Origin of the sequence: Flectobacillus roseus (assembly GCF_030056595.1) — a bacterium.
Lineage (GTDB): Bacteria > Bacteroidota > Bacteroidia > Cytophagales > Spirosomataceae > Flectobacillus > Flectobacillus roseus.
The window spans coordinates 57672-115342 of sequence record NZ_JASHIF010000024.1 but is presented as its reverse complement, the minus strand read 5'-3'; the positions used below and the strand labels follow the sequence as shown (position 1 = coordinate 115342).

Sequence of the window (57671 nt, the reverse complement as noted above, 5' to 3'; positions counted from 1 at the left end):
CAGCCCAAAGTAATCCTCCCCAGATATGGTTCATTGGGATTTCGTCTGAGAAAGTTTCGTGTGTATGTCCCCAGTTGGTATAGAAAGCACGACCGCCATCGTATAAATGATACCAAGCCATTGGGTGAAAATCGCCCATTGTACCTTCTTGATACGACTTTTCATCAACCGTCAATAACACTTTTACCTCTTTGTTGAACTGTTTGAAGTTATAAAACTCATCTTTGCGTTCGAAGCTTGCAGGAAGTTTTTCGGTTGAAGGATGTTTGGCATCAGTTACGGTAAATTTACCCATTTGAACGTTTGAAACGTGTTTGCCAGGGTGACCATCGAAGTATCCACCAACCATTTTGCCGTACCATGCCCAATCGTATTCCGTATCAGAAGCCGCGTGAATACCTACAAAACCACCACCTGCTTGAATATAATGTTCAAATGCAGTTTGTTGTTGTGCGTCCAATACATCTCCAGTGGTATTATTAAATACCACAACCTTGTATTGTTTGAGATTGTCTTCATTAAAAAGACTTGCATTTTGAGTGGTGTCTACTGAGAAACCATACTTTTTGCCAAGCTCAAACATCGCAGAAATACCATAAGGAATAGAACTGTGGCGGAAGCCTGCTGTTTTTGAGAAAACCAAAATTTTCTTGCCTTTCAAAGGGTTTGCTTCTTGTGCAGTCATATTAAAAATGACTCCAGCAACAAGCATTAATGCAAAACATACTTTTTTCATGTTTAAATCAATTGGGATAAGTTGAAAAATTGAGTGCCAAAATATAGGTAAATCAGGGAAAACCTATCCTTTTTTCATCTAAAAAGCCTCTCCACTGAAAAGGAGAAGCTTTTTAGACTATACTCAAAAATAGTTTTGAAAGCCTATTTCTTTTTCAAAAACTTATCGAAAAAGTTGGCTGTGGCTTTGTAGGCACTTAACCAATTTTGATACAAAAGAAAACTATGCACTTCGTCTGGAAAAATGAGTTGTTCCATATACACATCATTTTTTCGCAAAGCTTCAGCAATGGTTACGGTTTCCGAAAAAGGAACATTACGGTCGTCGTCGCCATGAATTAGTAAAACTGGAGACTTCCAAGAGTTGATATATGGCATTGGCGAAGATTGATACGCCACTTTAGCCCATTCTGCTCGTTTGTTTGCATCATAATTCGGAATAAAGTTTTTCACCACCACATTCCAATCATGAACACCATGAATATCCACACCAGCAGCAAATAAATCCGATGCTTTGGCTAAACCTAATGCTGTGAGATAGCCACCGTAAGAGCCTCCCCAAAGACCAATTTTAGCACCATCAATATCCTCTCGAGATTTTAGGAATAAACCTGCACCTACTACATCATTATATTCCGAAGCGCCAGTTGCCCCATAGTTTTCAGCTTCTCTGAACTCCATGCCATAACCAATACCCGAACGATAGTTTACAGAAAGCACTATATATCCCTGACTGACCAAATATTGATTTAAGGAGTAGGCTTTGTGATAATATTCTCCATAATTGAACCCTAGCAACATTTGTCTTCTGGAACCTCCGTGAAAGAAGATCGCTGCGGGGTGTTTTTCACCTGCTTTATGATTTTTGGGCAAAAACAGTTGGGCAGGAATTTGCATACCATCAGTGGCAGTAATCATAACGGCTTGTGGAGTCACTAACTGATTACTTGGAAAATCATTTGGAATAAATTCAGGGGCAATATCTTTAATTTTCCCATCCGTTGCAACTACACTTGGGCGAGCGGGAACTTTGGCATCGGAGCGAAGAATCGCTAACTGTCCATCCGAGGTTTGTACAGGTGACCATTCAATTCCTTGTCCAGTCGTAATTTGCTTTGGGGTTCCAGACGCTGTAACTGACCAAATATGTCGGCGGTCAATATCACCCATATTAGAGTTGTAAATGACTGTCTTTTTATCATTTGACAAAAAAGCATATTCCACTTCGCCTTTGTCTGGTGTAAGCAATTTGGCATTTCCTCCATTAGCGCTCACACTGTAAAGATGATGCCAACCATCCCCTTCGTAAGGAAAAATAATCATATTGTCAGAAGTCCAAAATAGGTGATTGTCCGCCACAAGTCCACCAGCAAAGAAGTTACTTCCAACTCCTTTTTGAGCTTTCCAAATCTCTTTTGCTTGTCCAGTCATTAAGTCCACAACTCGAATAGACCAAGGAAGACTTGCTCTTTCTGGGCCGAATATCAGTGCATCTTTGGTAAAAGGAACTCTGATAAAGGCAATAGATTTTCCATCGGGAGACCAAGTTGGGTCAATATCGCCATCTACTCCAGGGTCGATGTACTTGATTTGTTGTGTAACCATATCACAAACCCCAATAAAATTATGGTCACCACGACTACTCACAAAGGCAATTTTGTTACCATCGGGAGACCATCGGATAGAACCTTGCGAACCACGTGAATGGAATAGTTTTTTCGGTGAAATGTTGGCACTATCCAGATTCAATGTCCAAATCTGCCCTCCAGCGATATACGCAAGTGTATTGCCATTGGGAGATACCTTAGGATAAGCACCATTAACAACCTTCTTAAGATTTTTTCCATCTAAATCAATCTTAAAAATCGCTCGCTCTACAGTGCCTTGGACTTCGGCAGGATTGGGAATTTCACCAGCGCTGTTATTGGCTCTTCCTCGAATAAATAGTAAAGATTTACCATTGGGTAAAAAAGTAATACTATTGATTTCTTGACCATTATCACCTTCGTAATTGGTAAGCTTTCGGGGTTTAAAATCGGGTGCTTCTGCAAGAAAAATGTTACGTGAGCCAGTTTGGTTAAAGACCCAAGCAATTTGATTTTTGACAGGAGACGCTTTTAGTTCAGTAGGAAAAGCACTGCTAAGTACTTGTTCCAATGAAAATTGTGCAAAAATAGGACTGACCAATAATAGGCCAAGGAAGGTAAGTAAGACTTTTTTCATGAAATTGAATAGATATGAGTTGATGACTATTCAAGATACGAAAAAGGTGGAAGAAAAACTAAGAAAGGAGGGGGGATGGGGGCAACTGAAAATGATTTTGACTTATAACTTGAGCAGTAATCTATTAGTACAAAATTAATCTTGAAATTATTTAAACCTTGATTCCAATTAGTGGGTGAATTTATTCACCCATGATGAGAAAGTTTAAAGAGCACTCTTATCAATTATACAATATAGATATGCCCGCGTATCAGGATTTTTCCAGAAGCCAATCTTTTCATCAGCTCCGTAGGAGCGAAAGTTTGGTAATAGGGATTATCTCTCTGACCTGTAAAAGGAGCGCCGTAGGTGCGACAGACTTCACGATTGTTGGGTTTCTGTCGCACCTACGGCGCTCAAAAATGGTTTTTCTCAATGATTACTGCTACCAAACTGTCGCTCCTACGGAGCTTTTACAAGAATACTAAACGATTTTGTAGTAATGAGTTATGCGATTACAGCAAGTAAATCGATTGTTGTATCACAGATTTCGAGAGTTTCAGTCATGTCGATCAAATTACATTTTATTTTTACCTTCACTCGACAATCGCCATATCAACAAAGCCACACCCAATATCACAAATGGCAAACTTAAGAGTTGTCCCATGTTTAAGGACATTTTGTTTTCAAATGCAACCTGATTTTCCTTAAAGAACTCTAAAAAGAATCTAGCAGTAAATACCAACATAAGAAATAAGCCAAACATCACTCCAGACTTGCGGAGGAGTTCAGTTTTTTGATAAATAATCCACAAAAAAAGAAAGATACACAGGTAAGTGACAGCCTCATATAATTGTGTTGGGTGACGAGGTATTGTATCATCTTGTAAAAATATAAACCCCCAAGTTCCATTTGTAGGAATACCGTAAATTTCGGAATTCATTAGGTTTCCTAATCTGATAAAAGTGCCTGCTATTGGCGCCGCAATGGCGACTCTATCAAGTACTTGCAATAAAGGAGTTTTAGATTTGATGCAGTAAAAAATGATTGAGAGTAAAACCCCAATAGTACCACCATGGCTAGCCAAACCTTGAAAACCAATGTAGTGATAAGCGCCATCAATTTTCTTAAACGGCAGTATAATTTCCAATGGATGATTTAGGTAGTATTCTGGTTCATAGAACAGGCAATGACCTAATCTTGCCCCCAAGACGGTGCCAAGAACAATATAAATCAGGAGCGTATCTAATTCTTCTATCGATTTACCCTCATGTCGATATATTTTTTTGACTATTAAGAAGGCAATGGTTATCCCAAGTGCAAATAATATTCCATAATACTTGATTGGGAATGTAGGTGTCAACATAAAAATGACAGGGTCGATATTCCAATTAATGATAGGAGGCATGCTATAGGTATAGGTTAAATTTATAATTCTGTAATATTTCACAAGTTACTTTATTACTTTATCTTGAACAAGGCTTCATGCTGTCAAATTAATCCAAAACAGTAGACTTGCACTTGCGAAAAAACCAAATACCACTCAGAGAATCAGCTATTATTCACTAACTTTGCAAATTGAAGTAAAATTACCGAATCTCACCCTTGTTATGGATTCGAAAATATAGGATTGAAATGAAAAGGAAAATTGAAATTCTTGCGCCTGCCAAAAACCTTTATCAAGGTATGGCTGCGGTCAACGCTGGCGCAGACGCAGTATATATGGGAGCGCACCAATTTGGCGCACGTTCAAACGCCACCAACTCGGTGGAGGACGTGGCTGAAATGGTGAAATATGCCCACTTGTTCAAGGCTAAAGTCTTTGTGGTAATCAACACTATTTTGTATGATAATGAGTTAGAAGCTTGTCGTAAATTGATTTATGAATTGTACGATATTGGCGTCGATGCCTTGATTATTCAAGATATGGCTATCATGGAAATGGATTTGCCACCTATCGTTATCCATGCGAGTACGCAGGCAAACAACCGTGATGCCAATCATGTGAAGTTTTTGGCAGATGCAGGGATGAAGCGTGTGGTATTAGCCCGTGAGCTTAACCTCGATCAAATCCAAGAAATTCATAAGGCTACAGATGTTGAATTAGAGTTTTTTGTGGCTGGAGCACTTTGTGTATCATTTAGTGGTAACTGTTACATGAGCGTAGCCAATGGCGAACGTAGTGCCAATCGTGGTTCTTGTGCTCAAAACTGCCGTTTGCCTTACCGTTTGGAAGACGGAACAGGTAAAACCTTGATTGAAAACAGTCACTTATTGTCTATCAAAGATTTGGATTTGAGTGATCAATTACCAAATCTGATTGAAGCAGGTATTTCATCCTTCAAAATTGAAGGACGTTTGAAGGATATTGTTTATGTAAAAAATAATACCTCTTTCCTACGTAAAAAGTTGGATGCTTTCTTAGAAGAAAATGCTGATAGATTTGAAAAAGCTTCTTCTGGTAGAACTTTCTATAACTTCGAACCAGAAATGGATAGAAGCTTCAACCGTGGATATACAGATTATTTCTTGAATAAAAGAAAAGAAAAAATTGGTTCATGGGAAAGTCCAAAATCGAAAGGTCAGTATATCGGAAAAGTACTTGAAATTAAAGCAAACGGTTATATCATTGAGAATTACGAGAAGTTGAATAATGGTGATGGTTTGTATTTCCAAAATGAAGCTGGAGAAGCTGATGGGGCTCAAATCAACATTATTTTTAACAATATTGTTATTCCAAATACTTTCAAACCATTGGCGATTGGTACTGAGATTTACAGAAACTCAGATGCTGAATTCAATAAAATGGTGGAAAAAGAAAACAGTGCTGTTCGTAAAATTGGTTTAAAATTGGAGTTTACCGAAACAGAAACGGGCTTTCAACTATTGGCTATCGACGAAGACGGTCACCAGTCGGTAGGAACGATTGAAGTAGCTAAAGAATTGGCGAAAAGTCAAGATTCGGTGATTCCAAACATTAAAAAGAACTTAGCCAAAACAGGGAATACACCATTTATTGTTGACGAATTGGAAGTAGAGTTTTCAGAAAACTGGTTCTTGCCGATTTCGAAAGTAAACGAAATCAGAAGAGAGGTGTTAGAGCGTTTGGTTGATATTCGTGTGAATGAATATCATAGAGAAGAGCATAAATTAGAAAAAACAACGCATCCTTATCCAGTTGAAAAGCTAGATTTTATGTACAATGTTTCGAATAAAATGGCAAGAACATTTTATCAAAGACATGGCGTTACCGAAATCGAAAAAGCCTTTGAATTGCAATGGGACCCAGGCAAATCTCGTGTAATGACCACTAAGTATTGCGTAAAATATGAGCTAGGAAAATGTGCGAGATACCAACGCCAAACCATGGGCGAAAAATTGGTAGAACCATTAACCCTAAAACACGGCGAAGTAGAATACAAATTGAAATTCAACTGTAAACCATGCGAAATGGAAATTTGGGAAAAAGACGCCGAACTCGAATACGAAGATGAAGACGAACAATTAGGCTATATTGCTAAGTGGTAGAGCATCATTTATTGAGTTGTAGAGACGCAATATTTTGCGTCTAAAGATGAGTCTTAAAGCATCAAAAAAGCTGTCGGAAAATATTTTCTGACAGCTTTTTTGATAAATATTCAATTCAAAATTGAGGGATGCCTATGATTGAGTTAGTTTAGTCCTCAAAGAATGCGTTTTAGAACCAATTCTTCTACTATCAAAATCCTCTTAATTTGCAAGATATCAGCTAGTAACAACCACACAGATGTTATTTCTTTTGTTTTTTTAAATTGAAATAGACAATTGTAAACGCAACACCGATGTAGGTATAAGGTATTTTGTAATTTTCAAGAGTCTGAGAAAAAGTGTAGCCTTTAAAGAGGTTAAAACCTGCCCCAATAAACCAGTCAATTAATACAATTACTAAAAATGTTAAAATTGAATTTGTGTAGAGCTCTTTTTGTTTAAAAATGTTCATTTTTCTGTTTTTATTTAGTTTTTAACGACAATTATTATTACAGTGGGGATTATATTTTTCAAAAGGATTTTAGAAAAATAAGATAAACAACAGCTACTGGTGTTATATACAGTGTTGTTTTGCTCCATAACCTCTGATTCTCGTGGGGCAACCGTCAGCCAAGCATTTGCACAAATGTTAAATAATATTACCATTGTTGAATTTTGCACATATAGCCCAAGTAATGCCAAACATAATGTTAGCTGTAGTTTTCAACAATTCTCTTTTATATAATTCTCAAGAGTATTGATGATCGCTTCTAGTTTTAAATCAAATTTTCCTTTTGACATTTGTATTAAAGCAATAGTGTTTGTGTCGTCATTCCAATTTTGAGGAAATTTGGTCGTTGCCTTAATTTCATAAATAATTCCTTGTCCTTTTTCTCTATTTCCCTCAAACATCGGGTCAGTAATAAAGCACAAGTAGAGACAGATAGCTGAGTTAAATCTATATTGAATCTTCCAATTCTCGTCATCCCACCACTCTTCGCTAAACCCTATTTCTACTATGTTCCAATTTTTGCTAAGTAATGCTTGTTCGATTTGATATTTGTATGACATCCTATTATAAAAAACTATTTAGTTCTTAACCTGCCATACGAATATGGTTTGACAAAACTGCCAGTAAAGAATATATTTTCACAATATAATCAAATTTTTTAAGCGTCTCTCTAGCCAATACAGCGAACACCAAAGGTTTAGATTTTATTAACCTAAGTCAATATTATAGCTAAATCAAATAAAAGGTATCTGAATGTTACCTTGCTAATGATGACGTCTAAGTTTAATTAGAAATCTTTTTTATTGATTATTGCTGTTTTTCTGCAACATGAATATCCCATTATTTTCGCTCCTTAAGTTTTTCCCAAAGCAAATTTTTACTAGTTGAAAAACCTGTCTCATTATCCTCTGACACAATAACCCATAGTTTGGACTTTTTCTCCTCTTCGGTTCTTAGGTCTTGGTATTCATAATGACCAAGTTCGTCTTGCTCTCCTGTTAAGATTATTTTGTCGGTATTTATCCAGTTGATGACTTGTTCGATACAATATTCTAATTCAGGCGAAAAACTATTCAAAAGCGCTGTTTGTTGTTCGGATGTTAGCTCATTCCAAGTTTCTGCAATTGTGTTATTTACTCTTGGAACTTCAACAGCCAGTCCGATCCCTAGTCCTAAATCTTGAAGGAAGTTATAACCGTAACAATATAATTCATAAAACTCCATTAAGATATAGGGGAGTCGTTCAGTCTTTTGCTTCGCTTCATTTAAAAGCTCAAGCATTTTGTATTTCTCAAATTCTTGAAGACCGATATAGTTTTTAAGAAATTTCCAAAGTTCATATTTCGCTCCGCCTTCCCTAAAGTTTATAGCAATCAATTCAAAGTAGCTTTCCGAGTTGAGCAATCTTTCAAGCTCTTTGTCGGAATACAACCATTGTTCAAATTCTCGAAGTGAAAGATCGCCTTTGATTGTCTTAAAAAATTGTTCTTTTATATTTTGAGGTAACGTTGTCATTGTGAGGTTTTGGAACTAAACCCTTTATTTTTATTGTGTCAGTATGCGGTTTCCGTCAATGAATAGGGCTTGTGGCAAGTGGGGGGCAGCGCATCGAAGTTCAAATGTATTACAATAGTTCATTAGAATATCAAATCTTCAATTTAGCACTTCTGCCCTTGTTTTGGCAAACTCATGTTTGAGAATCAAGTTGTATAAATAAACTGTCGTAAAGTCTATCGTACTCGTTATAAGCATATTTTTTTGTTTGGTCGCAATTACAAAATTTCTTATCAAAAGAAACTGGAATTGCGATTTCGGTAAACCATTTGTAAAAATTATTTGTATTCGCAATATCTGCATTACTTATTGCATAAGTAGCAAATAATATACTGTCGTGAAGGATTGACTTTACTGAATGAAAAAGTGTCCTCGAAGCTCCACTTGTGTCGGTGTAAGTGCAGTCAAATTTTGGTGATTTAATTTCAATATTATATTTTTCAAGATTATCCTTTTTCAAAGATTTTTGCAAATACTGTCGCATTGCAAAAAGAGCGGGTCTAAGTTCTTCATCTTTGCAATTAAATTCCCAACTTGGAATTACTCTTTGACAAGTGTTGTAAAGTATAAAGTCTAATATTTCTCTGTCAAATGAATGTATTTTGTCTAAAAATTGAAAAAGGGGTAATGATTTCACGTAGTCAATATCCATGTTGTCGTCTGCATCCCAAATTTCTAATTTTTCTAAAGCAGAGTATATTTCTGTTGTCATATCAAGTGTTTTTCATATATGAAGTAGTCTCGCAAAATTGTCACCAACGATTATATAACCACAATATAATTAAATTTTGTTGCGTGTATTCATGTATAAGTGAAGGTTTTAATTTAATTAACCAAAGTCAATATCATTGGGAAAACATACCAAAGCTCTAAAAACAAAAAAAGCAGGCGAAAACCTGCTCTTCTAAATATCTTTAAGTCGAATGATAATCCCATAAAAGAAACCACAGTAGCGGTTCGTTATGTATTTATTGTTTGGCTTTTAGCCATTACGAAGGCGATGTTATTGGTGGTAATTGTAATTTTTTAGTTACAGTTTTTGAATATGAAACTACCTTTTTTACCATTAATTTTTATGTACAGATTATCACTTATTTTTTCGATTCGAAATTTTTGGTTATTTAACAATGATATTCCTATCTCTTGAATAGGGAATTCAGGCAAATGTTCAACCTCTAAATACTCAATGGTAATATCACCATTTGTAAACTTATTTTTAATTCTTTTACAATTATTTAGTTTTGCAAATTTTCGTAAGTTCTCAATTAATTTCTTGTCTGCAAATAGTTTAATATATCTTACGCTTTCAAACTGTCTTGGGTATTTTTTCCCGTTAGATAAAATACTATTATATTCTTTGAATGACAAGGACTGTCCAATTTGCTTTTTTGTAAACCCCAAATTCTGTAAGTATCCGGATTGGTATTCCAATATTGTCAATTCATTTTTTGAATTTTTGAAGCTTAGTGTTTTATACCAAGGAATTGGCAAACTGTCTAAAATTGTTTCAGTGGTGGAGGTATCAATAGTAAACTTGAGAAACTTTGATTTTCTTATTATTTCATCAAGCATATTAATTTTTCTTGTTTTAAACTCAATGCCCCAGTCGCCAAATTTATCGCCTATATGATTAGCCTTTTGGGGTTGAAAAAATTCGATAGTTGAAGACTCGCCAATCAAATATTTGCCGACGTAAGAATCTGTATTTGTTTCTTGTTGCATCTCCCTACAAAAAAACAAAGTGTCTTTAAGATATTTGCTTTGGTATAATTGCTTGTATGATATACTGTCAATACAAATAAAAAGTGTATTGAAATCTGTTTGTGGAATTGATTTTATCTGTCCAAAGCATACGGACTCTAAAAAAAATAGACTTAAAAATATGTACTGTTTCATATACAACTTCTATTAACGATTATATAACCACAATATAATCAAATTTTGTTGCGTATATACAATAAACGTGGCGTATAAGTGAAGGTTTAGATTTTATTAACCAAAGTAATATTATTGGTAAAACATACTAAAGGGATACAATAAAAAAAAGCAGGCAAAACCTGCTTCTCCAATATGCACTATTTTGCTGAAAGCCCACCGCCGAAAGCTCACAACCCAAATCCCACTGCTACTTCCTTGGCATTTGCTTGATATTGTAGGTTAAAGTCATCATAAAATATCTTGGCAAAAGATTCCCTCTGTTGTAAGTAAGCGTATTTTGAGAGGCAATCAGACGGACAATATTACTGTTTTGATTCAAAATATCATAGGCGCTCAACTTGATGGTGGCTCTTTGGTCTTTCATAAAATTGTAATTAATCGCTGCATTCCATCGTACCGTTGTTTTGTTTGCGCCTGTTAGGTTACTGTTGTATAGGTAAATTACATTGTTTTCGAGAATCAGATTTTTGGTCCAACGGATTACTAAGTTTGTATTGAAATTATGCAGGGTTGCTTTCAAACCTGTAAAGTTTGGACTGGAATAGCTGGTAAAGTTAAAGTCTGGCGAATAAGAGTTATTCCACTCGATTTTGTCTTTATAATAGAAATTTATTCCGTACCAATTCGAGAGCTGATTGGTCGTTTGCCAACTTGTATCAGCATTAAAAATCATTTTACTTCTGTTGATACTATAATATCCTCCAGCTGATAAGGTTAGTTTATTCTTTTCTCCCAGTTTAAAATCCTTGTTGATATTCAAATTCATATACAAATTTCGAGTCCCATCAGCATTCACAGGGGAGGAGGTTTGAATACCTTGTTTATCTATCGTAATATTTTGGATAATATCATTGTCTCTTTGCTGGAAAGACGAATACCACCAAATATTGATGTTTTTGGTTTGGTTATTATAATTATAGCTCAACATCCATTCGGCAGTGGAGGTAGGCAATAGGCGTGGATTCCCTTTGGCTACATAGTAAGGGTTTGAGTTATCGAATACAGGCAATAGATAAGAGTAAGATGGTAAGTTATACGATTTATTATAGGTCAACGTGAGATTATCGAAAGTGATATTGAGGTTGGGATTCAACTTCTGAATATTTCTTTCAATTCCTTCTGTTTCTGCGGAAGTATGCAATTTAGACCGAAGAAGGGTTTCATCAATCCCTGCAATTAAGGTGAGCTTTTTATATTGAAAAGCCAATTTCTGAGCAAAAAATACTTCATGTTGTTGACGCTCGAATGTTCCGCTCAATAATGGATTTAAGACACTGTAAGAATCTCCCAACGGTGATGAATACCATAAATTAGTCGTGTTTTTGACTTGCGTAAAACTGTATCTATTAGTAAAACGCAGTGTGAAATACTTATGGATAGGTTCGTAAAAACTAATTGAAAAACTGCCAAATGTTTGAGGTACTCGTACTTGTCTGAGTTGATTTTGTAAACTGTCATATCTGCTCGGATAGTAATAATTAAGAGTCGAGTTGGTCATGTTATCGCTCGTATTGTTTCCAAGATTGAGGCTTTGTACGATTGACATGAGTCTTTTGCTATTGGTTTTACCTGTTCGCAACAAGTAAAAAGTATGGTTGTAATTGACATTATTCGTGGCATTAGATTGATTAATTGCCCCCATACTTTGCGAACCCAAATAGTTATTTTCACTCGAAATCAACACATTAGGAGCCTCTCTAACCAGTCCTGCGGTATACCCAGCATTGAAGTTGAGCGTGGTTACAGAATCTGTTTTTATCTTGAAACCACCCCCGACACTATGACCGTAGTTTTTGGTGAGAACATTTGTTTGGCGGTGATTGCTTATAATAGTGTCTCCATTATAAAGTTCTGCTAATCTATCTGTACTAATACGGTTACGGACTTCTCCGAAATAATATTGCAGATAAAATGACTTCTTATTACTAGGAGCATGGTTGATATTAAACCCTCCGCCATTGCTTGTGGCGATACCGAAATTGGTGTTTCCCCCAAAATTTACGCCGTTGATATCCACCATACTACCATTCATGCCGTTGTTGATGCGCGTAGAGCTTGAAGTCCGATTGGAGTTGCTTCGTCTCAAACCCCCATTATTCATCAATTCGCTATAACTAAAACCTGGTCGGTTGAGGTTGTTGCTATACCCCAAAACGCTCACTTGTAGGGTATCTCTGAAAATGTTCATAATTCCCCCTAGTTCATATACGTCTTGCGTGCCTCCTCCAGCATAGACTTTTCCGAAGGCACTTTTCTTATAACCTTTTTTCAAAGTAATATTGATCACCTTACCTACATTGCTAGTATTATTATCGCCATTTAGTAGCGCTTGTTCTTTATCATCGACAGCCTGAATCTTGTCAATGGCATTGGCAGGAAGGTTACGAGTGGCCATTTTAGGGTCATCGCCAAAAAATGATTTTCCATCAACTAAAATTTTGTTGACAGGTTTTCCATTCATGGTGATGTTTCCGTCTGCATCTACGCGTACGCCAGGAAGTTTTTTCAATAAATCCTCCACCAAGGCGTTGGGCAAAGTTTTAAATGAATTGGCATTGAACTCAATCGTATCGTTTTTGACAGTAATAGGAGGGCGCTCGGCTGTTACAATTACCTCATCAAGACTTTTACTGGTCATCTGCATCTTGATTACGTCTAATTTGACTGAAGGATTTTGAGACGTCAACGTAAAACTTTGTCGATAGGCTTCATTCCCGACATAGGTTGCCAAAAGGCGTAAGGGAACGTTGATGGGTAGGTTCGAAAACTTAAATTCGCCCGATTCATTACTAATACGATAGGAAACAATAGAGGTGTCTTTTGCCAAAAACACCGTGAGCGTTGCCATTGCTAATGGCTTTTGATCTGAGCCAACTATTTTACCTTGAATAGAACCTGTTTGTGCCAAGGATGCCACAGCGCATAAAAATGAGAGAAGTAGAGGTATGATTTTTTTCATAAAATAAATGATGCTTGATGAATAGATTTGATACAATGACACATCAAATGGTTACATGTTGCATCTGGTGGCGTATTTATGAATAGAATGTTAAGTGCAGATAAAATATTTGAACGAATTGGATCGAAAATTTTGAAAAAAATAGGCTGTTATTTTGAATTTTTGAGGGGGGGGCTTTTTTCGGGTAATGCATAAATAGACTTTGTATGAAAGGAGTAGGTTATGGGGCTTTCATGCAAAATAAATCTATATTTTTTATTTATTCTCTAAAACTGGCTTTTCAAACAAATAGTTTGCTATTGTGTTATTGAAAATGGGGGATAAAACTTCTACTTTCATCCAATGGATTCAAAATGGGCTTTTAAAAAATTGGATAAGGTCAAAAACTTTTATATCTTTTCAAGGATAACCATAATTCAAGCTAAATTTGCTTTAATAGTCCTTAAATCCTTATTTTAAAATCCAAATCAAAGTCCGCCAAGTACATTTTTTTTGAGCCTAAAATTGTAGCCAAGCTTATTTAACGGTTCGGAAAGTTGTGTTATTCCTCTTAACTTTATTTAGATTTGGAATAATCGGCCTTAACATTGATGTTATGACAATAATTTTAAATTTGATTGCTATCGCAATCACTTTAGGGAGTCTAACAAAGGCTTTCACTCGTCCTTACTCTATATCAAAAACTATTTGGGGAGCTACGTCAGCATTGTGGGCTTGGTTTCTCATAATGAAAGTTTGTATCACTACTCATTTGATACAGGAATATCCCATTAGCGGTCTTTTATTGGTGGCTCGTCCTTTCTACATAATTGGTCCATATCTTTTGTATTTGTTTATTGTTACGCAAAGAGCCTACACTTTTACGGTCAAAAATGTCTTTTTTCAGGTACTCCCATTTTTTATAGTTGTTATTGATTTGATTCCGTTTTACACGATGCCATTCGAGCAAAAAATTGAAATTATTAAACATATAGAGGCCAAGGATTTGTTTACGAAAACTTTCGGATGGATACCTTTTGTGTGGATTCCGTATGCGCAAAGTGCACTCGGTCTTATTTATTTGGGCTTAGTTTGGAAATTTGTGGTTAGGACGCAAAATACTTTTACTACCCAAAAACTGGTTCCTCAATGGGACGTTTTTTACGTGGTAGGATTTTTGTTGCTGTATATTTCGAACGGGTATATGTACTTGCTAACAAATGAGTTGTTGAGAGAGGTTGATCAAAATCCGTTTATGGAAAAAGTATCATTAATTCATTCTTTGATGTCCTTCATCTTATTCGGTTCATATTTTATCATAAAAGATAGCTCTTTGAGAGCCACAAAAGAGTCTTTAACCGAAAAATATCCGCTTGAAGAACTCGAAGAATTGGCGAAAATAAGTACCACCAAGGTAGACAAAGAGCCCGACATTGTAAATCTGCAAGATTTTGAGTTGATTAAAATCGCTCTAGAAAAAAGTAAATCTTACCATAACCATAAATTTACAATTTCTGAACTCGCCATGGAAGTTGGCATTCAACCGTATGCAATTTCAAATGCTATCAATACTGTGGCTAAAATGAATTATAATGATTTTATTAATAGCTATAGAATTAAGGCTTTTACTCAAAAAGTAACCTCAAAAGAATATCAAAATTATACCATTGAAGCCATTGCTAATGAATGTGGTTTTAAAAATAAAAGTACTTTTTTTACAGCCTTCAAAAAGCAAACAGGTTTAACACCGAACCAATATCTCAAAAAGCATGATATGGAGTTGAAGGGGGAGGAGTAGCTTTTAAAAGTTTTGCCAATCATGAGTAAATTATGAGTGTTGAGTTATGTTTTTTGTAGTAAATGCTTGTTTGTTAATTGTTTGAAGTGAAAATTCATAAATTGTTGTGTGCTGTAGCCCACATGGTAAACTCTTTCTATGCCAGCAATGGAATTATTGAATTTGTCATATCAATGTCTTTTGAGTCTTAAACCAAAATTCATTATCTTCGTAAAATCTCTTTCCTTGGTAAATTTATACGCAAATTAGTTCACCATTTACTGAAACTCTACTATGAAAGTTCGACCAATTCTACTTCTTTTGACGATTACGTCAGTATCACTGTTTTCTGCATGCAAAAAGAATCTTGAAGACCCGCTTAGTACAAGCTCCAATGTGGAGGTCTGTGGCATAAAAGACCCTGTTAACAATCTAAAATGGCTTTCGGACAAAATGAAAGTGTACACCTTTGGGGATAATGCTGATAAACTTAATGGTGTTGTTTTGTTTGAATACAAAGGTGAAAATGTCATAGAAATTCAATGTTCTACTTGTTCTTCTACCAATACGCATCAATACAGCTGTGATGGAACCTTATATGACTTTAGTAACCCTAGTAATTTTCAAGACTTTTTAATTTCTCGGAAAAAAATAAGTCTCCTCTATGGGACAGAAATTTGGAAGTAGGTTAAGCATCAAGGTATAGCAGAATACGCTGTCTTGAAATCCTGTATCTTAGTTTTACTTCGCTTTGAGGGAGTTTGCTATTGTATTTATGCAAAGAAATTAAGTTTTGATTGTTTAGTCGAAGACTTAATTACCTTTGTAATCATTTTGATACAATAGCAATCTCCCGAATGAAAAATCGCAGTATATTAATTCTTATTCTTGGTTTATTATCAGCCATTGGACCCTTTTCGATTGATACCTACCTCTCTGGTTTTCCGACCATTGCGAAGGATTTGGGCGTAACAGTCGACGAGGTTGCCTATTCTTTGTCTAGTTTCTTTATTGGTATTTCGGTAGGACAGCTAATTTACGGCCCTCTGCTGGATAGATTTGGACGTAAAAAGCCATTGATGATTGGTTTATCCATCTATATGGTAGCCTCATTAGCCTGTGCTACTGCCAACTCTGTGGAGGTGCTTATTGTTGCAAGGTTTTTACAGGCCTTGGGTGCCTGTGTAGGAATGGTGGCGCCTCGTGCTATTGTGCGAGATATATTTCCTGTGGAAGAAACGGCAAAAATATTCTCCTTGCTGATGTTAATTTTGGGTGTATCGCCCATCATTGCACCAAGTGTAGGAAGTTATATGATTACCTTGATGGGTTGGCATAGTGTGTTTTATATGCAGTTTGGCTTGGGAGTAATATTATTTTTGGCCTGTTATTTTGCCTTACCTGAAAGTAAAAAACCAGATGAATCCATTTCATTGAAACCCCGAGCCATTATTTTGTCAATTATTGACATTTTGAAAGTACCACAGTTTTATACCTATGCCTTTGCAGGGGCACTGATTTCGGCTGGGGTATATGCTTATCTATAGGGTTCGCCTTTTGTCTTTATGAAACTTTTGGGGTTTCCGAAAAGGAATATGGATGGATTTTTGGCTTCTTAGCAGGTGGCTTGATTGCGAGTAGTCAAGTGAATAATCTTTTACTGAAAAAATACAGTAGCAGTCAGATAGTACGTGTTTCTTTACGTGTCCAAACGCTGGTTGGGGTGATATTATGTCTGGTAAGTATTTTGGGTTGGCTCAATTTATATACTGCATTGGCTTTAGTCTTTTTATTTTTATGCTGTCAGGGCATTAGTTATCCCAATTCTTCGGCATTGTCTTTATATCCATTTACCAAATCTATCGGTGGTGCGTCGGCATTGTTAGGGGCATTACAAATGTGTTTTGGGTCGTTGGCCGCTGCCGCAGTCAGTATTTTTAGTAACGGAACCAGTATTCCTATGACGGCTGTGATGGCTGGTTGTGCTGTATTGGGACTTACTGTTTTTGCTATAGGGGTTTCTAAATTGAAACATGGATAGTTTCAATTCAAATTATTTAATTGTGAATGTAGAATTGTGAGTTAGGACTGCATAAAAGGTTTCAGTCAATTATTTTTATTATCCTTTGCGAAGTACCGACTCACAATTCATCACTCCAAACTCATCACTCAAAACTCTCTAGCTACTCAGTTTTTGGAGTTGTTGCAGAAACATTCGTTCGTATTTTTCAGCCTCAGGGGCTTTGGCATTTTTGAGGCTTTCAACAATAATTTGCATTTGGAAAAGAGCAATTTGTATATCTTGCTCATTACTAGCTTTTCGATTTTGCCCAAAATAATCCAATAATTGGTTATTGCGATTCATCATCGTATTGGCGATTTCCATAGCGGAGGCATGGTCGCCGATCGTTAAATACAAGCTCACAAACCCTGCCGATACATGGTCGTACGGAATAGATTGGTCGGGCATGATACGTTTGCAATAATCTAAGGTATCTTTTGCTTTTTGGTATTTACCCTCATGAGCAAACTGGCTCGCCAAACGTTGAAAGGATAATCTCCCCATGGTAGTTGGTAATTGATAAAACTCAGAATGATGATATACTTGAGGATTATCAAGATTTTTCCAGACCATTTTTTTTATCAAATTACGCTCCAATACGGCTGTATTTACAATTCCTTCGGTAGCTCCTTCGATTTTAACGGGCATCAATCGATAGGCATAACCTTCCAATTGCATAAACTCCTTCATGTTGAGATAACTCACCTTGCTGAGCGAAGAGGCAAAATAAATCGGTCTTTTCCAGCCATTCGCTGCATTTTGGGCAATGATGTCAAGCTGTACCAATTGCGGTTTCAAAATCCCAGACGTGCCAACCGACCAATTCATTTGATTCGTCAGCAAAGGTTCGACGTCTTTTGGCACAAAACCTGCTTTTTTGATTGCATCCACATTAACTGGAATCGTGAGGTTTTCGCTTGGCAAAATATTAATAGAGCTACCATCTTGCAAAGGCACTTTAATCGCCTGATTATCTTCTTTTACTAGTTTGAGATACTCAATCAAATTGATACCACTTTTTACATTCGGGTTTTCATAAAAAAGAATTTGGTCGTTGATACCTTCTCGTAACAAATCCTCAGAAATTGATACAGGCAAAGCTTCCGACTCGTAGGTTTTTCGCTTCATTTGCTCGATGTACCAATCAGTTCCCAATAGCGAAAGATTACAAACTCGTACATCTGTACGGAAGCCCTCCACCTCTTGCACATACCAAAGCGGGAAAGTATCATTATCACCAGCGGTAAACAAAATGGCATTTTTTTCACAAGAATTTAACAAATTTTTGGCAAAATCTACCTGTTGATAACGATTGCTACGATCGTGGTCGTCATAGTTTTGTTGAATCAAAATTACAGGAATGACCAACGATGCTAAACTGGCTAGTCCAACTGAAAGTACTGCTTGACGAAGCAATTTGTTCGCCCATTCGGTCAATTGTATAACCCCTAATCCAATCCAAATGCAGAAAAAATAGAAGGAGCCAACATAAATATAATCACGTTCACGAGGTTCGGTAGGAGGGGCGTTCAAGAAAATAACTAATCCTATTCCTGTCAATAAAAACATCAAAGTCGTGGTCAAAAAGTCTTTTTCGTTTCTTTTCATCAAAAAGAAAAAGCCAATCAATCCCAAAATTAAAGGTAAACCAAAGTAATTGTTATGTGACTTCCCACGAGCCGAAAGTGCCGAATAAGGGCTTTTACTGGTAAATGAGGCCATTCCCGCATCTTGAATATCGCTATCACGACCGATAAAATTCCACAAAAGATAGCGCATATACATATGCCCCATTTGATGTGAGAACAAATAGCGAAGGTTGTCCCCAAAAGTAGGTTTTTGCCCAGGCGCTAAACCAAGCATTTCGGCGTACTGCTTCGGATACTGTTCCATTGGACTAAAATATACCCTTGGGAAAAGCATTTCTTGTTCTTTAGGGAAAATCAATTTTTGTCGGTAATCATATATCTCATATTTGCCATTCGACATTTTGTATTGAGGCTTGCCACGTTCTACATTTTCAACCTCTGCTGTGTAAACGGGACCATATAACAACGAACGCTCACCGTATTGCTCGCGTTTGAGGTATTTTACAAAATTGAGAATGTTACTAGGGTTATTTTCATTGAGTGGCGTATTGTAATTGGAACGAACCAAGGCCAAAGTGTATGACAAATAGCCAATGAGCACAAAGCATAAAGCCAGCAAACTCACGTTTACATGTACTTTGTTTTTTAGAATCGAATAGCGAATAGCACCAACCAAAGCGCCTAAAAACAATATCAAAAATAGGCTTACCCCAACGCCATAAGGCATACCGAGTCCGTTGGTAAATAATAATTCAAACTGAAAAGCCATTGATGGTATGCCAGGAATAATCAGAGAATTGATAACGCCTAAAATTACCAAACCTACTAATAATGCCAGAAAACCTCCTTTATAACTTGGTTTATGGGTTTTCTTGAAATAATAAAGCAATGCCAAAGCAGGAACAGTCACCAAATTGAGTAAGTGAACCCCAATTGATAAACCTACCAAATAGGCAATGAAAATTAACCATCTGTTCGCAGAAGCTTCATCTTCAATAAGTTCCCATTTGAAGGCTGCCCAAACGACAATCGCAGTGAAAAATGAGGACATAGCGTAAACCTCCGACTCAACTGCCGAAAACCAAAAAGAATCTGAAAAGGCATAAGCTAGAGCACCAATAAAGCCAGCACTTAGGAGTGTAAATGTCTCACCTTGTGTTAAGTCTGAAAAAGGTTTTTGATAGGCTTTTCGACCAATCAGTACGATAGTCCAGTGCATAAACAACACCGTCAGCGCACTCGTCAATACTGATAACATATTAATCCAATAAGCCACTTTGGTGACATCAGCCCCTGAGAATAGGGAGAAAAATCTGCCAAGCAAAAGATACAAAGGCGCCCCGGGTGGGTGAGGTACTTGTAATTTGTAAGCACAAGCGATAAACTCGCCACAGTCCCAAAAGGAGGCCGTAGGTTCTACCGTCATAGCATATACGATAAAGGCAATAAGAAACACTGCCCAACCGATTCCGTTGTTGAGTTGTCGAAATGATGTCATAGTATGTTGGGATTTATAAAAAGTCTTTACTAAGCGCCCAGCCATTGGGCGAGCGCCTCATGTTGCTTCATTATAGGTGAAAATGTTTTGATGTTGAAAAATAGAAATAGAGGATTCTTGTTGTAGCTAGCATGTAAAAGTAATCCTTGACACAAAGGAAAATACATTTTTGTTATGTCCTGAAAATCAGGATTGTATTTAACACTATTTAACTTAAAATCATTTTAACATTTGACTAAACCTTCTGAATTTTTTAGGATTTATTGAAGGATAAAGTAATTAAAGTGCCAAAAAGATTGTACTTAATCAATATTGTTTTTGACGTCTCTAATGAATTTCTGAAATCCGATGGATATGTCCAGATTTGTTGAATTATCTAGCGAACTTTGAGGTTAGCAAAGTATTAGAATCTATCCAGAATAACTTAATTAATTGTTGACTGACAGCTATTCTTACTGGTTGTCAATCATTTTTGAAATCATGAAAAAACATTTTTTTCCCCTGTTCTTAGGTGGACTAGGCATTGGTACTACCGAATTTGTAGTAATGGGGATTTTGCCTGACATTGCCAACAATCTAGGCGTTAGTATCACAGACGCTGCCCATATCATCTCTTCTTATGCAGCGGGTGTAGTGGTTGGTGCACCCTTATTAGTATTGTTAGGAAGCAAGTATCCACCCAAAAAGATGCTTTTGTTCCTGATGGTAATTTTTACCATTTTCAACTCATTGTCAGCTTTAGCTCCTGATGAAACTACCTTGTTGTTCTTCAGGTTTTTAGCAGGTTTGCCTCATGGTGCCTTTTTTGGTATAGGTGCAGTCGTAGCAAGTCGCTTGGCAGATGAAGGCAAACAAGCTCAAGCTATCTCGACCATGTTTGCGGGTCTGACAATCGCTAATTTGTTGTTAGTGCCTATTGGTACTTGGATCGGACATGAATATTTGTGGAGATATACCTTTGCCTTGGTGACTATCATTGGTTTAACCACCTTACTTTTCATTAATCTTTGGTTGCCAGCTTTACCATCAGACCGAAACGAAGGAGAAAGTACGATGGCTCAATTAGAGCTTTTCAAACGTGTAGATGCTTGGCTGGTAATTGTGATTACTTCTATTGGAACAGGAGGCTTGTTTACTTGGATTAGTTATATAGCGCCATTGATGACAGAAGTATCGCATTTCTCCGCAAGTAGCGTTTCTTGGATTATGGTTTTGGCGGGTTTTGGTATGGTTGTAGGAAATATCATCGGTGGCAAGTTAGCGGATAAATTGCCTGCTGTACAAGCTTGTTTGTGGTTATTGGTAGCAATGGCGGTGACATTATTAGGCATCCATTTCTTCTCAGAAAACAAAATCATCTCTTTGATATTGACATTTATCGCAGGCGCATTATCTATCTCATTGGCGGCACCAATCCAAATCTTGATGATTAGTACCTCAAAAGGCGCAGAAATGTTGGGCTCTGCTGCCACGCAGGCGAGTTTCAATATCGGTAACTCATTGGGTGCTTTCTTAGGTGGTTTACCTATAACTTATGGTTTTGGTTACAATACACCCGTTTTGGTAGGCATGGCAATGGCATTAGTGGGGGTATTTTTCTCTTTTGTGTTGAAAAAAAGATTGTCTTATGCGGAATAAGTAGAAAATACAATTAGGTATTAGTGCTGAATTGTCCTTTATCCTTGCCTAAAATAGGTTGCCTTTTTGATTTAGAGAATAGCATTATTGTTGCCAAAAAAGCTCCGTAGGAGCGACAGTTTGGTAGCACTAGTTTTGAAAATAACCTTTTTTTGAGCACCGTAGGTGCGACAGAATTTAACTTAGTTTGAGTTCTGTCGCACCTACGGCGCTCTTTTTATGGGTCAACAAATAACTCAATACTACCAAACTGTCGCTCCTACGGAGCTGAGGGAAATATTGGAAATGTACCTACGATTTTTTTTATAAACAGACCTCATTCTACCAACTAATTGAATCATGTTGAAAATTTACTGAAGGAAAGGCAACCTATTTTAGGCAACAGTCACTAGGCAAAGAGTTTTTAATAACCAAAGACATACTTTTTCCAAAACCCATTGCCGAAAGCCGATACCTGAAAGCCACTTCGTCCAAATCCGATATAGATTTCACTCTAATTTCCTTTCGTTTTTTTATTTTTTTCTATTCGAATCATTAAAAAGCATAATTTTGAAGTGAAAAATGAAAACAAATCGATTGAGGAGGCTATTAGCTTCTTTGATTATTAAAATGAATACCATGTCGGAAATAAAATTAGATAGCATTCCAGAAGCAATTGAAGCTATTCGTAGAGGCGAAATTATTATTGTAGCTGATGACGAAGACCGTGAGAATGAAGGAGATATGATTTGTGCGTCAGAAGCCATTACGCCAGAATTAGCCAACTTTATGATTAAAGAAGGTCGTGGTTTGATGTGTGTAACCTTAACGGAAGATAGATGTGCCGAATTGGGCTTGAACATGATGGTGGGAAATAATACCTCCTCTCACGAAACCCCTTTTACGGTATCGGTAGATTTGCTTGGACATGGTTGTACTACGGGTATTTCAGCGCCAGACCGTGCCAAAACGATTCAGGCATTAGTCGACGAAAATACTAAGCCAGAGGAGTTGGGTCGCCCGGGACATATTTTTCCCTTGAAAGCTAAAACGGAAGGTGTTTTACGTCGTACTGGACATACTGAAGCAGCGATGGATTTTGCTAAATTGGCAGGATTTAAGCCTTCGGGCGTACTCATTGAGGTATTAAATGAGGATGGTACAATGGCTCGTTTGCCAGATTTGAGAAAAATTGCCGATAAGTTTAATCTTAAGTTGGTTACCATCAAAGACTTGGTAGAATATCGTCTGCAAACCGAATCGCTTATCAAAAGAGAAATTGGCGTAGATATGCCAACGGATTGGGGACATTTTGATTTGATTGCTTTTCGTCAAAAAGATACAGGCGACACGCATTTGGCCTTAGTGAAAGGAACTTGGAAAAAGGATGAGCCTGTACTCGTGCGTGTTCACAAGTCAAATGTAGTTGGTGATATTTTCGGTTCAACACTTTGTGATAGTGGTCAACAATTGAAAAATGCTATGCAAGCCGTTGAAAATGAAGGAAAAGGTGTGATTTTGTATATGTTCCAAGATGGTAAGAGTGCCAACTTAATGAGCGATTTGAAAAAATACAAACTTCAGGAAATGGGTGTCAATCAAAGTGCGGAAATTACACCAAACGATGAGAGAGACTATGGAATTGGCGCACAAATTTTGAGAGATTTAGGTATTTCAAAAATCAAATTGCTGACAAATAACCCTAAAAAACGTGCAGCATTATTCGGTTACGGTCTCGAAATTGTGGAGACTGTGACCTTGGGATAATGATTTATTAAGTTGAATTTCAACAGTAGAGACGCAATGATTGCGTCTTAAGCTGAGTAAAATCATCAAAAAAGCGGTCGAAAAACAATTTTCGACCGCTTTTTTGATTCAGTTTCAAAACTGTTCAAAAAATAAGTCCAAGACCAAGTCTTGAACTAGTAATAAGAAATCCATTTTGTATTCCTTTCTTTTTATGTAAATTTAATTCGAAAAACCTTCGCTTTATTTACTTTTTACTTTTGTTTTATTTCGAATCTGAAAGTATAGAATGACATTACAGGTTTTTCTATATTTACTCGTAAATTAGTACAAAAAATATTTTCGTTTTGTTTCTTTTATTTGTTTTTGTTTTCTATTTTTGTTTCAAGATAAACAAAAGAGCAAAATGAAGCTTTAAATTACTTAGACATTTATGCTCCCAAATCAACGTAGAGAAAAGATTTTAGAATTATTAAAAGAAGATGGTTCGGCTAAAGTGGCTGACTTGGCTCGCTTGTTTAAAGTAACAGAGGTGACCATTCGTCAGGATTTAGAGAAACTGGAAGCTGAAGATTTGATTATAAAGGAGCACGGTGGTGCTTATCTCAAAAACGTAGAAGACCAAGTAAAAAGTTTTTCCCTTGTTCATCAAGATAACTTAGATAAGAAAGAGAAAATCGCTGAAAAGTGCCTTGAATACATAGACTCTGGCGATACCATTATCTTAGACTCGGGCAGTACAACAACCGAGATTGCCAAAAAAATTAAACACTCAGGTATAAGAAATCTAACCATTATTACTAATGCTTTGAATATAGCCATGATGCTTGGTGCAGAGCCGAGTATCGAGGTCATTATGACAGGAGGGGAGTTTAAACCACCAACCTTGTCATTGACAGGACAAAAAGCTGCCGATTTTTTCAAAGGCTTGAATGTGCAAAAACTGTTTTTGGCCACGGCTGGAATTTCCCTAAAATCAGGCTTGACTTATCCAAGTATCAGTGATTTAGTCGTGAAAAAAGCTATGATTGATGCCGCCGAGATAACTTATTTGGTAGCAGACAGCACCAAAATTGGTAAAAGCGCTTTGGCAAGCCTAGGCGCATTGAGTTTGATAGATTATATCATCACCGACGACGCCATTGAAGACAAACACAAAGAGGTTTTCAGAGATAATGAAATAGAGGTAATAATTGCCTAGAGAAAAGGCAATAAGGATTAAGTATTATAGCTGACTTGTGAATGTAAATCTTTAATTGTCTGTTTTTTACATTTATAAATCTATTAATCATATTCTTCGTGATTTCTTAGGTATCAGTGCAAAATAAAATTGAGTTGTGAGCATGCGATATAAGTATTTCTCAAGAATCAGTAGAAGTTTTTTCCTAATGCCTACGACTTATAGCCAAAAGCGTTCTAATTCCATTTTATTTTGCATTAAAACTTAGAGCATGTCTAAATTTTATCAATCATTGAAGATTAAAAAATTGTATTTGAATTTCTGAAATCCTGTTGTTTGAGCCGCAGGCGAGGTGGTTCGCCACTCCGATTAGGATTTCTTGACTTTCTTTTGCGGCCGCCGCTGCGGTTACTTTTCTTGTGCCAGACGGGCACGCCTAGTGAAGAAAAGTAAGGAGTGGCGAAGGGAGATTTCGTTTTTTAACAGATACCAAATAAAATTTTCAAACATAATCTTAATTAGCTTCTTTCACAAAGAATTTCTAATTAAAAATATCAGGTATTTGCATTAAAACCATTTTTAATGCCTGATATTCTTTTGCCTCAATATTGTTTAAAAAATATTATTTAAGTATGAAGAGGTCTTAAATCAATAGTATATCTGAGATACAATTTGACTATAATCTTTTGATGATAATTGTATTCTAATAACTGATATACGATTAACGAATAACCGCTTTTACTTATACCTGACTTTATTCAAATTTAACTTGAAATAGGATAGCGATTTATCCATAAAAACCATAAAAATGACACTTGGTGTAATCATTGGAAACAGAGATTTTTTCCCAGACAGTTTAGTCGAAAAAGCAAGAACTGAAATTATTGAGGTATTCAATAGCCTTAAAATTAAGCCTATTTTGTTGGATACTACAGATACAAAATTAGGGGGCGTGGAGACTTTCAGAGAAGCTCAAAAATGTGCGGATTTGTTCAAAGCCCATCGTGATGAGATTGCAGGGATTTTGGTATTACTTCCAAACTTCGGTGATGAAAAAGGAGTGGCAGATACCCTTAAATTAGCCAATCTCAACGTGCCAGTATTGATTCAGGCATACCCTGATGATTTGAGCAAAATGAACGTGGTCAATCGCCGTGACTCATGGTGTGGTAAGATTTCGGTTTGTAATAACCTTTATCAATATGGCATTAAATATACGCTAACCAGTCAGCACGTTTCTGCTCCTTCTGATCCAAACTTCCAAAGAGATTTACTAGATTTTGTGTCGGTATGTCGAGTGGTAAAAGGCTTAAAAAGTGTTCGTATTGGTGCTATTGGTGCTCGCCCTGGTGCATTTAATACAGTTCGTTATTCTGAAAAAATCCTTCAAAGAAACGGCATTACCGTAACGACTTTTGACTTATCAGAAATTTTGGGACGCGCCAACAAATTAACAGGCAACGACGAAAAAGTAAAACAGCATTTGGAATCTATCAACGCTTATGCTTCTAAAGGTAGAACACCAAACGAAGCTATGATTCAGATTGCCAAATTAGACGTGGTATTGAAGGAAATCATGGAAGAAAATGTGCTAGATGCTACGGCAATCCAGTGCTGGACTTCTTTACAACAAAACTACGGTTGCAACGTATGTACGAGCATGAGTATCATGTCTGAAAATATGTTGCCTTCAGCCTGCGAAGTGGATGTAACAGGAACGCTCTCGATGTATGCTATGCAATTGGCTTCAGGCTCACCAAGTGCTTTGGTAGACTGGAATAATAATTATGCCAACGACGAAGACAAATGTGTGTTGTTTCACTGTGGTAACTGGGCAAAATCATTTTTACCAGATATTCAAATTAGTAATGCCCCAATTTTAGGAACTTCGGTAGGAGTCGAAAATACCTATGGTGCCTTGGACGGCCGTACACCTGCTATGCCATTGACATTTGGAAGAATTAGCACCGACGACCCTAAAGGCATCATCAAAGCCTACATTGGCGAAGGCGAATTGACCAATGACCCTTTAGAAACATTTGGTAACCGTGCCGTAGCTCAAATACCTGATTTGCAGGGACTCATGAAATATATTTGCCGTAATGGATTTGAACACCACGTAGTAATGAATGCTTCTAAAACAGCTTCAATTCTAGAAGAAGCACTAGGAAACTACATGGGTTGGGAAATCTACAAGCATTAGAAATAGGTGCTTTAGGCGATGAGCTTAAAAGCAATGTATTCTGAAAACCTTTTCAAGATCAATTTATGAGTAAGCTGAGTTTGATTTTTTCTTTTTTCTTCCTCGCGCAGACGGCTATTGCACAAAGGGCGGTGCCCGTAAAACCCCGTATTCTTGTGAGTACGGATATAGGAGGAACTGACCCAGATGATAATCAGTCTATGATTCACTTACTCATGTACAATGAATTGTTTGATATTGAAGGGCTGCTTTCATCGCCATCTTATGGAGACGGAAGCAAAGAAGAAATACTTCGTACGATAGACCTTTACGAAAAAGATTTACCAAAACTCAAAAAACATAAACCTAATCTGGCAACCCCAGCATATTTACGCTCGGTGGTAAAACAAGGACGACATGGAGCTGCGCCGTATAAAGGCTACGTTACCGCAACAGAAGGTTCGAACTGGATTATTAAATGCGCACAGAAAAAAAGCAATAGACCTCTATGGGTTTTGGTTTGGGGAGGTTTGGAGGACTTAGCACAGGCATTACACGATAAACCAGAAATTCAAAATAAGATAAAAGTATTTTTTATTGGTGGACCCAATAAGAAGTGGAGTGCCAATAGCTATGCTTACATTGCTAAAAACTTTCCGAATCTTTGGTTTATTGAATCAAATGCGTCTTACTACGGCTTTTTCTCTGATAATGTTCCTGATAGTTTGAGTAATAAAAACTACTACAAAAACTTCATTCATGAAGCAGGATTTTTGGGAAAAGATTATAAAGCTAACCGTTACAAAGGTGTTCTTAAAATGGGAGATACCCCTTCATTGTTATACATGATGGATGGTAATCCCAACAATCCCATGAGAGAAAACTGGGGTGGTAGTTATGTGAAATTTAAGCATAGTCCAAGAGTACTATTTAACGGTAATACATCGATTAGGGATACAGTAACCGTATTTTCTATTGTTGAATTTATGTTTAAAGGACCTGTCGTTAATATTCCTCCTGATTCTGCTTGTCTGACTATGTCGGTAAAGTCTGAAATTGGTGAACAAAAATGGAACGGTTTTTACCTTGGAAACGGAAACTATGTGGTAAGATATTGCCCAAAACGTACGGAGACGTTAAGCTACAAGGTAACATCAAATATCAGTGGATTTAAAGAGCAAAACGGCACATTTGTAGTAAATAATATATGGCCAGGAAAACCTCATAATACTGACTATCAGTTAGGGGCAAATTGGTACACAGATAGGTCAAACCCTGAATTGTACGATGATATTTGGCAGGGCGGTAAAACCGTTCTCAAATGGCGTAATAATGTATTGCTAGATTGGGCTAAACGCTGGAGTTGGCTTCGGTAAGTATTAGTGCTGAATTATGAGTTGTGAATTGTGAATGTAAAATTTTAATTATCAATTCTTTACATTATAAATTGATTAAATCTTATTCTGCACGATTACTTAAGTTAGTGGGCAAAATAAAATTTAATTTTGAGCTTTCGGCTTTCGGCGGTGGGCTTTGGGAAAAATGTATGTATGTGGTCTTTAAAAATATTTTAACACTCTTTGCCTTATGCCTGTTGCCTTGTCCCTAAGATAATAAAATTTAATTTTTGAGCATACGGCTGTAAGCTTTGGGCAATCGGCAAAAAAATATCCATCGTCAATAAAAAACATTTTAACTCTCTTTCCCTTATGCCTGTTGCCTGTTCCTCTAACACATAAATTGAATTTAACTATAAGGCTATCAGGAAAAGTATTCTAATAACAGATATACTGTCAACTTATAAATTTTTAAGACTGCCAAGATTAAACGATATTCATTTCAAGAAGCTCAAACACTATGAACATTAAAGAATTAGAAGAGAAATCTAAAGTATATCGCAAAAAGATTCTCAAATATATCTACAATGCGAAGGCAGGACACACAGGAGGAAGCCTCTCGATTATTGACATTTTGAATGTGCTTTATAACAAGGTATTGAATGTTTCTCCTGAAAATTTTAATACACCTGAAAAAGATATTTATATCCAAAGTAAGGGTCATTGTGTGGAGGCTTTGTATGTTGTTTTAGCCGACAAAGGCTTTTTCCCTGAAGATGATTTATTGACGCTTTGTCAGTATCAATCGCCTTACATTGGTCACCCAACTAGGAAAATCAAGGGAATGGAGCAAAATACGGGCGGTCTTGGACATGGGTTATCTATTTGTTGCGGGAGTGCATTAGCAGCCCAAAAAGACCAATCAGACGTAAAAGTTTACACCGTTTTGGGCGATGGCGAAATGGCAGAAGGCTCAAACTGGGAGGCATTTATGTTTGCAGCACATTACAAACTCGATAACCTGTGTGCTATTTTGGATTATAACAAACTCCAAATTACCGCACCCAATGCCGAAGTTATGGGCTTGGAACCACTTGACAAGAAATTAGAAGCGTTTGGCTGGGCAGTTCGTCATGTAGACGGCAATGACGTAGAAGCCTTGGTGAATACCTTTGATGCACTTCCCTTTGAGTCAGGAAAACCTTCCTTTATCATTGCACATACGACCAAAGGAAAGGGCGTGAGTTATATGGAAAATGTCTTGAAATGGCATCATGGCGTACCAACTGCCGAGCAATACGAGTTAGCCTTGGCGGAAATAGACAGTTAGTTGACGTATAGTAGAAGGAGTTAATGAGGCAGTTTCAACTATTGCAGATGTGGGATTTCTGATTTCGGAATAAAGTGTGTATGCCTTTATTGCTTGCAAAATATGAGCCCCAAAGTAGCTGTGCTTCCGAAATACAATATTGGAAATCCGAAATAGTTAACGAACTCACCATTCAAAATATCAAACACATAATAAGAAAATTTATGGGTCAAGAAATCACCAATATTCCGAAAGGAGTAGGGCTTGCCAATTTGGAGGTCTTCGCTTCAACCTTGGAATCGCTCGCCCAAACAGATAAAACCGTTTTTGCCGTTACCAGTGACTCAAGAGGCTCAGGTAAGTTAGTGGGATTTGGGCAAAAGCTTCCAGCACAAATTGTAGAAGTGGGTATTGCAGAACAAAACCTAGTTGGCGTTGCCACAGGTTTGGCGAGTATGCGTAAGAAGGTTTTTGCTGTTTCGCCAGCTTGTTTTTTGACAGCTAGAGCCTTAGAGCAAATCAAAAATGACGTTTGCTATTCTGATAATCCAGTCAAACTTATTGGTATTTCAGCAGGCGTAAGTTATGGCGCTTTGGGTAGTACACACCACAGTTTGCACGACTATGCGGTATTGAGAGCCATCAACAATATTACGATTATTGCACCAGCAGATAATTTCGAAACTGCGGAAGCAATTCGCCAAGCGGCTGCTATGGATTCGCCTGTTTATCTTCGTTTTGGAAAAAAGAATATGCCCGAAAAAATCGAAGAGGTTGAGCATGCGACCAGCTTCGAAGTGGGCAAAGGGCGTGTAGTAAAAGAGGGTTCAGATTTGACATTTATTGCTACTGGCGAAGCTGTTTGGCCATGTTTGCAAGCCGCTCAAAAGTTGGCTGAGGAGCATCAAATTTCGGCTACAGTGGTAAGTATGCATACCATTAAACCTCTAGATCAGAGACTGATTTTGCAATTAGCTTCTCAGAATACGCCAATAATTACCGTAGAGGAACATTCGGTATACGGCGGACTCGGCGAGGCTGTAGGTTCGGTGCTTTTACAAAATGGTTGCCATAATAAGTTCAAAATCGTAGGCTTACCAGATGAGCATACCGTTTCGGGTTCGCAAGGGGAGATTTTTGAACATTATGGAATTTCAGCAAAAGGATTGTCACAATCAGCTTTAAACATTTTAGGCTAATATGAAAAAATATATCCTCATAACGACATCGCTGATTTTAGGAGTTTTTCTGGTAAGTGCTTGTTCAAAAAGCCAGTCGAATGAAAAGAAAAAAGTAGCAGTAGTTATCTCTACGCTCAACAATCCTTGGTTTGTAATCTTAGCAGAATCTGCCGCCGAAAATGCCAGAAAGTTAGGTTATGAAGCCAAAATATTTGATTCTCAGAATAGTCCAGCCGTAGAGTCAGACAATTTTGAAAACCTTATTTCTTCTGAATTCGATGCGATTCTTTTCAACCCAACTGATGCCGATGGGTCGGTTTCCAACGTGCTTCGTGCCAAGGCTGCTGGTATTCCTGTATTTTGTATGGACCGTGAAATCAATAACGATGACGCTGCTACCAGCCAAATTTTGTCAGATAACTATTCTGGTTGTGTCGAGGTAGGCATTGAGTTTGTAAAAGCCTTGAAAGAGAAAGGTACGTATGTCGAGATACTGGGTATGGTGGGAGACAACAATACTTGGGCACGCTCAAAAGGTTTTCATTCGGTGGTTGATAAATTTCCTAACCTCAAAATGGTCGCTCAACAAAGTGGTGATTTTGACCGTAACAAAGCCATGGAGGTTCTGGAAACCATCATGCAAGCACATCCCAATATTGACGCAGTTTTCTGTGGTAATGATGCCATGGCGCTAGGAGCTTATCAGGCATTGCAAGCCGCTGGTAAAACCAAGGTAAAAGTATTTGGGTTTGATGGTGCTTCGGAAGTTATCGAAAAGATTAAGGAAGGGAAAATCGTCGCAACAGGTATGCAGTATCCAAAAATTATGGCAAAAACTGCTGCTCAATATGCCGACGAGTATATCAAAGGCAGGCGAGACTTTCCACAAAGAGTACCTGTAGAAGTAGAACTTGTGAATAGTGCCAATGCGAAAAATTACGTTACTATGCCATAGGCTATTAGCAGTAGGCATTAGGCTATCACAATGATTCCACTATTTTATATGAAATACTTTGATTGACTATCCTAAGGAATAAAGTTCACAGCCTAAAGCTTGTAAATTTAGCTTGATTTTATCCCCACAACACAATTTGTGTTCAAAATAAAGTTGACTCAAATTTGAATGTAATAAATTGATATTTATAGTGTTGTGTTATTGTTCTGGTCTTAATGTTGGACAAAATGATTAATCAGTAAATCAGCATTCAAACTGAATCGAGGCATAAAACCAAAGTATCGTGACAAATGCCTTTTCTCTAAAGAAACTTATAACTATGAAAAAAATTATCATTTCCTCTGTCTTGGCAGTTGTGGCTATCTACAACTCCATCTACATAGAAAGTTTAGATGATTTGAAGCAAAAAAAGGAATCTAACTTTGATTTTGCCAAATATTCGCAAGACTTATATCAACAAATTCTTTCCAAATCGCAAGCTGTGGAGTTATCACAGTTATTATCGTCTTTTGCCGCAAAAGACCATGCGAGCGTAGTCAAATATGGCAATAGGTTAGGAATAGGAAGTTCGGCATATTATTTGGTCAAATGCCAAGCCAAAATTTTGGAGGTTCAGGGAGATAGGTTGAAAGTATTGGCATCAGGTAATAGACCTTTAGAAATAGATACAAAATTCATTTTTGGGAATGCCATTCGTGATGCTTCGGGGTTGGTAAAATTAACCGATTTCAAAACTACGGCTGAGTTTAACAAGATTTCGGAAAGCTTGAATACGATTATTCGTGAAAAGGCCATTCCTGACGAAATCAAAACGGTGAAAGTAGGTGATACCATTGATTTAGTTGGCGCGGTAAAGCTGGGAGAAAAGCAAGAAGATTTGCTTAATTTGAGCGTATTGCCTATCAAAATTTCTAAAATATAAGCGTTTCCTCAAAATCATTCGCACGTGCTACAAGCAGTCAATATTTCAAAATCATTCCCTGGTGTGAAAGCATTGAAGGGCGTAAACTTGAATTTTTATCCTGCCAAAGTCAACGCCATTTTAGGAGAAAATGGGGCAGGGAAGTCAACCCTCTTGAAAATCCTTACAGGCGTATATCCCGATTACGAAGGCGAAATACATTTGAATGGACAAATTGTAAAATTTAATCATATCAAAGATGCTCAAAAAGCTGGAATTTCGATTATTCATCAAGAACTAAACTTAATTCCAACATTGACCATTGCTGAGAATATTTTTTTAGGTCAAGAAATAGAAAATCAGTGGGGAATGCTCGATTATTCGGGTATGAAAAAAGTTACGAATCAATTACTTCAAAGATTAGAACTGAAGCTTTCACCTGATACTTTGGTACAAAACTTAAAGGTTGGCGAACAACAACTCATCGAAATTGCCAAGGCTTTATTGATAGATGCTCAGGTGATTTTGATGGACGAACCCACTTCGGCGCTGACTAAAGCTGAGATTGATAACCTCCATCGTATCATTGCTGAACTCAAAAAGGAAGGCAAAACGATTGTCTATATTTCGCACAAAATGGAAGAGTTGTTTCGTATTGCCGAAAAATATACCGTTATGCGTGATGGCTGTAGCGTAGCTGAAGGCGATATGTCAGATACCACAGAGCAGGCATTGATTCGACAAATGGTGGGTCGTGAGGTGACGATTGAAAAAAAAGCTAAAACTCAAATCTCACAAGATGTAATCTTAAATATTCAAAATTTTACCCTTCCTCATCCTAAACTCAAGAATCGTAACTTATTAGACGAAATTTCATTAACTCTTCACCAAGGCGAAATCTTAGGGATTTTTGGGTTGATGGGCGCTGGACGTACCGAATTGCTTGAAAGTATTTTTGGACTAAATAGTAAAGTCCTGAAAGGTTCGATGGTCGTACATCAAAAGCCGGTAAAGATTCAATCGCCCAAGGACGCTATTGCTAATGGGATAGCTTTTGTAACGGAGGACCGCAAAACAGAAGGCTTAGTCTTGGGAATGAATATCGCCTCCAATATTTCACTTACTACACTGGCTAGCGACAAATTGCTTGATACTCGACAAGAGCAACAAAATGCGCAAAGCTATATCGATTCGTTGGCAATCAAAACTCCTTCTTCACAACAGCTTTGTTTGAATTTAAGTGGAGGAAATCAACAAAAGGTGGTTCTTGCCAAATGGCTGGCGACCAACCCTAGTATTTTGATGCTCGACGAACCCACCAGAGGAATTGATATTAATGCCAAAAACGAGATTTATGAATTAATCAAAAAACTTTCGCAAGAAGGAAAAAGCTTTATTGTAGTCTCTTCTGAGATTCCTGAACTACTAGCTTTAGCCGATCGATTTTTGGTTATGTCTGGCGGACGTATTACTGCTGAGTTGAGTGCAGAGGAGGCCAACGAAGATAAATTGTTGAAGGCTGCAATTTTATAAATTATCTTATTCGATTCTTTTTCAAATAGTTATAAACATACAATGCACAAAGAACTATTAAAAAAATCACAATCACTGATTGCACTTCTGTTGCTCTGTATTGTCATAAGTATTCTTTCAGATAAATTTCTTTCTGCCAATAATATCTGGAATGTACTTCGTCAGATTTCGGTAAATGTCTGTATTTCCACAGGTATGACCTTGGTTGTCTTGATGGCAGGAATCGACTTGTCGGTTGGTTCTGTATTGGCGTTTACTTCGGTGATTTGTGCAGGTTTGCTCAAAGACGGAATCACGATTGGAGCACTGAATATTCATGTGGGTTTTACCATTTTTGGCGGTATTTTGGCCGCTATTATTGTAGGCTTATTGATTGGACTTTTCAATGGCTTTGTGATTACCAAATTCTCTTTGCCACCCTTTGTGGCAACGCTTGCGATGCTCACAATAGCCCGTGGTGCAACTATGCTTTATACCCAAGGGATTCCTATTTCTAACCTAGGTCCCAAATTTGAATATATTGGTTCTGGTTGGTTGATTGGTATTCCTGTACCTGTCTGGATTTCGATTTTACTGGTATTATTGGTGGTATTTATCAGTCAGAAAACTGCCTTCGGACGTCATATCTATGCGATTGGTGGAAATGAAAAAGCAGCTTTTCTGTCTGGAATCAATATACAAGTTACCAAGCTTATCGTGTATGGCATTTCAGGAATGATGGCGGCAGTGGGAGGAATCATGGTTACTTCTCGACTCAATTCGGCTCAGCCAAACGCAGGTGCAAGTTACGAACTCGACTCTATTGCAGCAGTAGTAATTGGGGGAACTTCGTTATCAGGAGGTATTGGTACTGTGACTGGCACTGTGATTGGCGCAGCGATTATTGGGGTGCTCAACAACGGCTTGGTGCTATTGAATGTATCCCCGTTTTGGCAACAAGTAGTAAAAGGTTTGGTGATTTTATTAGCCGTAATTATTGACCGTAAGAGTAAAAAATAATGAAATATATTTTAGCCATTGACCAAGGTACAAGCAGTACTAAATCTATCATTTTTGATAACCAAGGAAAAGTTGTCAGTAAAGGTCATGCCGATTTACATACCAATTATTTCGATAATGGTTTTGTGGAACAAGATCCAGAAGAGATTTTTCAAAATGTATTAACTTCTGTGAGCCTGTGCTTGGAGGATTTTCAGCACAAAGGATATAATCCCAAGGATATTGCTTCGTGCGGCATTAGTAATCAGCGAGAAACTTTTGTGCTTTGGGACAAAACTGGAAAAGCACTTTCGCCAGCCGTGGTTTGGGCTTGCAAAAGGTCTACGCAAGTATGTGAAAACTTGATTCATCAAGGGCAAAATGAGTTGATAAAACAACATACGGGCTTGATTATCGACCCGTATTTTTCAGGGACTAAATTACTGTGGTTGTTGGAAAACAACCCTGATTTAAAAACTCAACTTGATAATAGAGAGGTTTATTTTGGTACGGTGGATTGCTGGCTTTTGTACAAGCTTACTGAAGGTAAATCTTTTAAAACTGACCATACCAATGCGCATAGAACCCTTTTGCTCAATATTCATTCTTTGACTTGGGATAAAGAAATCTTAGCGCTTTGGGGACTTGAAAAACTTCATTTGCCCGAGGTATATCCTTCCTCTCATGATTATGGACATTGGACCTACTCTGACGATAAATCTGCTGTAGGAGTTTTGGCACAAAGTCAATTGCCTATTACTGCCCTTATTGGTGATTCACATGCGGCTACTTTTGGAGAAGGCTGTTTCGAAAAAGGAACCGCCAAGGCAACTTTAGGAACAGGCTGTTCGATTATGTCCAATATTGGCAATGAACCCTTGATTTCTTCTAATGGTATGCTAACTACTGTTTGTTGGAGCGTAGAGGGGAGGATAGATTATGCCTTTGAAGGAGCAATCGTATCATGCGGCTCAACGATTGAGTGGCTGAAAAACGAAATGAAATTTTTTACACATCCTTCCGAAACCGAAGATTTAGCTCAAAAAGTAAAAGATAATGCAGGGGTATATCTGATTCCTGCCTTTAGTGGCTTAGGTGCACCACATTGGCAAATGAGTCGAAAAGCGTCTATTCAAGGGATTTCTTTTGGCACTAATATCAATCATATTGTACGTGCAGCCTTAGAGAGTATTCCTTTCCAAATAAAGGATGTTCTGGATGCTATGAGTAAAGATATGGGCAAAGATTTTACATCGATTTCGATTAATGGCGGGATCAGTCATAATAAATTTGTCACTACCTTTTTGGCTGATTTACTGGGTTTTTCCATCAAAAAACAAGCAAATCATGATATCTCGGCATTAGGTGCTGCGTATTTAGCAGGTCTTAAAAGCGGTGTTTATCAGAGCCTTGATGCTTTGTCAGAACTTTGTAAAGCCAATTTTACCAGCATCGAACCTGCTGACAACACCCATGTGAAGGCCTATTATGAAGGTTGGCAAAAAGCCTTAAATGGTTAAGAGATAAATAGGAAAAGGTTATTGGTTAACAGTATATTGCTTATTGTAAGATATTCATAATCAAAAGGTTATAGTCAATTTTTACCTTAGTTATACTATTAGTTTAATCTTTCCTACTACCTAAATGCTACTGAGTATCATTATTAGTACTACATTTTTCATCAGCTCCGTAGGTGCGAAAGACTTCAAGATAGTAAGAAGGCTTTCTGTTGTTCCTACGGAGCTTTTACAATTATTTTGTAAAAAACAAAGGTATTTTACTTTACTTCCGAAATCAGAAATCCCAAATCCGCAATTCAGCACTACTTCTTGATACTATCTTCTATTTAAGTCTATCTTTCTTATAGGATAATGCTTTTTTATTACACGTATATTCATTTTAAATGGTCATTAATCTAAATTTCTATTGAGATTTTTTCTAAGAATCAATCAATAGCAGAGTGCTTTAACCTCTTAGTATTTTGTTTTTTGAAAATTCTCTCAGAAAAAACTGGCTTAAAAGCTTTACTTTTTTAAATAGTCCCATAGTTTTGTAAATCGAATTTATGAGAACTAATCATTAATAATTCTATTTAAACCCATCAAAAGCGCGCCAATACATAGCGATATAGAACTTTTTTCACTTCTTCAAGAAGGAAAGTCAATGGCCTTTGACGAAATATATGAACGTTATTGGTCCAAATTATACGCTTATGCCTACAATCGTTTGCGTGACAAAGAAACCTGTGAAGAAATTATCCAAGAAGTATTCGTGAGTTTGTGGGCCAATCGCAAAACGACCAAAATCGAAAGTTCTGTTTCGGGTTATCTCTATCAAGCCGTCAAATTCCAAATGCTGAATTTTATGAAGTCGGCGGAAGTCAGAAATAACTATTTGGCGCAATTTTCCCATTTTCGAGATCAACTTTTCGATGATTCCAATAATGAGAGTATTGCCTTCAACGAACTTCGCATGATGCTGGAAAAAAGCATGAGCGACTTACCCGAAAAATGCCAAGAAGTATTTCGCATGAGTCGTGTGCAACATTTGAGCATTCAAGAAATTGCCCAACAATTGAATATTTCGCACAAAACTGTCGAAAACCATTTGACAAAAGCCCTCAAACATCTTCGTGAAGATTTAGGAGATTTTCTGATTTTGATGGTTGTGTTGGGATTAATGAGATAAGAGTATATTGTTTTTCTTCAAATATGCCATATCAATCACATTCCCAAAAGCATTGGGACTCTATTAGAAAAATCATATTATATAAAAAGTCACTCATTCGCTCAATCAATAATCACTCAATACCTAAGCGTTTCTACTCAAAAATAAGTTTTTATTAAATTTTTTTGTTTTGGAGTAGGTGTAATTCCATTGTCAATTTACTTCACTAGTAGAAAGGGGTAAAATCATATTTGGTGTTTTTCGAAAATGTCCAAATATTCTTTGATTCCTTTTGTAGACTATCATAAAAATATGCAAGACCGTAAATTATTAATTCTGTTTGAAAAATATCAGCAAGGAAAGTGTTCGCCTGCTGAGAAAATCTTGATTGAACAATGGTTAGATTCATTGACCGAAAAGACCGATGAATCGCTAGAAAAGGAAATCGCTAAAGTAGGTGCTTTGAAGAGTAAAATGTATCAACAAATTCAAGCACGTTTGAGCGAGGAAACCCCTGCTAGAATAATACCATTTGGATTCAATAAGATTGCCAGAATTGCCGCGTCTGTCTTGTTGGTATTGGGAGGAATATTTGCTTTGAGCCCAATGGGTTATGATACGTTTGATTTAAAGAATGAAACTTTTCAAGCCTTTTCGGTTGGTAAAACAAAAAAGGTGATTTTAGAAGATGGCAGTATTATTTGGCTAAAGGGGAACAGTTCATTGACATACCCTGAACATTTTGTGAATGCTACCCGTGAAGTAAATTTGATTGGAGAGGCGCTATTTGAGGTTGCCAAAGATGCAAGTCATCCTTTTGTTGTTCATTCCAATGGGATGAATACTAGGGTATTAGGTACAAGTTTTAATATTCGACCAGTTGGAAACCATATCGAGGTGGTAGTATTTACTGGCAAAGTAGCAGTTTCTTTGGCAAATGGTAGTAAGCATACGTTGGTACTTCCATCGGGAAAGGCCATTTGTATGCCACAAGAAAAAGAAATTAAGGCAGCAACCGCTGAAAATGCCGCTTCGTATTTGCTTAATACTGAGTATAATATGAGTTTTGAAGATGCTCGAATGTCGGATGTAATAGAAAAAATCTCGACCAAGTTTGATGTAGAATTTGAGCTTACCAACAACACGATAGGAAACTGTTTAATCACCGCAGATTTTACAGACCAGTCATTGGATAAAACCATGACGATTCTTTGTCAAATTATGAATGGCAGTTATGTGATTGAGGGGAACAAAGTTTTTTTGAAAGCTGAGGGGTGCAGATAGATTGAGGAGTTTTGTTTATATAATCGTCATGCTATTAATCAACGACTTTTTAATACAAAAGCGCTAATATTTGAAAAAATAGATTCACAATTCACAACGAGTACTGTACGATGGATTAAGTTTTGTTTTTAAAATAAAATTGCCACTACTGCAAAAATGCTCAGGAAATGAATGTTTCGGAACATCATAAATCCTTCGTAAAGTACTAATTCACAACTCATAATTCATACTTGAAGATTAATCAATCATTAGACTAGTTCCAGTAGTCAACATGAGTAAGTGTCATTCAGGTGTTTGGATTGTTTCATTGCATTTTTTTAACAGTTTTAAACTATTAAAAAAAATGAGTCCAAGACTAAGTCTTGAACTAGTAAAGTGCAAAATAAGATTGAATTTGATAGGTTCAGTGCTGTTAGCCAAAGCATTAGGAAGAAATGTTTCTTTGAACTCATAAGAAATATTTTTGCCGAGAGCCCATAGCTAAAAGCCTAAAGCCAGATACTTGAATTTCATTCAGCACTAAAATTTTTATCACTCTAAAAATTAAATATCCTTAACTAATTCGTCAACCCTTAAAGCCAAAACGTCAAATGAAAAAAATCCAAGCATAAAAAAAGACAAGAGTGGTTCCAGCACTCTTGCCCTCGAATTTATTTGTTTCGTCACACCGCTCGGCAGCGGTGGCGAGAAAATATTGTCTTATCCCTCCATTTCAAAAAAGAATAAAACCCAATCAAAGGTATGACAGAAAATTATCGAATCAAAGAATTAATCCTTCGAATTATGCGGTTTACGATGTGTCAGGCCATCATAATTATGGTGTTCACAGGAATTATTCACGCCCATGTAAATCTTGCACAAGGTATTCTAAATCAGAATATTGCTGTCAAGGTAGAGAACGTGAAATTAAAGGCTGCTTTAACGCAACTAGAGAAAGAAGCGAAAGTAAAGTTTGTATATAGCAGTAGCCAAATCAATATCAATCAAATTGTTTCTATTAACTCTTCAAAAGAAACTTTAGGGAGTGCTTTGGAGGTACTTTTGAAACCTCTTGGTATTAAATTTTCGGTGCAAGACAATCGTATGATTATTTTGTCGAAGGTGGTAGACAACAATTTGAATCTTTTAAAGGCAAACGGTTTGCCCAACGCCCAAGCCGAAAGTAGCCAAGGAGAGGAAGTTACAGGAACCGTGGTAGCTGCCGAATCTGGTGAGCCACTTATTGGGGTTTCTGTAACGGCCAAGGGTACTCCTTTTGGTACAATTACTGACGAAAAAGGTAGATTTAGAGTCGTGGCGAAAAAAGGCTATGTGCTACTATTTACCTATGTTGGTTATGAATCGTATAGTGTTACCGTTGGAAGTGCAACGAATCTCAAAATTTCGTTGAAACAAGCACTTCGTTCATTAGACGAGGTAGTAGTAATTGGCTACGGTACTTCTTCCAAAAGAATCAATACTGGTTCGGTAACGTCGATTACTTCGGCTGAAATCGGAAAACAGCCAGTATCAAACGTATTAGCTGCTTTGCCAGGTCGTATTGCTGGCGCTCAAATTGCTCAAAACAATGGTTTGCCGGGGAGTGCTGTCCAAATTCAAATCCGTGGTCAGGGGTCATTGTCATCAGGAACAATTCCTTTGTACGTGATTGATGGTGTGCCGTTTACCAATTTTAATGGTGGTAGCCCCGCGACTGATAACCTTAATGCTTTTGGTATTTCAGGTGCAAATGGGGGTGTAAGCCCATTTAGCATGATTAATCCGAACGATATTGAGCGAATTGATATTTTGAAAGATGCCGATGCAACCGCTATTTATGGTTCTCGTGGTGCCAATGGCGTAGTGTTGATTACGACAAAAAGAGGACAGTCTGGTAAAACAAAATTTGATGTGAACGCTTCAACTGGTTTTACAGAATTGAACCGCTTTATTCCAATGCTAAGTCCAGATCAATATTATGATTTAAGAACACAGGCCTTCAAAAACGATGGTATTACCCCCAATACAAGTAATGCTCCAGATTTAACCTTATGGGATAAAACGAAAACTACCGACTGGCAGAAGTACTTCTTGGGAGGTACAGGTAAAGTAAGTGATGTACAAACGTCATTGTCTGGTGGTGATGCATTTACCAAATTTATGTTCAATTTGGGATATCGTAACGAAACTACGATTTTCCCGGGAGATTACTCAAGTACACGTTTTTCGAGTAGATTAAATCTAGATCATAGTACGAGAAATAAGAAATTGAATTTTACATTAGCCCTAAGTTATTCTAAGGATAAAACCGATTTGCCACAAAGTGATTTGACCTCGGTATACAATTTGCCTCCAAATTTACCGCTGTATGATGCGAATGGGAAATTGTTTTGGTCGAACAACTTCACCAATCCACTCTCAACACTATTTCGTCAGAACAATGCCAATACGTCTAATTTGATTAGCAATGCAACCGTTCGTTATAATGTTACAAAAGGATTAAACTTAAAGGCAAATTTTGGATATACTGTTACTGATTTGGAGCAGAAAAACTTGACGCCTGCATCCGTGTTGAACCCAGCTTCGAACCCGACAAGTACGTTAAACTTTGCCGATACTAGGGCTCAAAATTATATTGTTGAACCAACAGCAGAGTATGTTAAAGAAATTGGCAAAGGCAAACTTTTGGCAGTAGTGGGAGCAAGCTGGCAACATAATACTTCAAATGGGTTTTCGATGACTGCTACGAACTATAGTACAGAGGCGTTGTTGAATACCCTTTCGGGCGCGGGTTTAGTAACAGTTAACTACAATAACATTGTTGAATACAAGTACAATGCAATATTTGGACGTTTAAACTATGATTGGCAAGGCAAATATTTTGTCAATGCGACTTTCCGTCGTGATGGTTCTTCAAGATTCGGTCCTAACAATCGTTTTGGTAATTTTGGTGCATTGGGGGCAGCTTGGGTATTCTCACAGGAGGATTTTGCCAAAAGTATCTCAGCTTTGAGCTTCGGTAAACTACGTACAAGTTATGGAACAACTGGTAATGACCAGATCTCAAACTACTTGTATTTACCGCTTTATAACACTTCAACCACTTATTTGAGTAATCCGTCGTTGATTCCTTTGACTTTACCAAATGCCAACATTCAATGGGAGACTACTAAGAAGTTTGAAGCAGCCTTGGAGTTGGGTTTCTTGAAAGATAAAGTATTGTTTACAGCCGAATATTACAATAACCGCTCAGATAATCAGATAGGCTATTTACGTGTTCCAACCCAAAGTGGATATAACTCAGTACAAGCAAACTTACCAGCTTTGATTGAAAATAGTGGTTGGGAGTTTGAGGTAAATACCACGAATATTTCTCGTGGAGATTGGAAATGGACAACTACTTTCAATATTACCTTGCCGCAAAATAAGCTACTCAAATTTGATGGTATAGAAAATACTTTTTCAAATGGCTCTTATATCGTTGGTCAACCAATCAACTTTACTAGAGTGTTACACTTTTTAGGCGTTGATCCTAAAACAGGAGCAGCTCAATACGAAGATATCAATAAAGATGGCGTAGTGGATTTTAACGATAGGTATGTTGCCAAGTTTGGAACACCGTACTATGGTGGTTTGGGAAACTCTGTTTCATATAAAGGATTCCAATTTGATATTTTCTTCCAATTCAATCATCGTTTCGGACAAACAAACATTATCAATACACGTCCGGGAGCATTATCAAATCAAAATACCTCATATTTGAATATTTGGAAGCAAGAAGGCGATATCACTAGTCTCCCAGGGGCATCAGCAACAGCAGGAACCGTAATCGCAAACTCTTACAACTTCTTTAGTTCATCTGATGCTTTTTGGGGAGATGCTTCTTACCTGAAAATGCGCTCTGCAAGTGTTTCTTACCAGTTCCCGAGTCAAATTGCCAAAGCTGTTGGTATGACCAACTGTCGTGTATTTGTGCAAGGACAAAACTTGTTTACTTGGTCAAAAAACAAATACATTTTGGATACCGAAACTCAAGTTCAAGGTGGCCCGTCTGGTTTGGGAACAGGAACAATTGGGCAAGTATTGCCTCCACTCAGAACCATCATGTTAGGACTTAACTGCTCATTTTAATAGAATTTACTATGATTACTATACATAAATTTAAAAGTGGATTTTGGGTATCAGCCATCGCTATTTCGACTTTGTTTAGCTCATGTGAGTCGTTTGTAGATCTTGGTGCTCCTCCAACACAAGTTGTGTCTCAGGATGTTTTCAAGGCAGATGCTACTGCAACTAGTGCTGTGCTTGGATTGTATTCTACGGGTACAATGACCAATTTTGTTCAGGCAAGTACTTTCTTTCCTGGCATGTCAGCGGATGATATTCAATACAATACGGTTAATACTTCATACGATGAATTTGAAAGAAATGCGTTGACTAATACTAATTCATTGGTAGAAAACTCTATTTGGTATATTGCTTATCAGGAAATCAAAAATGCCAATAACGCTATTGCTGGTCTGAATCAATCACAAACATTGACGCCGTCGATAAAAGACCAATTGTTAGGAGAGGCAAAATTTATTCGAGCCCTAACTTACTTTTATTTGGTAAATTTATTTGGGGACGTACCTATGCCGCTAACCGCTGACGCTGATTATGCTACCAATGCGATTTTGCCAAGAACGCCAGCAGCTGATGTTTGGAAACAAATCATTACCGATTTGAAAGAAGCACAAGCGCAACTTCCTGCTACTTACGCGGGAACGTTTAAGGCCAGAGCCAATAAACATGCTGCGTCAACTTTGTTAGCAAGAGCATATTTGTATACAAAAGACTGGGCAAATGCTGAAACTAATGCTACCTCTGTGATCAGCTCGCAAGCCTATACTTTACCAGCATTGGCAGACGTATTCGTGAATACGAGTAACGAAATTATTTGGCAACAGGCCAATTTAACTGGAGTATCAACTTTCGGGGCTAACTTCTTAGCGGCGTCTGGTGTTATTCCTGCCTACACGCTTGTAGATACTCTCTACAAATCATTTGAGGATGCTGATTTAAGAAAAACAAACTGGGCAGGTGTTACGACCGTAGGTGGTGTAAAATATTACTTTATCAATAAGTACAAAGTAAGAACTGGCACTGGAAATGAATACAACGTTGGTTTGCGTTTTGCAGAATTGTACTTAATTGATGCAGAGTCTAAAGCTCAACAAGGTAAAATTGTAGAAGCAAAAGCCCAAGTGGATATTATTCGCAAAAGAGCTGGCTTAGCGGCCTTGCCTAATGCTATTACCAAAGACCAATTGTTACTGGCTATTGAAAAAGAGAGACAGCTAGAATTATTTGGCGAATGGGGACATCGTTGGCTTGATTTGAAACGTACAGGTCGTGCCGATGCTGTTTTGGGAGGAATTAGAAAAAATACTTGGAAATCAACCGCTGTATTGTACCCAATTCCAGAAAATCAGCGTGTAGCCAATAAAAATTTGACTCAAAACCCAGGGTACTAGGTGCTGATGTAGAATGGTGAGTTAGTAGTATATCCCTTTCGGATATCGGATGTTGGATTGAGGAAGTATAACCTACTTTTTTTACCCCAAAAAAAATGAAGGTACTTTCAATATTTCCGCAATCAACAATCCTAAGTCCGCAATTGTTTGTAACCTTTTAAATAGGTCTAACTCACAATTCCGCACTAATATTCCAAGATGCCTATTCTTGTTTCCTAGATGTTTTGTAATTTCATTTTGAAACAAGAATAGGTATTATGAAAAAAATTGGAAATGCTTTGCTGTGGTTACTTTTGATATGTTCAAGTGTATTGGGACAGAAACAACCTGAACAAACTCAAAGGTATCAGATTAGTGGTAAAATTGAAGGACTCAACAATCGGAGAGTCTTTTTGAAAAGCTATTTCCACGAAAAAGAAATAATTGATTCTGTTTTTTCAAAAGATGGCGTTTTTCGATTTCAAGGGAAAATGGCATACCCTCAAACTGTTACCCTATATCTAAGCCCCATGACTGACGAACGAAAAATAGTAGTACAGGCGGGGAATATACTGGTAAAGGCGAAAGCAGGCGATTTGGAACATGCTCAAATACAAGGTTCAAGTGCCAATGACGACATGGATATTTATCAAGAACAGATAAAACTGGGACGAAAATTTGCCAAAGGAGTCAGTGCTGTAGAGGCAGATTCTACCCTGACATCTCTCGAAAAACAAAGAAGAATCTATGCCATTTTTACCAAAGTTGAATCATTTTATGATAGTGTGACCACCGAATTTGTCAAATCTCATCCCAATTCTATGGTTAGTGCGATGGTTATCAAATCTAGGTTTATACAGGCTAATCAGGAAGCAAAAGCACGCGAAAGTTTTGAGGTTTTGACTGATGTTGTAAAGAAATCATTTTATGGAAAAATGATTCAGTCCTATTTGTTTGAAAATGAAAAAGTTAGTGTTGGTAAAATCGCTCCTGCATTTATGATAAAGGATGTAATCGGAAATCCATTCCAATTATCGTCATTAAAAGGTAAGTTTGTACTCATTGACTTTTGGGCTAGCTGGTGCGGCCCGTGTCGTCAAGAAAACCCTAATTTGGTACAGGCTTATCAACAATTTAAAGATAAGGATTTTGAGATAATCGGCGTTTCGATTGATGATAATACAAAGAGTTGGACAAAGGCCATCGAGGTGGATTCGCTCCAATGGACACAGGTTTGCGACGGAAATGGGATGGAAGGAGAGGTGGCCAAACGCTACTTAATCTCTTCGATTCCTACTAATTTTTTGTTAGATAAAACGGGCAAAATTATCGCCAAAAACTTGAGAGGCGAAGAGCTCAAAATAGCATTAGAACATTTTATTAAATAGATAAAATCATAAAGTTGGGGCAATACTACCTCGTATGAGTGCTGAAACAGTTTACTAGGGATATCGGATTTTAGGTTTCGGAAGCGTAAGCTTCTATATTTCCGAAATCAGAAATCCCAAATCTTAAATTGTTTGAAATCCCTCGTACTCTCCTGACTCATAATTCATCATTTTCAAAGTTTAAACAGTTCTTTTATGAAAAAAATACTATTGACAATGGGCATTGGCATGCTCGCTGTCTCAGGGCTTTTTGCGCAAAAAAAAGCCATTACAACTGATAAATACTATATTTCTGGCAAAATCGCTGGTCTCAAAAATGAGAAAGTGTATCTGTCGTCTTATAACGGAAAAGGTTTTGACATTGATTCCTTAGTCAGCACTGATGGGACTTTTCAATTTCAAGGAGAAATCAAACATCCTTTGATTTATAACCTTTACCTCGTTCCTAAAAAAGAGAGTGCTCGTATATTTGTTCAAAGTGGTAAAATTACAGTTATGGCATCAAAAGATTCCATCAGTAAAGCAATTGTCAAAGGTTCTAAAATGCATGATGATTGGTTGATCCATCGTAAGCAAATGGATGGAGCGCATGCACTTATGGGCAAAGCGGATAAAATGTTTTGGGAAACTAGACAAACTAAAATGCCTGATAGTGTGGCAATTCGTGAAAAAGCAAGTAAGCTGTTTCGTCAGGGCGAAAGTTATGCAGATAGCGTTTGTAAGCAATTTATTTCTACTCGCCCTACTTCGTTGATTAGTCCATTTATAATTTATAGTTATTTTACAAGACCAGGTTCTGAGGAAAAAGCAAAAGAGTATTTTAGCTATTTGGCCAAAAATGCGCAGGAATCATACTATGGAAAAGAAGTAAAATTCTTTTTGGACAAAGCTGCAAAAGTAGATGTGGGTCGTATGGCACCTGTGTTTACCATGGCAGATTCTTCTGGGAAAGCCTTTAATTTGACGTCACTAAAAGGTAAATATGTGCTGGTAGATTTCTGGGCAAGTTGGTGTGGGCCTTGCCGCAAAGAGAACCCCAATGTGGTAAAGGCGTATAACCAATACCGTGATAAAAACTTTGAAATTGTAGGGGTATCTCTCGACGATAAAAAAGCCAATTGGATGAAAGCAATTGAAGCTGATAAACTAACTTGGATTCATGTTTCTGACCTAAAAGGTTGGCAAAATGAGGCAGCTAAATTGTATGCGGTTGCAGCAGTTCCGATGAATTTTTTGTTAGACAAAAATGGTAAAATCATTGCCAAAAACCTCCGCGGCGAAGATTTGGAGAAAAAACTGGCAGAGTTAGTGAAAGAATAAATAGGAGAGGTAAGGTGTTGTAATACATAGATTTATGTGTAATATTTTATCTCTCTATTAAAACCGTACGCATCAGGTGCTTGATTGGACAAACCTGACAATAAATCCTTTAGAAATCAGATGAATAACACATTTGAGAAGTTTATTCATTGTCCTGTTGCTACGGTTTTTAAACTAACGACCCTCAATTAATCTCCCCTGAAATGTAGTTTAGGCTTTCTGTCTATTTTTCAGTCAAATATTTTTCAAAAACAGTGAATCACTGCTTTTTGAAACCATAATATTGTTTAAATCAGCATTTGATGCAAAGTGTTTCGTCTTGCACTAATCACGTTTAAAAGCAATCTTCATTCACTCAATTCTGGATATCCCATGTTTCAAGAATTATTGTTAAGTATTCTCCTTGAATATCTCAAAGAAATTACTAATTTATTCATCAATAAACCGTTTAAAATTATATGAAAAAAATCTTCACCTTATTCCTGCTCTGTCTAACGATAGTGGCTGAGGCTCAAATCAAAAAGCCTGTAAAGTGGTCATTCAAAGCTACTAATTTGCCTAACAAGGAGGTTCTGTTGACTTTCACTGCTGCCATCGACGAGCACTGGCATATTTATTCGCAACATATCGCTGAGGGCGGTCCTGTGCCCACAAAGTTTAAATTAACACCTTCGCCAGATTTTGAGCTGATAGGTGGAGTTTCGGAGGATAGTAAAGTCATAAAAGCTTTTGACCAAACTTTTGGAATGGACTTATTATGGTTTGAAAAATCGGCGAAGTTTTCCCAAAAGATTAAGGTCAAAAGTACAACGACAACCGTCAAAGGTTCGGTGGAGTTTATGGTATGTGACGATAAACAGTGTCTTCCACCAGATGAGTTGGAGTTTTCGATTCCTGTGAAGGTGGAAGAAGAAAAGAGCACGAAGAAAGACACTAGTCTTGTGACAATTCCCCAGAAGGATACGATGATTCAAGAAGCTAGTACAGCGACTCTTCCTGTTGCCAGTGTAGATACTGCCAGTAAGGCACAAATCAGTTCCGCAGCACTGCCTCCCAAAGAGGAGCAACAAGCACTGTGGTTAACATTCGTGGCTGGTTTATTAGGTGGTTTTGCAGCCTTGTTGATGCCTTGTATTTTTCCGATGCTGCCTATGACGGTAAGTTTTTTTACCAAACAAGCTAGCTCAAAGTCAAATGGAATTACCAAATCATTGGTTTATGGTCTGTCGATTATTGTAATATATGTTGCCTTAGGAATATTGATAACGGTATTTTTTGGCGCTGACGCCCTCAACGACCTCTCGACCAATGGAATCTTCAACTTGGTCTTTTTTGTTATGTTGATTGTTTTTGCTGCCTCCTTTTTTGGCGCATTCGAAATTATGTTACCAGCATCGTGGCTCAATGCCTCAGATAAAGGCGCCGATAAAGGCGGATATTTAGGGATTTTCTTTATGGCAACGACACTTGCGCTAGTCTCTTTTTCATGTACGGGTCCTATCATTGGAACACTATTGGTACAGGCTGCCACGATGGGGCAACTATTAGGACCAGCCACTGGAATGTTTGGCTTTGCGTTGGCATTGGCATTGCCGTTTACTTTGTTTGCCATGTTTCCATCATGGATGAACGCTTTGCCCAAATCAGGAGGATGGTTAAATTCTGTCAAAATTGTCTTGGGCTTTTTGGAAATAGCCTTGGCCTTGAAATTTTTGTCAAATGTGGATTTAGCTTACCATTGGCAGTGGTTCGACCGTGAAATATTTTTGACCCTCTGGATTGCTATTTTTGCTTTATTGACGCTTTATCTTTTGGGGAAAATTCAATTTTCTCATGATTCCGCTGTGGCTTATTTATCGGTTCCACGTTTGTTTCTGGCTATTATTTCTCTAGCATTTACGGTGTATATGGTGCCAGGCTTGTGGGGTGCTCCGCTCGACTCGATTGCGGCATTTTTACCACCACAACATACCCAAGATTTCGATTTGTACACACAAAAAATTGGAACAGGTAATCCACAAACGAGTCAGCACCCAGTTCGAAAATATGGTGAAATTTTTCATGCACCACTCAATCTTGATACCTTCTTTGACTATGAGGAGGGAATGTCCTACGCAAAAGCCAATCATAAGCCTGTTATGATAGATTTTACGGGTCATGCCTGCGTCAATTGCCGAAAAATGGAGGCAACTGTTTGGTCAAAACCTGCTGTACTAACTCGTCTACAAAATGACTATGTGATTATTCAACTGTATGTTGATGACAAAACCGAATTGGCGAAGTCAGAACAATTTTTTTCTAGTTACAGCCAAAAACAAATTACGACTATTGGCAAAAAATGGAGCGAAATGCAGGCAAAGCAGTTCAATACCAATTCTCAGCCTTATTATGTCTTACTTGACAACGAAGGACAGACTTTGGTAAAGCCACAAGGAGCCAATTATAACGAAAACAACTTTTTATCTTTTCTTGAAAGTGGTTTAAAAGCTTATCATACTCGATAAGAAGGAAGGTAGTCGGGAATAAGCAAAGGCGATTGGCAAAAGTTTTATTTGTTCATCTGCCCAGTTTTGTAATGCTTTCTCTTGTTATAAAGTAGTAGTTTATGGTTGGTTTTATAACCAGCAAAAGATATAATTTAGTTAAGGTAAACGACGCAAAAAGCTACTGCTATGATATAGTGTAGCTTTTTTTTTGCATTAAATAAAAATCTCTGGGTGCTATCTAGTGACTATGGCGGTACAAGAAATATCGTTAGTCAAGAATTGATTTGTTAATTATTCCTTTTCTTTCAAAGATGAACCTCTCACAATTAATTCTGAACGAACGACTAAGGTACTGATAGGGTTAACTTTTGTATCTCCAGCCAATTGCTCAATCAAACTTTTGGCTGCAATTTCGCCCATATCTATTCCGGGGTAATCTATCGTGGTAAGTTGTGGTTCAATGATTTTGCCAATAGCATCATTATTAAAGCCAACTATCGCAATGTCTTCAGGAATGTTTATGCCATTTTCTTTTAGCGTTTTCATACAAACCGCTGCTGAAAAATCATTCGTAATAAATGCTCCATCGGGGCGTGGATTCATTTGTAAAATATACTCAGCAGCCTCTACGCCACACTGTTCGCTCAAATCTTTAATTAAAACATTGCTGTCGTTGAAGGTCAAACCTTCTTCTTCTAGTGCATCTCGGTAGCCTTTATAACGTTGTTGGTAGACGTTGCGGGATAAACTGGCGGTGACTAAGACAATATTCTTACAACCTTGTGCTATCAGGTGTTTGGTTGCTTGATAACCACATTTATAATTATCGATAATCACTTTGGCACTGTCCGAACGCTCTTCGACACGGTCAAAAAAGATAACAGGAATATGCTTGTCGTGATATTGTTTGTAATGGTTGAGGTTGGTAGTGTTTAATGCCAAGGAGGCAATTAATCCGTCTACTCGTTTGTGAAAAAGATTCGTGGCGTTGGCAACTTCTTTTTCATAGCTCTCATACGAGTGTGCAATAATCAAATCATAGCCTGCTTCAGTTGTAATTTTTTCAATCCCTGCCAGAACTGAGGTAATGAAGTTGCTATTCAATTCGTGTACGATTACTCCAATCGTATTGGTTTTTTGTCTGCGAAGATTACTAGCAATAATATTTCTGCGGTATCCCAATTCGATGGCTGTCTCCAAAATCTTCTTTCTGGTCTCCTTTTTAATAGCAGGATGATCTTGTAATCCACGACTCACCGTCGCCGACGAAATGTTCAATTTTTGGGCAATATCGTATATGGTTGTTTCTTTCTTTGTGTTCTTCATATCGCAAACGTTTGCGTAAAAATACTAAAAAAAATCTTTTGTTTAAGGAAGACTCAGGATAGGTCATTCTACCCGATTTTGAGAAAAGGTATTTAATTTTTAAAACTAATATTTTGACTTAAGTATTTGTTGTTTAGGTGATTGTGTGTTTATTGAAATGGTGTGCTTAAAGTTGTATATAAAAATGTATCCGATTGCATTAGTTATTTGATTCTTGCGGAGTTTTACCGAATATATCTATATTGTTGTATTAGAATAGTACAAATTAAAATCACTTGCAATTTGGTTTTTGTAGGAATAAATAGTAGTATTCTTTTAATAATTCTCAATTTTCATACTTTTTTACTGAAAAATCAAGCTATTGTTAAAATTTAAAAATTTATGCAATCGGTTGTATTTTTATGGTTTTTATTTAATTTTGCAATCGTTGGTTTTGTACCATGTTGAAATTTAGACTTTTATCAATAGCGTTCACAAAATCTATCAAAAATTGTTTTCTAAACTTAGATTTATGACTTTGAAAAGATGCTGGTTGCGAGCTATCTCTTGCTCCATACTATTGAGTTTGCCGCCTTCTATTCTATCATTTGCTCGAACCACTGAGCGATATGATAACAATAAAGATTGGCGTTTTCAAAGATTCGAAACGTCCGATGATGGCATTTGCTATGATGCTCGTCCGGAGGTGACCGACCGCAAGTCGACGGAATCTGTAATGCTAAAAGTCATTGAATTTTAAATCAATTATTATGTCAAATATTGTTAAATGGCTTTTGGGCATAAGTTTGTGTGTTTTTACCAAGCAAAGTTTTGCGCAAAATATGTTTGTGCCAAAATCAGGTTTTCCGCTTACAAAGTCGGTTATCTATGTAGATGACTCAGAGACAGAATTAGTAAAAACCTCGGCTTCTTTGTTACAAAAAGATATTGAGGCTGTTACAGGAAAAAAACTTGAAATCGTTTCGGAATTTAAAGCCAGCAAGACTAACGCTATCGTTATTGGTACTTTTGAAAATTCTACTTTTCTAAAAACAATTATTGCCCAAAAGTTACTTAAGCCTAATTCTACTGCCCAACAATGGGAGGGAAGTTTGGTTCAGACTATACAAGACCCACAAAAGGGAATAGCGAACGCGCTAATATTGGCAGGAAACGACCGCCGTGGCGTGGCGTATGCCGTTTTTGAATTATCGAAACAAATGGGTATTTCTCCTTGGAATTGGTGGGCGGATGTGCCTGTTGTGAGGAAAAAGGAACTGTATTTTAAAGCACAATTTATTCAGACAGATGCCCCAAAGGTAAAATACAGAGGCATCTTCTTGAATGACGAAGCACCTGCACTTTCGGGATGGGCGAAAGAAAAGTTTGGGGGATTTAATCATCATTTTTATGAAAAAGTATTTGAACTTCTACTACGTTTGAAAGCCAATTATATCTGGACTGCTATGTGGGGAAATGCTTTTTATGCTGATGACTCTCTAAATATCAAAACGGCTGATAAGTATGGGATTGTAATTGGAACTTCACACCACGAGCCATTGATGCGTGCGCACGACGAATGGCGTAGATTTGGTTCGGGACCGTGGAATTATGAAGCGAATGCAGAGAAATTAAGAACATTTTGGAAGGATGGGATGAAACGTGCATGGAACGAGAAAATTGTAAGCATAGGTATGCGTGGGGATGGCGACGAACCGATGTCGAGAGAAACGGCTACGGCTTTGTTGGAAAAAATCGTGGCAGACCAGCGCAGTATCATTGCCGATGCTACTGGTAAACCAGCGGAGGAAACCCCGCAGCTTTGGGCGATTTATAAAGAAGTTCAGGAGTATTATGACAAAGGTATGCGAGTTCCTGACGATGTGACATTGCTATTTTGTGATGATAACTGGGGGAATTTGCGAAAACTACCAAAACTGACTGATGCACCTCGAAAGGGCGGCTATGGCATCTATTATCACTTTGATTATGTGGGCGGACCTCGTAATTACAAATGGCTGAATACCAATTCTATCCCGCGAATTTGGGAACAAATGCACTTGGCTTGGGAACATCAAGCCAAAAATATCTGGATTGTGAATGTAGGTGACCTCAAACCAATGGAATATCCTATTTCTTTCTTTTTAGACTACGCGTGGAATCCTGAAAAAATACAGGAAAATGATTTGTCTAAATATGCCAAAAACTGGGCTACTCAACAGTTTGGTCAGGAAAATGCCCAAGAAATTGCAGAACTTTTGAGGTTATATACCAAGTACAATGCTCGTCGCAAGCCAGAATTATTGGATGATAAAACTTATTCTTTGGAAACTGGCGAATGGGCAGAAGTCAAAAAAGAATACCAACATTTATTGGCTCGTGCGGAAGTGGTGAAAAGTAAACTCCCTCAGTCGTATCAAGATGCCTATTTTCAATTGGTTTTGCACCCGATTAAAGCTTGTGCAAACCTTTATGAAATGTATTTTCAGGTGGCATTAAATAAAAAAGCTTTTTCAGAAAAATCCATTAAGGCAAATCAATATGCTGACAAGGTAAAAGAATTATTTGCCAAAGATTCATTGATTACCAACGAATATCATCAATTGAATCAGAGTAAATGGAATCATTTGATGAGTCAAACCCATATTGGCTATACGTATTGGCAGCAGCCTGAAAAACAAAAAATGCCAGAAGTTAAATACCTCAATCCTACTGAGGCTTTGCCAGAAAAACCTTTAGAGAATAATGTGAAGGCAAATATAGGAATTGCAATAGAGGCAGATCGTTTTACAAAATTGATTAATTCGAAAGAGATTACATGGAAAATTTTGCCTGATCATGGGCGTACAGGTTCGGCCATTACAACCTTTCCAGTAACAGCCAAATCGCAAAATGTGAGTGCAACTTCTCCACATGTAGAATATGAGATAGAAACTACAGAAGCAGGAGAGGCAACTATAAAGGCTTATTTCTCACCAACATTAAATTTCCATGCAACGCCAGAAGGGCTGCAATATGCGATTTCGATAGACGATGAAACACCACAATTTGTAAGCCTAAATAAAGAGGATAAAACCAGTGATAAAGGAATTTGGAATCAGTGGGCTGCCGAAAATATCAATATCAAAACGACCAAGCACACGATTACAAAAGCAGGAAAACATACCATCAAGTATTGGATGATTAGCTCAGGTGTAGTTTTACAAAAAATCACCCTAGATTTTGGAAACACACCAAAGACTTATTTAGGAAATTGATTGTCAATACTTTTCTAGTTCAAGACTTAGTCTTGGGCTAGGTTTTAAAACAATTTAAAAACTGAAGCAAACTCCAGTCCGAGACAAAGTCTCGAACTAGATATAACATAATTTCAATCTATTGAAAATTAGATGATTAAAATGAACCAACTCAACAAGAAATAAATTTCACTCTGTGCCTCTGTGCCTCTGTGCCTCTGTGCCTCTGTGCCTCTGTGCCTCAATTTAATTCCCTGAAAAACAAACATATTTAACTATGAACCAACAACCATCGGAAAAACTATCTGTTCTTGAAAAAATTGGATACAGTCTTGGAGACTTAGCCGCCAATTTGATTTTTCAAACCTTAATGGCATTTTTGGCCTTTTTTTATACAGATATTTATAAAATACCTGCTTCCAAAGCAAGTTTGGTGATGCTAACGGGAGGTATCGTTGGCGCAATCTTCAATTTGGCGATGGGCGCTATTGCTGACCGTACTGTTACTCGTTGGGGAAAATTTCGCCCATGGGTGTTGTGGACTGCTATTCCTTTTGGGGTAATGGCATTGTTAGCATTCTCGACTCCCGATCTAGGCGATTCAGGGAAGTTTTTGTATGCGTTAATTACCTATATTTTTTTGGTGGTAATTTATTCTGCTAATAATTTACCCTATTCTGCATTGAGTGGGGTAATGACTGGAGATATGAAGGAGCGAAATAGCCTTTCTTCGTATCGTTTTGTGGCGGTAATGTTAGCACAATTTATCATTCAAGTAATTTTGCTTCCCGCTGCTATTGCGGTTGGACATGGTGACAAAGCGGTAGGCTTTGAAAAAGTAATGTTGATTTTCGCTATTACAGGAGTGCTTTGTTTTTTAGTAACATTTTTTACCACAAGAGAAAGAATCGTACCTGCTGTAACCCAAAAAACACCAATTGCCGAAGACTTAAAAGATTTACTTAACAACCGTCCTTGGATTATTATGTTGATACTTACGGTATTGGTATTCATAACTTTGGCATTGAAAGGTGGAATGAATATCTATTTCTTTAGATATTATTTAACGGAAAGTAGTCAGGTTGCATTTTTAGAAAATGTAGGCTTTCCTTCGTGGATTAAACAATTGAGTGAAATTTTTGGCGCAGAAGCTTTCTCTGAATTTAGTCAATCAAATAGCGCGCCTTATGCTACTTCAAGCATTATCAATGCCTCAAGTACGATTGCGATGATTGTGGGTATTTTCTTCTCAAAACCATTAGCTGATAAATTTGGTAAACGTAATATTTTTGCCTCATTTTTATGCCTTTCGGCACTCTGTTTATTGTCAATTTACGTAATCTCAAACGAATCAGTAACTGCGGTTTTTGTGATTCAAACTTTACATGGCTTATTGTATGGCGTAACTATTCCCTTGTTGTGGGCAATGATTGCGGATGTAGCCGATTATAGTGAATGGAAAAACAACCGTCGTGCTACAGCCATTATTTTTTCGGCCATGATTTTTGGGTTGAAGGTCGGCTTAAGTGTCGGAGGAGCTATCTCGACTTGGATGCTAAGTATATTCGGGTATGATGCTGATGCTTTACAACAAACAGAAAGTGCTATCAATGGAATAAAATTGCTTGTAAGTGTGATTCCTGGGGGATTATTTATTGTGGGAGCAACCTTGCTATTGGGATATATGATTGATAAAAACATGGAATTAACCATTGAAGCAGATTTAAAAGAGAGAAGAAAATAGATAAAAGTGCCTAACTACTGGGCAATACTGAATTTACTATTACTAGTTCAAGACTTAGTCTTGGACTTACTGTTTCAACAGTTTAAAACTGTTTTTTAAAATTGATTGACGAGATGATAACATGTGAAAGCTTCTTTTTTGTTTTGTCCAGTAATCAGTAAGTAAGCTTTAATTACTTGACAAAACTAGAAAATGTGATTCGGTTGTTTAGACTTTTTGACTGAATTTTATAAAAAACAGTTTCAAACTGCTAAGAAAATGAGTCCAAGACTAAGTCTTGAACTAGTAAATCAAAGCAAACACTATTCTATTAAAAAACTATTGCCATGCCAGAAAAACCAATAGATCATATCGATTTTGATACGATAGATTCAAAAGCAATCTCACAACCATTAGTAAAACATATTTATACTGCTGACCCATCAGCGCATGTGTTCAACGGCAAAATTTATATTTATCCTTCACATGACATTGAGGCAGGTATTCCTTTTGACGATTTAGGAAGTCATTTTGCCATGGAAGATTACCATGTCATTTCGCTAGAAAATCCCGATGCGGAAGCCGTAGACAATGGTGTGGCTTTGCACGTAAACGATGTTGCTTGGGCAAAAAAACAAATGTGGGCACCCGATGCAGCGGAGAAAGACGGAAAGTATTATTTGTATTTCCCTGCCAAAAATCAGGATGAAATTTTCCAGATTGGTGTTGCCGTAAGCGACTCGCCTGTTGGCCCGTTTGTGGCACAACCCGAACCTATCAAAAATAGTTACTCGATAGACCCTGCTGTTTTTGTAGATGAAGATGGTTCGGCATATATGTATTTTGGGGGCATTTGGGGTGGACAATTACAGTCTTACCGCAACAATACATTTAACGCAGAAAACCTTGAACCTACGGCAAATGAAATTGCCTTAGGACCAAGAGTGGCCAAATTGACCGACGATATGCTGGAGTTTGCAGAAGAAGTTCAAGAGATTTTTATTTTGGACGAAAACGGTGAAAAGCTGTTAGCAGGTGACAACGATCGCAGATTTTTTGAAGCCAGTTGGGTACACAAATATCAAGGAAAATACTATTTCTCTTACTCGACAGGAGACACACATTTCTTGTGTTATGGCATTGGTGATAACCCCTATGGACCGTTTACCTACGCAGGACGAATCATGAACCCTGTAATTGGTTGGACAACACACCATTCTATTTGCGAATACGAAGGTAAATGGTATTTATTCTATCATGATTCTACCTTGTCAAAAGGAGTAACGCACTTGCGAAGTATCAAAATGACGGAGATTCTTTATGATGAAAATGGATTGATTCAATTGATAGAACCGTATCATATTTAACTTACCAGAGACGTCTATTCGGCGTCTCTATCGTTTTATTTACTATGAAAAAGTATTTTTTACTGATCACATTTTGTGTTTTTGCTTTTACTCTTCATGCACAATTGCGTTTGCCCAAATTGGTGAGTGATGGCATGATTCTGCAAAGACAAACTGCTCTCAAAATTTGGGGTTGGGACAATGAAGGTTCA

The 57671-nt window shown here is 37.4% G+C and carries 39 protein-coding genes and 1 pseudogene (2 of these 40 cut by a window edge); 30 read left to right on the top strand and 10 right to left on the bottom strand.

Features of this window, described 5'->3' with window-relative positions:
• A protein-coding gene (locus QM524_RS22420) for a ThuA domain-containing protein (protein ID WP_283346327.1) crosses the window boundary here: on the bottom strand, positions 1-736 show its 5' portion. It extends 38 nt beyond the left edge of the window; 736 of the gene's 774 nt are visible here — the first part of the coding sequence; the start codon lies at positions 734-736; the stop codon falls past the left edge of the window.
• Positions 737-879: 143 nt separating this feature from the next.
• Positions 880-2958, bottom strand: a complete 2079-nt coding sequence (locus tag QM524_RS22415) for a S9 family peptidase (protein ID WP_283346326.1) — start codon at positions 2956-2958, stop codon at positions 880-882.
• On the opposite strand from QM524_RS22415, the gene QM524_RS22410 reads away from it, so the two are divergent.
• Positions 2957-3097 (top strand): hypothetical protein, encoded by a 141-nt coding sequence (locus QM524_RS22410; protein ID WP_283346325.1) that lies wholly within the window; start codon positions 2957-2959, stop codon positions 3095-3097. The genes QM524_RS22415 and QM524_RS22410 overlap by 2 nt on opposite strands.
• A gap of 417 nt (positions 3098-3514) precedes the next feature.
• On the opposite strand, the gene lgt is transcribed toward QM524_RS22410, so the two are convergent.
• Positions 3515-4345: a prolipoprotein diacylglyceryl transferase gene (lgt, locus tag QM524_RS22405; RefSeq protein ID WP_283346324.1), complete on the bottom strand. Its 831-nt coding sequence runs from the start codon at positions 4343-4345 to the stop codon at positions 3515-3517.
• A gap of 227 nt (positions 4346-4572) precedes the next feature.
• Between lgt and QM524_RS22400 the strand changes: the two genes are divergently transcribed.
• Positions 4573-6465, top strand: a complete 1893-nt coding sequence (locus tag QM524_RS22400; RefSeq protein ID WP_283346323.1) for a peptidase U32 family protein — start codon at positions 4573-4575, stop codon at positions 6463-6465.
• A 702-nt stretch (positions 6466-7167) separates the two neighbouring features.
• Here the strand turns inward: QM524_RS22400 and QM524_RS22395 are convergent.
• The 5 genes from QM524_RS22395 to QM524_RS22375 form a co-directional block, all read right to left on the bottom strand.
• Positions 7168-7515, bottom strand: coding sequence for a hypothetical protein (locus QM524_RS22395; RefSeq protein WP_283346322.1), 348 nt, complete (start codon positions 7513-7515; stop codon positions 7168-7170).
• A 280-nt stretch (positions 7516-7795) separates the two neighbouring features.
• Positions 7796-8470, bottom strand: coding sequence for a hypothetical protein (locus tag QM524_RS22390; protein WP_283346321.1), 675 nt, complete (start codon positions 8468-8470; stop codon positions 7796-7798).
• Positions 8471-8642: 172 nt separating this feature from the next.
• Entirely contained in the window at positions 8643-9221 is a 579-nt protein-coding gene (locus QM524_RS22385) for a hypothetical protein (protein WP_283346320.1), read from the bottom strand.
• A gap of 314 nt (positions 9222-9535) precedes the next feature.
• Positions 9536-10405, bottom strand: coding sequence for a DUF5829 family protein (locus QM524_RS22380; RefSeq protein ID WP_283346319.1), 870 nt, complete (start codon positions 10403-10405; stop codon positions 9536-9538).
• A gap of 229 nt (positions 10406-10634) precedes the next feature.
• Positions 10635-13406 carry an outer membrane beta-barrel protein gene (locus QM524_RS22375; RefSeq protein WP_283346318.1) on the bottom strand — a complete coding sequence of 924 codons (2772 nt, stop codon included), beginning with the start codon at positions 13404-13406 and terminating at the stop codon, positions 10635-10637.
• Positions 13407-14001: 595 nt separating this feature from the next.
• On the opposite strand from QM524_RS22375, the gene QM524_RS22370 reads away from it, so the two are divergent.
• From QM524_RS22370 to QM524_RS22355, 4 genes are all read left to right on the top strand, one after another.
• A complete protein-coding gene (locus QM524_RS22370) occupies positions 14002-15183 on the top strand; it encodes a helix-turn-helix domain-containing protein (protein ID WP_283346317.1) in 1182 nt (393 codons plus the stop codon).
• A 273-nt stretch (positions 15184-15456) separates the two neighbouring features.
• Complete coding sequence (locus QM524_RS22365; protein ID WP_095165872.1) at positions 15457-15849, top strand: hypothetical protein; 393 nt, start codon at positions 15457-15459, stop codon at positions 15847-15849.
• A gap of 170 nt (positions 15850-16019) precedes the next feature.
• On the top strand, positions 16020-16709 hold the full coding sequence (locus QM524_RS22360) for a Bcr/CflA family efflux MFS transporter (RefSeq protein ID WP_283346316.1): 690 nt from the start codon (positions 16020-16022) through the stop codon (positions 16707-16709).
• Between the two features lie 98 nt (positions 16710-16807).
• A complete protein-coding gene (locus QM524_RS22355) occupies positions 16808-17203 on the top strand; it encodes an MFS transporter (RefSeq protein WP_283346315.1) in 396 nt (131 codons plus the stop codon).
• 138 nt (positions 17204-17341) lie between these two features.
• On the opposite strand, the gene QM524_RS22350 is transcribed toward QM524_RS22355, so the two are convergent.
• The gene (locus QM524_RS22350; protein ID WP_283346314.1) at positions 17342-20311 is read right to left on the bottom strand and encodes a glycosyltransferase family 117 protein; all 2970 of its coding nucleotides are present in this window, start codon (positions 20309-20311) and stop codon (positions 17342-17344) included.
• A 480-nt stretch (positions 20312-20791) separates the two neighbouring features.
• Between QM524_RS22350 and QM524_RS22345 the strand changes: the two genes are divergently transcribed.
• From QM524_RS22345 to QM524_RS22255, 19 genes and pseudogenes are all read left to right on the top strand, one after another.
• Positions 20792-21949: an MFS transporter gene (locus QM524_RS22345; protein WP_283346313.1), complete on the top strand. Its 1158-nt coding sequence runs from the start codon at positions 20792-20794 to the stop codon at positions 21947-21949.
• 618 nt (positions 21950-22567) lie between these two features.
• Positions 22568-23689: pseudogene (ribB, locus tag QM524_RS22340) on the top strand (3,4-dihydroxy-2-butanone-4-phosphate synthase); the annotation flags it as partial.
• A 418-nt stretch (positions 23690-24107) separates the two neighbouring features.
• Positions 24108-24875: a DeoR/GlpR family DNA-binding transcription regulator gene (locus QM524_RS22335; RefSeq protein WP_283346311.1), complete on the top strand. Its 768-nt coding sequence runs from the start codon at positions 24108-24110 to the stop codon at positions 24873-24875.
• Between the two features lie 787 nt (positions 24876-25662).
• Positions 25663-27057: an L-fucose/L-arabinose isomerase family protein gene (locus QM524_RS22330; protein ID WP_283346310.1), complete on the top strand. Its 1395-nt coding sequence runs from the start codon at positions 25663-25665 to the stop codon at positions 27055-27057.
• A gap of 155 nt (positions 27058-27212) precedes the next feature.
• Positions 27213-28412, top strand: a complete 1200-nt coding sequence (locus QM524_RS22325) for a nucleoside hydrolase-like domain-containing protein (RefSeq protein ID WP_283346309.1) — start codon at positions 27213-27215, stop codon at positions 28410-28412.
• A gap of 481 nt (positions 28413-28893) precedes the next feature.
• Positions 28894-29703: a transketolase gene (locus tag QM524_RS22320; protein WP_283346308.1), complete on the top strand. Its 810-nt coding sequence runs from the start codon at positions 28894-28896 to the stop codon at positions 29701-29703.
• A 203-nt stretch (positions 29704-29906) separates the two neighbouring features.
• A complete protein-coding gene (locus tag QM524_RS22315) occupies positions 29907-30881 on the top strand; it encodes a transketolase family protein (RefSeq protein WP_283346344.1) in 975 nt (324 codons plus the stop codon).
• Between the two features lies 1 nt (position 30882).
• Positions 30883-31818, top strand: a complete 936-nt coding sequence (locus QM524_RS22310; RefSeq protein WP_283346307.1) for a D-ribose ABC transporter substrate-binding protein — start codon at positions 30883-30885, stop codon at positions 31816-31818.
• 319 nt (positions 31819-32137) lie between these two features.
• A complete protein-coding gene (locus QM524_RS22305) occupies positions 32138-32740 on the top strand; it encodes a DUF2291 family protein (protein WP_283346306.1) in 603 nt (200 codons plus the stop codon).
• A gap of 24 nt (positions 32741-32764) precedes the next feature.
• On the top strand, positions 32765-34252 hold the full coding sequence (locus tag QM524_RS22300) for a sugar ABC transporter ATP-binding protein (protein WP_283346305.1): 1488 nt from the start codon (positions 32765-32767) through the stop codon (positions 34250-34252).
• A gap of 42 nt (positions 34253-34294) precedes the next feature.
• Positions 34295-35251 carry an ABC transporter permease gene (locus QM524_RS22295; protein WP_283346304.1) on the top strand — a complete coding sequence of 319 codons (957 nt, stop codon included), beginning with the start codon at positions 34295-34297 and terminating at the stop codon, positions 35249-35251.
• A complete protein-coding gene (locus tag QM524_RS22290) occupies positions 35251-36750 on the top strand; it encodes an FGGY family carbohydrate kinase (protein ID WP_283346303.1) in 1500 nt (499 codons plus the stop codon). The genes QM524_RS22295 and QM524_RS22290 overlap by 1 nt, the downstream gene beginning before the upstream one ends.
• A 562-nt stretch (positions 36751-37312) precedes the next feature.
• Positions 37313-37918 (top strand): RNA polymerase sigma-70 factor, encoded by a 606-nt coding sequence (locus QM524_RS22285; protein WP_310586462.1) that lies wholly within the window; start codon positions 37313-37315, stop codon positions 37916-37918.
• A 246-nt stretch (positions 37919-38164) separates the two neighbouring features.
• Complete coding sequence (locus tag QM524_RS22280; RefSeq protein ID WP_283346302.1) at positions 38165-39181, top strand: FecR family protein; 1017 nt, start codon at positions 38165-38167, stop codon at positions 39179-39181.
• 741 nt (positions 39182-39922) lie between these two features.
• Positions 39923-43291 carry a TonB-dependent receptor gene (locus tag QM524_RS22275; RefSeq protein WP_283346301.1) on the top strand — a complete coding sequence of 1123 codons (3369 nt, stop codon included), beginning with the start codon at positions 39923-39925 and terminating at the stop codon, positions 43289-43291.
• Positions 43292-43302: 11 nt separating this feature from the next.
• Entirely contained in the window at positions 43303-44676 is a 1374-nt protein-coding gene (locus tag QM524_RS22270) for a RagB/SusD family nutrient uptake outer membrane protein (protein WP_283346300.1), read from the top strand.
• 257 nt (positions 44677-44933) lie between these two features.
• The gene (locus QM524_RS22265) at positions 44934-46043 is read left to right on the top strand and encodes a TlpA disulfide reductase family protein (RefSeq protein WP_283346299.1); all 1110 of its coding nucleotides are present in this window, start codon (positions 44934-44936) and stop codon (positions 46041-46043) included.
• A 195-nt stretch (positions 46044-46238) separates the two neighbouring features.
• Positions 46239-47363 carry a TlpA disulfide reductase family protein gene (locus tag QM524_RS22260; RefSeq protein ID WP_283346298.1) on the top strand — a complete coding sequence of 375 codons (1125 nt, stop codon included), beginning with the start codon at positions 46239-46241 and terminating at the stop codon, positions 47361-47363.
• Positions 47364-47821: 458 nt separating this feature from the next.
• Entirely contained in the window at positions 47822-49867 is a 2046-nt protein-coding gene (locus QM524_RS22255) for a protein-disulfide reductase DsbD family protein (RefSeq protein ID WP_283346297.1), read from the top strand.
• Positions 49868-50140: 273 nt separating this feature from the next.
• On the opposite strand, the gene QM524_RS22250 is transcribed toward QM524_RS22255, so the two are convergent.
• Positions 50141-51175, bottom strand: a complete 1035-nt coding sequence (locus tag QM524_RS22250) for a LacI family DNA-binding transcriptional regulator (protein WP_283346296.1) — start codon at positions 51173-51175, stop codon at positions 50141-50143.
• A 511-nt stretch (positions 51176-51686) separates the two neighbouring features.
• Here QM524_RS22250 and QM524_RS22245 point away from each other — a divergent pair.
• The 5 genes from QM524_RS22245 to QM524_RS22225 all read left to right on the top strand — a co-directional run.
• Positions 51687-51914 (top strand): hypothetical protein, encoded by a 228-nt coding sequence (locus QM524_RS22245; protein WP_283346295.1) that lies wholly within the window; start codon positions 51687-51689, stop codon positions 51912-51914.
• A gap of 10 nt (positions 51915-51924) precedes the next feature.
• The gene (locus QM524_RS22240) at positions 51925-54411 is read left to right on the top strand and encodes a glycosyl hydrolase 115 family protein (protein WP_283346294.1); all 2487 of its coding nucleotides are present in this window, start codon (positions 51925-51927) and stop codon (positions 54409-54411) included.
• 256 nt (positions 54412-54667) lie between these two features.
• Positions 54668-56134: an MFS transporter gene (locus QM524_RS22235; RefSeq protein ID WP_283346293.1), complete on the top strand. Its 1467-nt coding sequence runs from the start codon at positions 54668-54670 to the stop codon at positions 56132-56134.
• Between the two features lie 326 nt (positions 56135-56460).
• Positions 56461-57480 carry a glycoside hydrolase family 43 protein gene (locus QM524_RS22230; protein ID WP_283346292.1) on the top strand — a complete coding sequence of 340 codons (1020 nt, stop codon included), beginning with the start codon at positions 56461-56463 and terminating at the stop codon, positions 57478-57480.
• Between the two features lie 44 nt (positions 57481-57524).
• Positions 57525-57671, top strand: partial view of a sialate O-acetylesterase gene (locus tag QM524_RS22225; protein WP_283346291.1) — the 5' portion only. The gene runs 1779 nt beyond the window's last position; only the first 147 of its 1926 coding nucleotides appear in the window; it begins with the start codon at positions 57525-57527; the stop codon falls past the right edge of the window.

Bases quoted from the DNA above. Each gene is read 5' to 3' on its own strand.
- QM524_RS22410 (WP_283346325.1), top strand. From the start codon at position 2,957: ATGAAATTGAATAGATATGAGTTGATGACTATTCAAGATACGAAAAAG.
- QM524_RS22415 (WP_283346326.1), bottom strand. From the start codon at position 2,958: ATGAAAAAAGTCTTACTTACCTTCCTTGGCCTATTATTGGTCAGTCCT.
- lgt (WP_283346324.1), bottom strand. From the start codon at position 4,345: ATGCCTCCTATCATTAATTGGAATATCGACCCTGTCATTTTTATGTTG.
- QM524_RS22400 (WP_283346323.1), top strand. From the start codon at position 4,573: ATGAAAAGGAAAATTGAAATTCTTGCGCCTGCCAAAAACCTTTATCAA.
- QM524_RS22395 (WP_283346322.1), bottom strand. From the start codon at position 7,515: ATGTCATACAAATATCAAATCGAACAAGCATTACTTAGCAAAAATTGG.
- QM524_RS22390 (WP_283346321.1), bottom strand. From the start codon at position 8,470: ATGACAACGTTACCTCAAAATATAAAAGAACAATTTTTTAAGACAATC.
- QM524_RS22385 (WP_283346320.1), bottom strand. From the start codon at position 9,221: ATGACAACAGAAATATACTCTGCTTTAGAAAAATTAGAAATTTGGGAT.
- QM524_RS22380 (WP_283346319.1), bottom strand. From the start codon at position 10,405: ATGAAACAGTACATATTTTTAAGTCTATTTTTTTTAGAGTCCGTATGC.
- QM524_RS22375 (WP_283346318.1), bottom strand. From the start codon at position 13,406: ATGAAAAAAATCATACCTCTACTTCTCTCATTTTTATGCGCTGTGGCA.
- QM524_RS22370 (WP_283346317.1), top strand. From the start codon at position 14,002: ATGACAATAATTTTAAATTTGATTGCTATCGCAATCACTTTAGGGAGT.
- QM524_RS22365 (WP_095165872.1), top strand. From the start codon at position 15,457: ATGAAAGTTCGACCAATTCTACTTCTTTTGACGATTACGTCAGTATCA.
- QM524_RS22360 (WP_283346316.1), top strand. From the start codon at position 16,020: ATGAAAAATCGCAGTATATTAATTCTTATTCTTGGTTTATTATCAGCC.
- QM524_RS22350 (WP_283346314.1), bottom strand. From the start codon at position 20,311: ATGACATCATTTCGACAACTCAACAACGGAATCGGTTGGGCAGTGTTT.
- QM524_RS22345 (WP_283346313.1), top strand. From the start codon at position 20,792: ATGAAAAAACATTTTTTTCCCCTGTTCTTAGGTGGACTAGGCATTGGT.
- QM524_RS22335 (WP_283346311.1), top strand. From the start codon at position 24,108: ATGCTCCCAAATCAACGTAGAGAAAAGATTTTAGAATTATTAAAAGAA.
- QM524_RS22330 (WP_283346310.1), top strand. From the start codon at position 25,663: ATGACACTTGGTGTAATCATTGGAAACAGAGATTTTTTCCCAGACAGT.
- QM524_RS22320 (WP_283346308.1), top strand. From the start codon at position 28,894: ATGAACATTAAAGAATTAGAAGAGAAATCTAAAGTATATCGCAAAAAG.
- QM524_RS22315 (WP_283346344.1), top strand. From the start codon at position 29,907: ATGGGTCAAGAAATCACCAATATTCCGAAAGGAGTAGGGCTTGCCAAT.
- QM524_RS22310 (WP_283346307.1), top strand. From the start codon at position 30,883: ATGAAAAAATATATCCTCATAACGACATCGCTGATTTTAGGAGTTTTT.
- QM524_RS22305 (WP_283346306.1), top strand. From the start codon at position 32,138: ATGAAAAAAATTATCATTTCCTCTGTCTTGGCAGTTGTGGCTATCTAC.
- QM524_RS22295 (WP_283346304.1), top strand. From the start codon at position 34,295: ATGCACAAAGAACTATTAAAAAAATCACAATCACTGATTGCACTTCTG.
- QM524_RS22290 (WP_283346303.1), top strand. From the start codon at position 35,251: ATGAAATATATTTTAGCCATTGACCAAGGTACAAGCAGTACTAAATCT.
- QM524_RS22280 (WP_283346302.1), top strand. From the start codon at position 38,165: ATGTCCAAATATTCTTTGATTCCTTTTGTAGACTATCATAAAAATATG.
- QM524_RS22275 (WP_283346301.1), top strand. From the start codon at position 39,923: ATGACAGAAAATTATCGAATCAAAGAATTAATCCTTCGAATTATGCGG.
- QM524_RS22270 (WP_283346300.1), top strand. From the start codon at position 43,303: ATGATTACTATACATAAATTTAAAAGTGGATTTTGGGTATCAGCCATC.
- QM524_RS22265 (WP_283346299.1), top strand. From the start codon at position 44,934: ATGAAAAAAATTGGAAATGCTTTGCTGTGGTTACTTTTGATATGTTCA.
- QM524_RS22260 (WP_283346298.1), top strand. From the start codon at position 46,239: ATGAAAAAAATACTATTGACAATGGGCATTGGCATGCTCGCTGTCTCA.
- QM524_RS22255 (WP_283346297.1), top strand. From the start codon at position 47,822: ATGAAAAAAATCTTCACCTTATTCCTGCTCTGTCTAACGATAGTGGCT.
- QM524_RS22250 (WP_283346296.1), bottom strand. From the start codon at position 51,175: ATGAAGAACACAAAGAAAGAAACAACCATATACGATATTGCCCAAAAA.
- QM524_RS22245 (WP_283346295.1), top strand. From the start codon at position 51,687: ATGACTTTGAAAAGATGCTGGTTGCGAGCTATCTCTTGCTCCATACTA.
- QM524_RS22240 (WP_283346294.1), top strand. From the start codon at position 51,925: ATGTCAAATATTGTTAAATGGCTTTTGGGCATAAGTTTGTGTGTTTTT.
- QM524_RS22235 (WP_283346293.1), top strand. From the start codon at position 54,668: ATGAACCAACAACCATCGGAAAAACTATCTGTTCTTGAAAAAATTGGA.
- QM524_RS22230 (WP_283346292.1), top strand. From the start codon at position 56,461: ATGCCAGAAAAACCAATAGATCATATCGATTTTGATACGATAGATTCA.